The following is a 57671-nucleotide window of genomic DNA, read 5'->3' on the forward strand; positions in this document are numbered from 1 at the left end:
CCGCCCCCTATTTCGGGTGTCTGAGACGCGGATTGGCGACGATGGCCGCTATGTCCGCAATGATGTTCAGGCTGATATAGACGGCGGCGAAGATCAGGCCGACCGCCTGCACCACCGGCACGTCCCGCTTGGTGACGTGGTCGACCAGATACTGTCCCATGCCGGGATAGACGAAGATCACCTCGACCACGACGACGCCGACGATGAGGTAGGCGAGGTTGAGCATGACGACGTTGATGATCGGCGCGATCGCATTGGGGAAGGCATGCCTGCGGATGACGTTGAAGGCCGACAGGCCCTTCAGTTCCGCCGTCTCGACATAGGCCGACTGCATGACGTTGAGGATGGCCGCGCGGGTCATGCGCATCATATGCGCCAGCACCACAAGCGTCAGCGCGGTGGCCGGCAGAGCGATCGCCTGCATGCGCTCGCCGAACGGCATGCCGTCATAGACGGTCGAAATGCCGCGGAATATCTGCCATTTCACAGCGAAGAAATAGACCAGCACATAGCCGATGAAGAATTCGGGAAACGACGTCGAGGCGAGCGCCAGTCCGGAGATCAGCTTGTCGACCCAGCCATTGCGGTAACGCACGGCGATCAGGCCGAGGATGATGGCCAGCGGCACGGCCACGATCGCCGCCCAGAAGGCGAGGAACAGCGTGTTCCACAGCCGTCCCTTGATCGACGTGGCGATATCCTGCCCGCTCGACATCGCCGTGCCGAGATCGCCGGTCAGCACACCGCCGAGCCAGCGGAAATACCTGATATAGGCCGGATCGTTGAGGCCGAGCTGCTCGCGCAGATTGGCGAGCGACTCCGGCGTCACCGACTGTCCGAGAATGGCTTGCGCGACATCGCCGGGCAGGATCTGGGTGCCGGCGAAGATCAGGACCGAAACGGCCAACAAGAGGAGAATGCCCAGCGCAACGCGCTGGGCAATGAGTTTCAGAATGGGTGAAGACATCTCTGGAGCCTGTCATGTCTTTGCGATGGAGCTGAAGCGGCGATGAAGGACAGGGCGTGTTGATCCGGTCCAGGCGAGGGGGGCTTGGGCAGCTTATCCTTCAGGCTGCGCCCCAGCACTTCGAGAGAGCGTATCGCCGTTCTACACGAGCGTGACAAACTTCGTGTTGAGGTAGGCCTCGATTGCCTCCGACCCACCTTCAGTGCCGAAGCCCGAGTCCTTTATCCCGCCGAACGGCACCTCGGGCAGGCTTAGACCGTTATGGTTGATTGTAACCATACCTGCCTCAAGGCGGCGCGACAGGTCCTGTGCCGTCTCGAGTGATGCGGTGAATGCAAAGGAAGCAAGGCCAAAGGGGAGGCGATTTGCTTCTTGGATGGCATCGTCAATGTGCGAAAAGCGATTGATCAGCGCGACAGGACCGAACGGCTCCTCGTTCATCACTCTTGCATCAAGCGGCACGTCGGTGAGTACGGTCGGCTCGAAGAAATAACCTTTGTTGCCAATGCGTCTTCCACCGGTTCTCAGCTCAGCCCCGTGCTCGACGGCGTCCGAAATATATTCCTCAAGCGCGGCTAGCCTCCGGGCATTGGCGAGGGGGCCCATGCTTGTGCCTTCAGCAAGCCCATCGCCAACTTTGATCACCTGGGCGGCGTTAATAAAGCCGTGAACGAATTTGTCGTAGACCCGCTCATGAACCAGAAACCGGGTCGGCGAGACGCAGACCTGGCCGGCATTACGGAATTTCGAGAACGCCAGGGTCCTGACAGCAGCGCTGATGTCAGCGCTGTCGTCGACGATCACCGGAGCATGACCACCAAGCTCCATCGTCGCGCGCTTCATGTGCAGCCCGGCCAAACCGGCGAGCTGTTTTCCCACTGCCGTAGAACCAGTAAACGAAACTTTCCGGATGACCGGGTGGGCAATAAGATAACTCGAAATCGCGCCCGGATCCCCATAGACAAGATTTATAACGCCCTTGGGGATGCCCGCGTCGTCAAAGGCCCGAATGAGCTCTGCCGGCGACGCAGGTGTCTCCTCCGGTGCTTTCAAGATGATCGAACAACCAGCCGCCAGAGCGGCTGAGAGCTTGCGCACGACCTGGTTGATGGGAAAGTTCCACGGTGTAAAGGCGGCGACGGGGCCGACGGGCTCTTTAACCGTCATCTGCCTGATATTATCAGCGCGGGCCGGAATGACCTGGCCATAGGTTCGCCGCGCCTCCTCGGCGAACCAATCGATAATATCTGGCGCGAAGCCGACCTCTCCAATTGATTCAGCGAGAGGCTTGCCCTGCTCAAGGGTTAAGAGTCCGGCAATTGACTCTCGGCGGTCGCGCACAAGATCTGCTGCCCGCCGCATAAGTTTCGACCGCTCGAAAGCCGACGTCTTGCTCCAGACGAAGAAGCCGCGCTGCGCCGCGGCCAAGGCCTCATTGAGGTCTTCCAGAGTGGCGGATGCTACAGCTCCCAGAAAATCATGATTTGCAGGATTTTCTACAGGAATGGTTTTTCCAGCATTACCGGACCGCCACTGCCCGTCTATGAACAGATTGGTTAGGGCCGGGTAGCCGCCGCCACGGTCAACATGCGATGCCATATGGGTTCCATGGGAATTGCCGAGCCAGCTCGGGTTTTGGTTGATATCTGGGAAGAGAGACCAGCACCTAGCCTGGTCGGGAGGTCGCATCGGAGGCCGCGCGCGCTAATAGAAATTGCCGGACGGGAGGCAGGACTCGATCCGATGCCTCAATCAGGATCGCGTGTTTGAGGCCGTCCAGGATCACCAACTCGGCATCGGGTAGCGCGTCAGCGATCTGGCGATTCAGGCGTGGGTTGCAGCCCCCGTCCAGCTCGCCGGTGAGCACCAAAGACCGCGCATTGATTTCGTGCAACCACGGCGCCATCTCGGTCTCGGCATAAATGTCGAATACGTTGAGGAACACGTCAGGATCGGTGGCAACCACCTGCCTCTTGCGGGTCTCGATCACCTCCCGATGTTTGGCTACAAAATCATCCGTAAACCAGCGCGCGGTTAGAGTATCCAGCACCTGGCGAATGCCACGCTCGCGCATGGCGGCGACCACCGCCTTGACTTTGGCAATGTCGTCCTCGGTCCGAAATGCTGCCGTTGAGAGCAGCCCTAATGACAACACCCTGTCCGGGAAGCGGCGGGTGTACGCCGGCCCGATCATACCGCCCAGCGAATGACCTGCAAAGTGCGCCTGCTCGATGCCAAGCCTCGCACGCAGTGCCTCAAGGTCGTCAACAAGGTCATCGAGGCCGAAATGCTCCTTCGGCAATGGTGATTCGCCGTGGCCCCGCAGGTCGTAGGTGATGCATGTAAAATCAGATATTAGGCTGTCGACCAGCTGGTTCCAGCCGGCCCTCCTGGCACCGATACCGTGGATTAAAAACAGTGCGGGTCCGTGACCCGCAATGGAATAGGCGCAGTCAATTGCCACGATCGTCTCCCTATTTCTCTGCTGGAGTCGCAGCAGCGGCTCGATTCGAGCAAAGTTCACCAGCGACGGCCCAGTCTTCCTTGGCTATATCGGCAAAAACGACGTGAACCGAAGCGGCGGTGCCGCCGCAGGTTTCGACGAAGGCATCAGTGATGGACTTGGCAAAGCGTTGCTTCTGGTCTGCGTTGCGGCCGGGAAACATTTCAATTCTGATCATAGGCATAGGTGGTCTCCACGCTGGTTTTTGGATGAGGATTAGGCCACCGTCCGCATGCGGGCGGTGGTGAAGTGCGGCATGACTTCAGCAGAAAAACGCTCCATCATATCAAGCGTCTCTGCTTGCGGCTGGCCGAAGTTGGATGTTGCAAGGACCTCGTGAATGCCGGCCTCTGCATAGGCGGCCAAGCGATCAACCATTTCCGAGGCTTCGCAAATAATCAGGCTTTCTGCGAGGTCCTCGCGGCTGTATTTGGCAGCTAGAGGACGGACGATTCCCCTGTCGACGATACCTGGCCCGGTAAAAATGTTATCGAATCGCTCGTAGTAGCGAAACGCGCGGTCCAGCTGTTCCTTTGCGTCCTGAGCATTGCGGGCGCAATAAAGCCCGCGTTGCAGGGACAGTCGGGGGGAAGCACCGGTGTGGCGAGCCTCCGCAGCACCCCGCTTGAAAGCATTGACCTGTTCGAGGAGGACACCGTGCGAGGCCTGGAGCGGAGTTGTTTGCACCCAATAGCCTTTGCGTGCCGACTCGTAGATGCCGTCAGGCACCATAACGGCAAGCATCAGCGGAATTGGTCGCTCAGGACGCGGCATCACTGTGATCGGGTCGAAGTTGTAGTAGTCGCCATTCCAGGAAACTTCCTCGCGCGTGAGCAATGCTTCGAGCACAGCCAAGGACTCGGCGAACTTGTGCTTGGTGGTTTCGATCGGCACACCTAGGCGGCCAACTTCGTAGGCGAACGCGCCCCGCCCCACGCCAAGCACAAGCCGTCCTTCGCAGAGGGCGCTGGCCTGCGACACCTCACCGGCAAAAATGCGCATGTCACGGATTGGCAGCACCGCGATGGAAGTGACGATCTCGATTCTCTGGGTGACCGCGGCAATTCGCACCGCGAGTTGCAACGGCGAGGGGACCAGCAGGATATTGATCAGATGGTGTTCGGGTATCGCGACCCCGCTGTAGCCGAGCCGTTCGGCCGCCACGGCCTGCTCGACCATCTCCCCATAGAGCCTTCTTGCGCCGCAAGCTGGGTCAAGGAGGTGACTGGATAGAAAGTGGTTGAAATTCATGACTAATCGCTCCGGTGTTCTTCAGGCAGTTTGCCGTGACGGGCTGTAGGATTGCGCGGGCAACCATTCGGTCCAGTGCCGTGCCTTCCCGCCGATCGGCGCAATCCGCCCGCCGTCAGCTGTGTCGAAATAAAGGCCAAAGTTTCCCGAAGCTCGCTCTCGGAAAAAGCGGACGAGCATGCCTTGCATCATTAGTCCGTCAACGAGGTTCCATGGCTTTTCTTGTTCGGAAAACGCTCTGACCTCTGTTCCGTCGGAAAGCACAGCGTCGATGGCAGGTTCGACCGCATCGACAGAGAAGATCATGGTGGTCTGGAGCTCTTCTTCTTCCTTGAAGATTGAATAGAGGAAAGATGATGCAGCCGAGACCCCGAGCCGGGAAAACAGGGCGCGGATCGCAGTGGTATGGCCCTCGCCGGGCCGCAGGGGGATGGTAGGAACCTCCCAGCGATCAGAAGCTGGGCGGCGCATAAGAACGACCCTGCCATCCTGCTCCAACAACCCACCAACACTGACGGCCGAGGCGAGCTCCTCCAGCGTACCGACGCCTAGCCCGAATTTCACATAATTCCCCCGAAAATAGCCGAGCGGCTGTCCGGGGCCGCTTCTGAAGCGTACCACTTGGCCGATGAGTATGACGTGATCGCCTGCGTCGACCATGTTGTGATACGTGCAACATAGCGTGCTCAAACTCGCCTCCAGGAACGGAGGATTTGCGCCCTCGAGCCCGGCCAAGGCTTCGTCCTTGGCCGGGCCGCGTGAGGCAAATGCCGTAGCGACCTCCTTCTGCCGCTCGCTGAGAATGTTGACACTGAAGTGTTGTGCCTTGGCAAAGACGTCCAGGCTGGAGGCCGACTTCGCCAGGCAGACCAGGATCAGGGGCGGATCAAGCGATACGGACGTGAAGGAGTTTGCCGTGAACGCCCGCGCGCCGCCTAACGCGTCACGGGCTGCAATGACCGTCACGCCAGTCATAAAGCTCCCCAATATGTTTCGGAAAACACGCCGGTCGCATTCCTGCGCATCAGTCCAGTCAGACTCGATCACGATTACCTCCCCAAGGGCTTATGGGATTGAAAAGAAGCGGGCCTAGACGACCCACCACCGCTCGAGAGCCCGCATGCCGTCGAGAGACATGTCCGGCGCGATCTTCTCGGGAGTGCCAACGTTGTTCCTGACGCCCATGATGTAATTCATGAACATCGGCACTATGGTGCCACCGTCGTCACTGAGCAGGGCTTGCATTTCGCCGTACATTTCGGCGCGCTTCTTGTCGTCGAACTCTGCCCGTGCCTGGAGAAGGAGCGAATTGAAACGTTCATTATTCCAATGGGTGTCGCCGAAGGACGCGTCCTTCGCATACACCAGGGAGAACTGGCTGTCGGGAGCCGGCTTGCCGGACCAATAGCAGGCTGTGAATGGCTTTTTCGCCCAAACGCTGCTCCAATAGCCATCGCTTGGCTCGCGGATGACGTTGAGATCAACGCCGGCGGCCTTGGCAGACTCCTGGAACAAGGCGGCAGCGTCAACCGCTCCCGCGAACGCCGCGTCGGATGAGCTAAGGTTGACTGCGAGGCGATCAAGCCCTGCCTGTTTGATGTGATACTTGGCTTTATCCGGGTCGTACTTCCGCTGTGGCAGTTCGCGATTGAAATAGTGCTGGCTGGCTGGGATCGGATGATCGTTGCCTACTGTGCCATGGCCCTGCAGGATCGCGTTCACCAGCTTGTCGCGGTCGATGGCGTACTTGAGAGCAAGGCGGACGTTTTTGTCGTTGAAGGGAGCGACGTCTACCATCATCGGGAACGTCGCATGCAGGTAACCTTCGGCCTCGATCACCCGGATCTGGTCGTTCTTCTTCAGGAAACCCAGGGTTTTCGTATCGGCGCGATTCATTGCTTGAATTTGGCCGCTTAGCAGTGCTGCCTGCCTTGCGGTCGCATCGTTGATCGCGATCAATTTAAAGCTGTCGACATGCGCCCGATCGGATTTCCAGTAATTGGCGAAACGCGTCCCCTCGGCGCGGACCCCAGGTTCAAACACGCCAAGCTTGTACCCGCCGGTGCCGAGACCCGATTGCCAGTCTGGCGTCCCATCAGGGTTCGCAGGCATGATGCCCATATGATAGTCGGTCAGCAGCACGGGAAGATCCACGTTGCCCGCGGCAAGAACGATACGCACGGTCTGGGCGTCGTCGGCTTTGATGTCACTGATCTGGTCAAAAACACTCTTTACCAGCGAAGTCGACTTGGCACCCCGATGGTGATTGATCGAGGCGATCACATCGGGCGCCGTCAGCGACTTGCCATTGTGAAACTCGACGCCCTTGCGGAGATGGAAAATCCAGGTCTTGGCGTCCGTCGATACGTCCCACGATTCGGCGAGCTCACCCACGGCCTTGCCGTTCGCATCCAGCTCCACGAGGTTGTTGCGCAGACCTAGGGTCAGCACCATCATGAAGTCGTCCCACATCAGGCCAGGGTCGAGCGTGTCGGTGGTATTGGCACCGGCGAGACCGAATGTGAGCGTTCCGCCTTTGACGGGCGTAGCGCGAGAAACTGATGGAAGGGTAGATAGGATGCCAGCGGCACCGGCCGCCAGCATGCTTTTGAGCACTATTCGGCGCGAGACGCCGGTCAATCCACGGGAATCAAAAGGATGTTGCATCATCGGGCGCATAGCTCCATGCCGGACGGTGAATTTCTCTTAAAGGCAGATGTTTGTACAGACGTACAGTCCATTTGTACAAACGTACCGATTGGTTGTCAAGCCGCTGCAGTCAGGTTAAAGTTCAGCAATGATCGCTGGTTTTTAAAGTTCGTTTAGTGGCATTGGAAAACGATATCACGCAGAAGAATAAGCGCAGGCCGAGGGTCTTTCGGACCGCAGAAGAGCGTCGTGCCGAAATCATCGACGCGGCGTTCGAATGTATCCAGGAAGCAGGCTATGCCAATTTGACGGCGAGGCGGATTGCCGAGCGCTCGCACATTTCGTTGGGGCATATCACCTACAATTTCAAGGATATGAAGGAAGTCCTGCTCGAGACCTATCGGCTAGCGTCTCGCCTTCTCTACGACGCGTCACAGCAGGATCTAGACCGCTCTCCGAAGGAACCGCTTGGGAAACTTCGTGCCTTCCTTGAGACTGGCTTCAGTGAGCCGTTTCTGAAACGGGATTACGTCCGCGTCCGAGTGGACCTCTGGTCAGCGGCTTTGACGGATGAGGACATCGCAACCTCCGAGCGACAGTTCTACCAGCGCTACCGTCAAGGCTTGGCAGTATTGGTCGGTAACGCCGCAGGCAGCGGAGCCGACGAGGCAGAGATCGATCTGCTGGTGGACACGATCATGGCTACCTTGGACGGTCTCTGGCTAGACTGGGTCAGACGCGGTGATACGAAAGCCGTGCGGAACGGACTAGACGGATGCTTACGACTGGTCGAGGCCACGGCGAAGCGGGTTGGCGCCGGAACAGGGCGTGATACCGATCTATCATAGTGTGTCCGCTGAGCAGTTGATTTACCGTCTTATTTAGCCGTTCCATAAGATCTGCGCCTGAACAAACGACCCCGCGAAAGTCTGCAATTGGCAGCAATCGTTCGAATGGCCAACACACCATCCAAGGACCACAGCATTTCGGACAAGGAAGCGCTGAAGATAGCCGAGCAGACCGATGTCTCCGCACGGCAGGCCAAGGAACACGGCAAGGCCAAAGGCGAGCAGGAAGCCCGTGACCTGTTCACGGCCGGCTGCGCCGTCCTCCTCCTGACCGACCTGAGGTCTCGGAGCGTCCGGATGCACTGCGCTTGCGCCCTGCATTTGGCTTGACGGCAGCTGAGGCCAGGCTGGCCGCGCGCCTTGCGTCGGGCGATGGCAGGCAATTGCACTCGCCATCAGCCGCGAAACCGCGCGCGCACCCAACTCAGAGCGGTATTCGCCAAGACCAACACACACCGTCAGGCGGGATTTGCCACGCCTCGTCACCCACCTTCGGCCACACGTATGATGACCGATTGGTAGGAGCGCGGCCGGAAGCGTCAAGAGGCAGGTGCTGGCGCAAGGCGGCCAACGCGGCGCCGCAGTCGAGTGTCTGTTTTCAGGTAATGCAAGCAACGTCGTTGCGGCCAAGATGGGGCGCCGGCGGAATGGCACCTTTTTCTGGCTAGTTCGTCCCAGAACCGGACCGTCTGCTTCTGATGCTGTGGACGGCTCTCCTCCGCCTCGCGGTACAATCGCGGGGCTAGAGCTGGAGGAGAGCTGAGACGGACAACGTTACGACGATTGGTCTGGATATTGCGAAGTCAGTGTTTCAAGTCCACGGCGTGGGCGCGGCGGGCGAGTTGTCGTTCGCAGGAAGCTGACCCGTGGGCGCGTGCTGGCATTTTTCGAGAGTTTACCGGGATGCCTGGTCGGGATCGAAGCCTGCAGTTCCTCGCATTATTGGGCGAGAGAACTTACTGCACGTGGCCATGATGTGCGGCTACTGCCGGCACAGTATGTGAAGCCATATCTGAAGCGGCAGAAGAACGACGCTGCAGATGCAGAGGCGATCTGCGAGGCGGTGACCCGACCGACCATGCGCTTCGTGCCGGTGAAGTCGCCCGAGCAGCAGAGTGTGATGATGTTGCACCGGGTTCGGTTGATGCTCAACCGCCAGCGTGCTATCGAACGCGTTGCGGGCGCATCTCTCGTAGTTCGGTATCGTGGCGCCGATCGGGCGGGGCGGGATCGAGCAGCTTCTTGCCGTCATCAACGACGAGAACGACCCGAGGGTGCCAGCTGACGCACGGCTCTGCCTGCAGATGCTCGAGGCGCGGCTCATGGTCGTGAAGGCGCAGATACTCGAGAATGATCGATGGGTCCGGGCGAGTGCGCGAGAGACCGAGCTTGGTCGCAGGTTGATGGAGATCCCGGGCGTCGGCCCGCTGCTGGCAAGTGCCTTCGTGGCCACCGTCGCCGATGCGCATGCGTTCAAGTCGGGGCGCTGCCTCTCAGCCTGGATCGGGCTAGTGCCGAAGCAAAATTCAAGTGGAGGCAAGGAGAAGCTCGGCAGCATTTCGAAAGCCGGCAATCGCTACTGCGCCAGATGCTCGTGGTCGGCGCTATGGCGGTCATCCGCTATGCCGAGCGGAACGGAACCAGGCGACCATGGCCAGTTCAGCTGATGGCCAGGCGAACGCCCAAGATTGCGGCGGTCGCACTCGCCAACAAAACCGCCCGGATGGGCTGGGCACTAATGACCACCGGCGAGCGCTACAGGGAGCCGGTCATCGCATAGAACGAAACAAGGCGAGCGACGCCGACGAGGTTGGAAAGGGCGGACAGGAGCTAATGCACAAAGCCGGTTGATACCGCCGGATCAGGAAAACCCACTTGGGCCGTGCACTTCGAGTGCGAGCTTCCGATCGGGACCTGAGCCGCGCGAATGGCATTATGGCCAGCGGCACGTGAAAGGCCGCGTCTACAGGTCGGATACATGGCCGCACCAACCAGCCACTGCAAAAAGCTCAAATAGGCCCTTGCCAACGGAGAGCCGTCCATACACGGCCCATTTCAGTCATCCCGATCGCAGGCCAGTGGGCCGTTCCTGGCGCTTTCAGCGAGCGGCGGTTGCCGATATTCGGCGTTTGGGAGGTTGAGGCGCGAAATCGCGCTTCATTGTGGGGCAGGGAAGGGCGTGTGTCTTGCCTCCAACAACGTCCTCGCCGGACAACTGCCCATATTGCTTGCTATCATCCGTTGCCCGGAGGTTGGACGGACCAAAGTGAAACCTCTAATTTCACGTGGAAATTAAATCCAAGGGTGACCGGTCGTGATCCGCAGTGACCGTGAGGTCTCGAGCGAGATCATTGTGGATCAAAAGACTATGATAAGAAACAGAATATCTATGAGATACTTGGATGGCGATGAGCGACAGCTGGGGCCGTTAAATGGGGTGTGTATCGAGTGACCACCTGTGATCTTCCACGCTTGGGAATGATCGCATTTGGTCAATACTCTTAAGGCCCGATCAATCACGGATTCCTAACCTGCCGCTGCGTGCCGGTGACTGCCGGCGCTCTAGAGAGCAATGACGGATTCCGGCAGTCCAGGAGTATCGACTGGCCGCATGAAAACAGCACCGCTCAAATCCGTCGTACTGCCGTTCCAACCTGTCGTCACACACAGTGTCTTCAGTTCCGGTCCGCCGAAACAGAGGCTGGTTACGAAAGCAGCCGGCAGATAGAGCGACCTTCGAAGCGTTCCCCGAGCGTCAATGCACACGACTTTGCTGCCGCCATAGAGTGCGCACCAGACATTGCCCGCGCTATCGACCGCGAGGCCGTCTGGCATCCCGTCATTGTTTGCAAAGGTGAAGAAGACCCGCCGGCCGGATATTTTCCCGTTCCGGTCGAGGTCGTAAGAGAGAATGCGGTGGCCGACCGTGTCACTGAAGTAGAGCATGCGATTGTCGGGTGCGAAGGCCGGGCCATTGCAGATGACAAAACCTTTGTCGGCCACTTCCGCCGTGCCGTCCGATCCCATCCGATAGAAAGCCGCGCCGGGCTCCCTCTCGGAGAGATCATAGGTTCCGATCCAGTAGCGTCCGGCACGGTCGACCTTGCCGTCGTTGTAAGCCAGATTCTTTTTCCCGTTTTTGGGATCGGCGAAGAAGCGTGTTTTGCCGGTGCTGGTATCGAGAAGGTGTAGGCCGTGATCAACGGCGAGAAGGAGGCGGCCCTTGTCGGCAAGGACGAGCGACCCGATCGTTTCCCCGAGATCGATCTTCCAGCTTTCGACCACGCCGCTGCCCCCCTTTTGGCGATGCACGAGTGGGCCGTAAAAATCGATCCAGTAAAGAGCTTCCTCCACCGGATGCCACAAGATGCTCTCGCCCAGCCGGTCGCGCGTTGGAGCACAGATCTGCCATTCTAAGTTGCCCGTCGGCATGTCAGCTCCCGATGTGGAACGTCTCGGTGTGCCCGTCGACGGCGATTGCCTGGCCGCTCACCATCTTGGCGGCGGGCGAGGCGAGGAAGAGGCACATATCGGCGATCTCTTCAGGCCTCGCGAAGCGTTTGATCGACTGTGACTGGACATAGTCCTTCTGAACGAGATCGAGCGAGACGCCGCGGCTTTCGGCTTCGGCCTTCATCACGTGCTGCATGCGAGCGCCATCGACGGAGCCCGGGCAGATTGCATTGGCACGCACGCCGTAAGGACCCAGCTCGACGGCAAGGGATTTGGTAAACCCGATGACCGCCCATTTGGCTGCGGCGTAAGGCGTGCGAAGGCCATAGCCGTAGAGCCCGGCGGTCGAGGAGATATTGATGATGCTTCCCGAACGTTGGGCCTTCATGGCGGGTGTGGCGCGTCTGGCGCAGAGGAAATGCGAATCGAGACAGACGCTCAGGCATGCGCGCCAGTCGTCGAGCCTGATGTCTTCGACGTAGCCAGTCGGCCCTTTGGTGCCAGCGTTGTTGACCAGGACATCAAGGCCGTTCAGGTCGCCCAACGCATCATCAAACCAGTGGTCGATGGCCTCCTCATCCGTCAGATCGAGCCGTCTGACGGCGATCTGAGGATATGTCTTGGTGACTTCGCCCAGCGCCCGCTCGTCGACATCGCAAATATGAACCTTGGCGCCATTGTCGGCGAACGCCTTTGGCCGCAAAGCTGGCTCAAGCGCTGTGGCGTCAGCCGCGTACCGCTCGGCTTCGCGGTTGCGCGACGAGCGGATCGAGCGAACTCATGACTTCTCGGCCAAACGCGGTGTCGTCCATTCCGAGGTGATGTTGCCGGAGGATGCACCAGAAGTCTGGCGCGACCGCGAACGGCTGTGGAACGACGTTGAAGCGTTCGAGGTGCGCAAGGACGCGCAGCTTGCCCGCGAGGTGGAGTTTGCCCTGCCGCGTGAACTCAGTCAGGCGCAAGGCATTGAACTGGGGCGCGACTTTGTACAAGTCGAGTTTGTCAGCAAGGGCATGGTCGCTGATCTCAATGTGCATTGGGACAGGGGCGAGGATGGCAGTCCAAGACCTCATGCCCCATGTCATGCTCACCATGCGGTCCGTGGACGAGAATGGTTTTGGGGCAAAGGTTCGAGACTGGAATGCTACCCAGCTGGTCGAGCGCTGGCGCGAGCGATGGACGGAGCTTGCCAATGAGCGTCTGGCCGAACTCGACATCGACGCCCGCATCGATCATCGCAGTCTGGAAGCGCAGGGCATTGCGCTGGAGCCGCAAACGCAGATTGGTGCTCCTGCTCAGCGCATCGAGGGCAGTGGCGTTGCTGCTGGCGATAGTGAAGCAGATCGCGCCGAACTGCATCGCGAGATCGCGCGCAACAATGGCGCGCGCATCATTGCCGATCCATCCGTGGCGCTCGATGCCATCACCCATCAGCAATCGACCTTTACCCGAAAAGACATGGCGAAGTTCTCGCATCGCCACAGCGATGGAGTGGAGCAGTTCAACGAGGTGGTGGGAGCCATCAGCAAGGCGCCTGATCTGATCGAGCTCGGCAAGGACGGACGCGGCGAAGATTGCTTCACCACCCGGCAGATGATCGAAACCGAACAGCGCCTTCACCGCGCGGCGGAGCGTATCGATTTGGACCAGCGCCACGCGGTGAGTGACGCACATCGCGAGGCAGCTCTGGCGCGGGCTGCGCAACGCGGGCTTATCCTGTCAGGCGAGCAGGCCGATGCGCTTGCGCATATCACCGATGGTCGCGGGTCTTGGTGTCGTTGTCGGCTTTGCCGGAACGGGCAAGAGCGCCATGCTGGGCGTTGCGCGCCAGGCATGGGCAGCGGCGGGCTATGAGGTTCGAGGCGCCGCACTTTCCGGCATCGCCGCTGAGAATCTGGAAGGCGGTTCAGGCATCCCGTCACGCACCATCGCCAGTATGGAGCATAGCTGGGGGCAGGGCAGGGATCTGCTCACCACGCGCGATGTTCTGGTGATCGATGAGGCCGGCATGGTCGGCACGCGCCAGTTGGAGCGCGTGCTCTCCCATGCGGCGGACGTTGGCGCAAAGGTCGTCCTCGTCGGCGATCCGCAGCAGCTACAGGCGATCGAAGCCGGCGCTGCATTCCGCTCTATCCACGAGCGACACGGCGGCGTCGAAATCGGCCAGGTGCGTCGGCAGCGCCAGGGGTGGCAGCGTGATGCCACGCGTGATCTGGCAACCGGCAGGATCGGCGCTGCGATCAGCGCCTACGACGCGCAAGGCATGGTGCATCAGGCTGCAACGCGCGGCGAAGCGCGAGGTGAACTCGTCGAGCGCTGGGATCGCGACAGGCAGGCGCATCCAGAGGCAAGCCGGATAATGCTCACCCACACAAACGACGAGGTGCGCGCGCTCAACAACGCGGCGCGCGAGCGCATGCGCGCTGCCGGCGATCTCGGCGACGATGTCGAGGTGAATGTGGAACGCGGTGCAAGGGCCTTCGCCAGCGGCGACCGCGTCATGTTCCTGCGCAACGAGCGCGGGCTCGGCGTCAAGAACGGCACGCTGGGCATCGTGGAGGAAGCCAGCACACAGAGCATGACGGTTCGCGTCGACGACGGCAGGTCTGTGCGCTTTGACCTGAAGGACTACGCGCACATCGACCACGGCTATGTCGCGACCATCCACAAGGCCCAGGGCATGACCGTTGAACGCACGCATGTGCTAGCCACGCCGGGCATGGATGCACATGGCGGCTACGTCGCACTGTCTCGGCATCGAGACAGGATGGACCTGCATTACGGCGGCGACGACTTCAGTACGCGGGAGCGGCTGGACCGAACGCTGTCACGGGACCGCTCCAAGGACAGGCCGTCGGATTACGAGCAGGTCGACCCCGCGCAGAGCTACGCCGAGCGGCGCGGCATCACGTTCGGACAGCGCGTGGTCGAGATCGTGCGCCGGATCGTCCCGGAGAAGCTGCGCGACAGGATCGGCGGGCTGCTCGACGGATTGCGCTCGCGCGGAGACGCCGAGCCGGGCCAGGAACGTGTGCACAGGCCGGAAAGGGAGAATGTTGGGGCGCAAATCGGAGATGCTGGCTCCACGCCCGGCAGAGGAAATCTTGCCACCGGAGTTCCGCGCGACACGAATGTGCCGGTGGACGTGGAAGCAGAAATGCGCCGAGCCCGCACCCAGGCGCTTGTGCGTCACGCGCGCGCGATCGACGCGATCCTCAGCACTGGAAATGCTCACGGGCACGGCAGTCCCGACCAGATGCGCGAATTGAGGGATGCCCGGAGCGCTTTCGAGAAGGTGCGGCCGCATGGCTGGCGCGATGCCGAAGCGGCTTATGTGAAAAATCCCGAGCTGGTTCGTGAGGCGGGGGCCGGCCGGGTCAACCGCATCGTGCTTGCTCTCCAGCTTGAGACGGAAATCCGCACCGGGATGGACATCGATCCCGGCCGCCGCGCCGACCGGTTCGTGGAACGTTGGCAAAAGCTCGACCGTATGGGACGGGAGCAATATCAGGCCGGCGACATGTCGGGCTATAAGTCAACGCGCTTGGCCATGTCCGATATGGCCAAGAGCCTCGAACGCGATCCGCAACTTGAATCCCTACTGGCAAACCGCAAACGCGAGCTTGGCATCAACGTGGATTCGGGTCGTCGCCTGGGCGCGGAACTGGCATTCAGCCATGGCATCGGCAAGGGGCGGGGGATTGGGATCTAAGGCATGCCGATTTGCCGCCGTTTCCACTCCGCAGGCGGCTGAGGCGACAAACTTGATTGCCTCCGGCATGGGTTCGTCCTGTCTGTCCCAGCAGAAATCAGCAACAACCAGTGAGGCGCAGGCAGTTATGTCCGAGCCGGATCGTATTGTTCGCCTCAAGACCGTCATTGCCCGGACCGGCCTGTCCCGCTCAACCATCTATCGCAAGATCGCCGAAGGCACGTTCCCAGCTCAGATCAAGATCAGCTTAAACGGTGCGGGATGGAGGGAATCCGATGTTAATCGATGGGTAGCTGATCCCGTTGCATGGCGAACAGGCCGTCAGTTCTGATTGCGAGACAAACGAACACCAGGTCCGCCGCCATTCTCTGGAATGAATTCAATGCCGGCGCTCTCGAACGTGCTTCTTATCAGATCCACAGTCGATTGCTTCAACGCCTCGCCTCTTTCGAAGCGAACAATCGTCTGGGTGGATATTTTGGCTTCTTTTGAGAGGTCTAAAACACCCCATCCTAATGCAGCCCGAGCCATGCGGCACTGCACCGGATTCATAAAATCACCATTTTATGGTGATTTTGGTTGCTTAGATAATGCACTGTGTGTAGTCTCGGTTTCACTTGGCGGCCGGATGGGTGATGCAACACCAATCCGGCCTGGCCACGCCAAAGCTGTTGAGGAGCTCGGATCATGGCTGATTCCGACAATAGCACGACTTTGCCTTCCGTCACGCACGGGCGAGGGCAACGGCAGATGGCCCACAGGGTAGAGCGTTTCAATGAGGCGGACCCGGCTCTTGCACTGCTCCAAGGCTGGTTGCGAGCACAGCATGTCTCGCATGTCCTTTGCCGACTTCAACAGCGTCTAGAGATACACGTTCTCGACGCTGCGGCCCCGGACGCGATGGATAAGAAGATCGGCTATTCGATCGCCTGCCAAGCGGAAGTCGAGGCCACCACTGCTGCCCTGAGGCTTCAAGACAGAATCCCCCACGTACAGGCGCGGTCGCTTCTTGGCGTTGTCGCCAAGCTAGAAATCATCGCTGGCGCAGATCGTGATATCGACGATCCAACAGACTTTCCCTGGCCGCATATTGCTTCGGTCCTCGCCGACTTGAAGCAAATCGCCGGGAGCCTGCCGCTTGAACGGCCTGAGCGATCCGTCGTTCATGAGGACTGTAGGCGTTATCAGGCAATGGGGGCCGACTTCGTCGGTCTGCAAATGCCGAGCGCTGATCTGCGGTTGGGGCAGGGGCCCGAACTGGGACAATATGGACTAGAATAAACGCTGGCGTTGAAGAGGGCGACGCGTCACTGAACGCGATGTTGGCGTGAAGCTAGGGCGATCTATTTCGTGCGGTATGCGACTAACGAAGCAATCTGGAAAGAACGTGCTCATTGATCGATGTGGGCAGCTCTGTCGGAAGCTAACTTTGGCTAGGCATCGCGCCCTTGGCCAAAAGAAACCTCGTGTGAGCGCCAGAAAAAAGGTGGTGGTGGTGACGGCACCCGGGGTGGAGTTTGAACCGGGCGTGCAAGCCTAAGGGAGATGGTTGATGGTTTCGTCGAGGGCGCCTATTTGGTAGCCTTCCTGTTCCCACCTTTTCCGTGACAAGTGTCCGTTGACATCAGCGACGTTTCCATGTGCGTACCTGCTCCCGCGCAGTCACGTGGACCTGGAGCGGGCGGTCGCCGGCCAAACGGCTTAGTAAAGTCGTGCGGGCCAAAGCTGACGGTGATGGTGTTTCCCGTCGTACTCTTGAGCTCCCCGCTGGCGGTCAAAGCAGCGGGTGCCAAGCCGACGCCAATGTTGCCCTTGCCGTCATCTGTGACAGTAATGGCGATCTTGTAGCTATTTCCATCTCCAGCCCTGGACTTGAAGCAGATATTGGTAGGCTGGTTCGCACCGTCGATGGCGGTCTCCGCCATTGTCGCCAAGACGTTGGCTATCGGAGAATCATCCATTGAGCCTCCGTAATAACCGACGTACGCAGGACTACGCTGGACGTCGTCGGTGAACGTCAGGGTCTGACTGTCGCTTGTTGTTCGGGACTGGCTTGCGCCAATATCGAGGGTAGCGGCTGTGCCGACCGGGATCTTAGATGCGCTGACGCCCGCCGAGATTGTGCCCTCTGTTGTGGTAACGTGCTCAAATTTCATGGTGGTCACGTCATAAGAGACGAGGCCATTGCCGCAGAACATCGGTTTTGAAACCCGCAATTGCTTGCGGACGGCATCTTCCTGGTATGCGTTGTAGATGCTCAGTTGACGCTTTACCTCGGCCCGCACTGCCTGAATGCTGGAACGGCTGATCGGCTTGATCTTGCTGAACTGCATTGTTGTTCCGCATGCAGACGCCAACGCAATAGCCACGGCAACCGCGGCTAAGCCCATCTTTCGCAATATCCCCTCCCACCGCTCGCTCGGCTCCCCCTACGCAATTATTTCTTCGCGCGGCGCCTCGACATATGAGCTATCTCGAATAAACCTCCTGCCGGTGGCAATCAAGTAGACGCAGTCTTAAAATAGCATTGCGATCATATTATCTTCTACTTTCGCTTCTTTGGATGGTGGATCACCTTCACTTTGTGCTGTTTAACAGCTGAATCGGAGTCAGGCGGTTAGGAAGAATGCTGGATCGGAAGTCACCGCTGGGTTATCAATTGATACATGCCCCCACCAGCGGTCTTCCCGCGTCCCACCTGTGGCGGCGCTATGCTGACGCTCCTTGGGCCGTTCTGTTGAACCGGTCTCGGGGCCACGAACTTCCTCCAGAACCGATGGACTTGGTCCGGCTCGCGGGCATTTCGGTGCTTTTGCCTTGTATGCCCTTCTTTTTCGCGGCAGCTTGGACCTGCCGGTCGAGCGTGACCGGCATTTCCGGGTGGATAAGCCGGCACCGGCCTATGCTGGAAGCGGCAAATAGGGCAGAAACCAATGACTATGACAGTTAATCGCTATAAGCGGGCTGACGACAGATGGAGCGCGCAGGGTCGCCCGGGAGCGATCAATGGAACTCCCCACAGCTCGAATGTGGTTGTGTCAGCGTTCGTCGCATCGGGCTTGGGCGAAAGTCGGATAGAACTGACGATCGATCACGAAAGTTTCTATGAATTGGCCCGGGCTATGGTGATTAGCAACCCGGCGGCGGCTCAACAGGCCTTTGCTCGGGCCATGAAAGACGACCGGTAACTGATTTCTGGCTTGTGGCTTCACCGATGGACATAAAGCGTCGCTGGAAACTGAAGATGGATCAAAGATGCCTGGACCAGATCTAGACACAGGGATAGGCGCTCTTCAGAAGATCCTCGACGCACTGCGGAGCCTGCCAATTTGGCTTCTGGGAGGCTTGGCAGGGGCATCGTTTGTACTTTGGAAATTTCCTGCTTTTCCCGTTCCGGTCCCCTCCGCATTACGTGACTGGTTGCCCGCGTCAGCATTCACGTTCGGATTAATCACGGTCTGCAAACTCACAAGTGACCTTGTGTCGGTGTTGATAAAGCGACGTCGCGGCGGCTTGGCACGTGACAAGATGAGGCTGGATAATATCTATCTTCCGATGGGAGCGATGTTTTTGACGCGGCATGTGGACGTCACCGTAGGAATTTTCGACCCGCCCTTCAGGATCAAGATGAAGAAGGCTTGGGCAATTCTGGCGCATCGAAAACGACGTCTTCACGTCGTTGCGGCGGCTAAAACACTCTTTGAAAAAAAGCGGTCAACAAGCGCCGGAATCGAGTTTGGTGGAGAGTTCCCGCTCAGGGAGATCCTCGCGATCGTTCGCAATTACATCACCATAGCCGATGGCGAACTCCAAGCGAAAGTACGCCGCGCTGACCGTTCGCGCTACGAAGAATGGGGCAACAACTCGCTGCTCACAGAAGAGGAATTTGAACTCTTCAACCATATCGTTGGGGAGCGCGACAAGCTCATGAAAAGGACCCGCTGGGTGTCTTAGGCCAAGGAATAGTTGATCCATTGGGATCTGCGTCGATTTCGGAGGGCGGCTCACCGTGGCCGCTGAAAGACGGCAGGCGACGGGCACTTCCGCCGACAAGTCTTAGCCCCGACGCGCAGTCGAATTCGAGGTGGCGCCCTTCGCCGGGGGTGGTCAGTCCCGCGTCCCGCCTGCGGCGGCGCTATGCTGACGCTCCTTCGGCCGCCCTGTTGAACCGGTCTCAGGGCCACGAACTTTCTCCAGCACCGATCTGACTTGGTCCCACTGGCAGGCATCTCGGTGCTTCCGCTTTGTACGCCCTTCTTTGTTGGGCCGCTTAGCGGCGCGGCTGCGCCGATAAAGATGTGCCTGGCGGCACGGTTCCTCTGTGAAGGGGAAAGAGGCGCGCGGCCCTCTCTCCCCGCAAGCCGCTGCGGGCGGTTTCCCCCATCTTCCTTCGCTTCGCTCCGTGCAGACCGGGGGGACCCCTCCGCCCCCGGGACTTGCCCCCTCGCTCCCCGCTGCTCGCCGCGAGGCAGGGGTTCAGGGGACCTGAACCCGAAGGGAACGGGGAACCTGAAACGAGAAATCAAAGGAGCAAGTCCATGAATACCGCAGAGATCACTATTCCGCTCGGCAAGCTGGTGCCGAGCATGGCCAACGTCCGCCGCGTCAATTCCGAGATGGCTAGGGCCGAATTGGCCGCCAGCATCGGGCCCCTTTCGCGGCTTTACGGGTCACAAGGTTATGGATGAGGCCATGGGCCTCGGCCAGCGCCGAAATCTGGTACCGTCCATCAAGGAGCCGGAGGCTTGCCGGGCGTTAAGCGGGTGGAACGAGGTAGTGGAAGGTTGGGGACACCGCTTGCCCGGAAACCCCGCCGACCTGTGGCCATGGCTAGTGGCGCAGCCGCAGGACGTCTTGCTTGACCTGTTGGCGGTGCTGGCCGCCGCCAATCTCAATGCCGTGGTCGGCCGACACGAAACCGGCAGGGAGCGCATAGCCCAAGCCGACCTGATGGCAGAGGCGGTCGGGCTGGACATGGGCCTGTGGTGGACACCGGAAGAAGCGTTTCTCTCGCGGCTGTCAAAAGCCGATATCGCCGGAGTGATGCGCGAGGCAGCGTGCCCGGAAGAGGCCGCGCGGTGGAACGCGCCCCGAAACCCGAAGGCGTCTTGCAGGCCGAGAAGGAACTCGATGGCAAGGGTTGGCTCCCCACAGCGTTGCGGGAGCGGGTCAAGCTAGAAAGCGAAGGCGTGGCAATGGCAGCTGAGTAAGCACGGCCCGCTATTCAAGGTCGGGGCAGAAATGCCCCGGCTTTTTTGCGTTCGGAATGCCCTCAGGCCGCTATCGAACCGGCAGAGGCCAGGCGAGGGCGGCCTGACCCGCCCCTCGCGCTCCCCGCCCACCCGTCTGAGGCAGAGCGCAAACTAGGTGGACGACGTTTGCTCCATTTCCGCTCACGGCGCACTTTTCGCGCTCTGCATGTCTGCCTGAACGGCCAGATCCTGGAAGCAGTCGGCGGCCTGTTCCGCTCCTGCTGCACGCCACCCGGCGGTCAGTGGATCTCGCCAACCGTCTTTCCAGGTTGTTCGGCATCGACCCAACCCGTCACCGCGCCAAGATCGACGCCCTTGCGGGTCGACCACTCAACCAAATTGGCGGGCCGGTAGCTTGACGAATGGCGATACCGCTCGAAGACCGAGCCATCAATCGTCTCATTGACATTGATGTACGTCGCATCCGGGTCCCGGCCGGGAGGGGATGCAATGGGCCGATGATGCCTCTTGCTGAGGATGGCGTAGGAACCGCGCATGAACTCCCGGTAAGAGTCCGCGATTGTTGCATCGAGGGCCCCGTCGTCGACTTCGATCTCGCTCCTGAACGCGAGACCGTGGGACCGGGCCTTATCGATGATCCAACTGAGAGGAGCCTGCGCTAGCAGATCATTCGGGTATCCGCCGCCCACATTACCGTGGGCGCCTGCAAACCATCGCTGCTCGACACTGCTATAGGGACGCGGCGCTGCGATCACCGCGTTGGGATCGCTTGGAATTCTCTTCGTCCATAGTGTTGGCATGAAGCTGTTGCGATGCTCATCCAGGGCCAGCGCATGGAACGCATTCTCGATCGGCACCCTCAAGCCTGTATCGAGGACCGGAAGCTGGTCCGGCTGATGCCGTCCCAGCTGAACGCAGGAATGCCGAGCGCGCCGACAGTGTCCCAGACGGCCACCAGCTTGATCGGCACGCGCCGGGAGTATTTCAGCATCCAGCGCTCTTCCAGCGCAGGGTCCTTCAGCGCCCCTGCGGCGACGTCGTCATGGAGCTTCCAGACGGTCAGCGCGTCACGTCGGCGGTAGCGGTCAAACAGCTGGTTTACGCTCAACGGGGCGCCCGGCTTCAACAGGCCACACTTGGTGATAAAGCCTGTCAGCGAACGTGCCGTGAAGGCTCCGCGGCTGAAGCCGAAGACGAAGATGACGTCACCGTCGTTGTAGTTTTCAACCAGCCACTCATACGCATCAAGGATGTTCCTCAGCAGGCCCTTTCCGAAGGCCCCGCCAACGATCCCGTTGACCCCGATGTCATAATAGGCGAGCTGGGCTGGGTTGCCGGTGTCTTTCGTTGAACACAGCGCGCGCAGGCGCCAGACATTGGTGTTGTCCGACACAGAGTTCCAGGTTCCGTCCAGGAACACCGCCAGCCGCTTCTTGCCTAGTGCTCCTGCCGATGGTGATTCCATTTCGCTTCCTTGAAAACGAAAACAGAACACGGCAGATGGCGACTGTCCAGCGCCCCTAAGTCAGCAACCTCGCGACTAGTCAAACCGCGAAGGGGCTGGCGCCGGATTTTACTTGCTAAGAAGGCGGGGAAACGCGGCCGCAGATGGTGACAAACGCTGGAGCCGTTTGTAAACCGAAGGTCGGGAGTTCGATCCTCTCTGCCGGCACCATGTTTTTCAACAAGTTACAGAATTTCAATCCAGTCCGATTGTTTCCATGTAACTTTCATGTAACCGGACGGATGTGGATATTATTCTCAATAACCTGCTGCGGTAGTCAGTGCGTTGGGATAAAAATTTGGTTCATATATGCGACGCAGATATTGGATGAGCCTCGGCGATCGGTGGTCCTTCCGAGCTAACGACAAAAGCAAGAAATGCGCATGAGGGTGGGGGAATTTAGATGCCGGTGACTATCGTTGATAGTCCAGTACTCCCGAGGTGTGGGGGACATCAGTGGTTTATTAACGATCTCGATGCTTTGGCTAGCCTGATGGCAATTGTCATGGTAGGGCGCGCCCGCCGGGTCGGCAGCATTCTCGATGGGGCAGAGCATGGCCCAGTGACCGTTCTAGCGACGACCAAGGCAAGACTAAAGCGAGAGCTTGTGCTTGCTGATGGCGTGGATACCTGGCACCGCGACGGCTTACTTTTCGAAACAATGTGTTGGATTGTTGCAAGGATGGGCGCTGGCCCCGACGAGGTGCTCTCCGATCCTCATCGAAGAGCCACCCAGCAGGGCGCTGACACGGTCAAGGTAGTTTTTGACCCGGCATTACGTGAATTGGTCAGCGTAACTGTCTATGAACAGAAATGCTCCGACAACGCCCGTGGCAAGTTTCGAGACGAAGTGCTCCCAGCCTTCAAAAGCTGGTTTACAGGGGTGCGAGATGACGAATTGATGCAAATCGCCATAGGGCTGTTGGACCGCTATAATCTGACAGATCCGGAGCACGAAAAGGCATATGCGGACATCATTCTGAAGCGGCCTTTGTCGTTTCGCGCCGCACTAACAGTCAGTCCGCAAGCCTTTCCCGCGGCTGAATGCCTCAAACTTTTCAAGGATTACGAAGAACTGGAGTTGGAGGTCGCAGCACGGTTCGGCGATACGTTTCCACTGGATGACGTACGTGGATGGTTTAAGGCTTTTGCCGCCGTAGTATGGTCCAAGATCGAGCAATTCAATGTTTGACGCTGGAACCGCCGCGCTTATTCGGACCGCGCCAGCCGTTGAGGGCATTGAGCCCGAGAATCTACCGCAGGAGCTCACCAAGGCATATGCGGAGCTGGTGGCGCTACGATTGCGTATCGGAGAGCCGGATGCCGATGCCGCGCGCGAGCTAAACCTGGATCGGCTCCTCGGCATCGCCAGTATCTATGAGGCCATAGCCGACACTTCCCGAGAGCCCGCAGCAAGACGTGGCGCAGCTTTTGTAGCGGCAACGGCTTATCAAATTGTCGGACGTGTTGGTTCCCCTGAGAATGTGCCTGCTACGGAGCTCCTGCTAGCATCCGCGATCCATCCACTGGTTGCAGCCCCCCTATTGTTTTTGATCGCCGGGCAAAGTCCCGATGCCCGGGAAGCTGGGCGTCGGTTGGAAGGTCTTGCGACAGACGATCTTCTTCTGACCGCGCTGTTAGAAACAATCGCAGATCTGAGCGCGGAGCGCTTCGAGTCCATCCTTCAACGAGCCGGACGCCTACAGGGACTACGCTCAAATCCGGAAACGACTTTGGATTTTCAGGCAACCCAGGCCCTCTATGGCTTATGTTGGTCGGGACTGGCTCAATTCGTCTCCAATATCCTCAATCAACCTTTACCAGCCTCGGCCTTCAGACGCTTTGAACAACCACAGCAGGCGTTCACCCAAGTGGAAACGCTGTCACTGAGCGACATTGCCATGCCAAATCCTGGCGCCACGCTCATCTCGGCATTCACAGGCCCCCGCCACCTGGCAAGGCTGCTACGCTTGGTAGCAGACGAGTTGGACGGTTCGGGCTTGGCCAACCTGCCGGCACCGGCTGGGGTCGTCAATGTAGCGATATGGGTTACATGGATCAAAAATCGGGCTCGAACCAAACCTCTGATTTGGCCCAATCATCGACTGGCGATAGAGGGCGGCCTGCTTGAAGTAGGGCGCTCTGCGGTCATGGTCCTGCCGACAGGTGCCGGCAAGACAACAGTATCCGAACTCAAGATCGCGGCAACGCTGGCAACTGGCCGCAAGGTGATTTTCCTGGCTCCCACATTGGCACTCGTGGATCAGCTTCGAGACGATCTTGCACGAAGCTTTCCGGCTGATCTTGGCGGAGTCACCGTGTCGGCCGATGGGGATTTAACCGTTCTAGCCAGCGGTCCAGAGCTTAGCCAAATCGAAGTTATGACGCCTGAGCGGCTGCTGGCGATGTTGAGCTTTGCTGACGCAGACGTATCGGAAGTTGGGCTAATTATTCTGGATGAATGCCACATTCTAAGTCCTCTCGGTGGCGGAACCCGAAGCCTGGACGCGATGCTGTGCTTGCTGCATTCGGTCAAACGCGCGCCACAGGCAGATTTGCTCCTCCTCTCAGCCATGATCACCAACGGGCAGGAGATGGCAGACTGGCTGGCGGAGCTTACACAGCGACCGGCGAGCTTCTTCCACGACCTTTGGAAGCCTAGCCGCCAGGCTCGCGGGGTGGTTGTCTATCCGCAGGGATCTCTCAACCCGATCATCAATTACGCGCGCGGGATTTCTCGCGGGTTACATCCTGCAAAACCACCATTAAAAGTCGCCGCGCACGCGTTGTTTGGCCTGCAGAACAACTGGAATCCGGCAGCACCGAACGACACGGCCTTGGTGCAGCTGATGGCTGATCCGGTAACAATCGCTGTCGGGAAAAACGGGCCAACCCCCAATGCCAACCGCGTCGCTGGATTGCTCGCAGCCCGTTCGGCGATGGCCGGGCTCAAAACCATCGTATTTGTGCAGCAAGCGGACCACGCTTGTTCGGCGGCACGAACGATGGCGGAGGGACTTCCCTTAAATGGGGATCTGATCCCGGGTGAACTGACGCTGCAAGCTGAAATCGCGCTGGAGCTTGGTCCAACAGGTGTATCACTCGTCGACCCCCGCGCGGGTGCCTTGCCTCACAACGGCGATATGATTTCTGCAGAGAGGCGATTGGCTGAGTCCGTCTATCAACGGGCCGACGGCGCCAAAATTATTGTCGCGACGCCGACGCTGGCGCAGGGCATGAACTTGCCTGCGCAGCTTGCAATTATCGCCGGTGACGTCCGGACCGACGACAAGAGGAGGACTGACCTCAAGCAGCATGAGCTCCTCAATGCCGCAGGGAGAGCTGGTCGTGCCGGTCACCTAGCCAACGGCACAGTCATTTTGATCCCGGAACCTGTTTGTCGGCTTTGACGCTGCAGGAACGGCCTCGGCCCGAGCTCTGGCGAAACTGAGATCGATCCTGCCCGCAAATGACCAATGTGTGAGGATCGAAGACCCCCTGACAACGCTCCTTGACCGCATTCAGGGCGGAGACGTTGCTGAGACGGATATTCGGTACTTTATGAGCCGTATCCGCGCCGGTGAACCGGAAGAAGCTGCCAATGAAGTTGCGATTGCGATAGTCCGGCGATCGCTCGCGGCTTTTCAGGCACGAGCGAGAGCGGAAGCTGAAGTCTTTGATGAAAAGGTCATCCGACTGCAGCTTGCGCTGGCTGCCGAAGTGGAAGCATTCGATGCGGATGCCCTGCGGATTTCCGCATTTACAGGCATACCTATAGCCGCGCTTCAAGCTGCGGGGGTACGGATGGATGGCAACCTTGATGCTATCCCCTCAACGGTCACCGGTTGGTGTGACTGGTTGGTGGATTATCTGGCCGAAGATGAAGAGTCCCGCCTAGCCCTTCTTCAAAAGGATGCCGATGTGATCAACGCCGTCACGAGAGGCAAAAAGGCTGGGGGACCGCCAACAGTTGCTGAATTTGGTCGACTTAAATTGGGCTTGCGCGCTTGGATCGAAGGCAAGCCATTTGACCAAATTGAGATTGCGCTCGGTGTTGCTCCCGACGACGTGGGGACCTGTGGAAGAACTCGGGACCTGGTTCTGAAACTTGCGAGCCGTCGTTTTCCCATGATTGCGACAGCCTTAGCTGAGCTGGCGAAGGTTAAGCTCGCAGCTGCAGAGCGGGTGCCAGAGAACCCGGCCGTGCTAGAAATTCTCGCCATGGCAATACGAAAGGGATTTGACTCGGCAGAGAAAACCGCCTTCGCTCACCGAAACGGTAGTATTCGCACGCGTGTAGGCCTGCATCGTGCCTTTGCTGAACATCTGCCCGGTTTAGAACCCTTGATAGGAATGTCGTTCCGCGAAGTCCTCAATCATGTGAACGCATACATTGCCTTCGACGCCATCGATATAGACGGTTTGATTTCATAGAAGCTTCGGAATGGCCGGCGGTTGCTCCGACACCCAATTCCTGGGTAGGACATCCAGTGTGTGGACTATTCTGAATCAATCAATTTGTAGTTCTTTTTACGGCAACAAGTTAAGCTCCGAAGATGCGGAATCAAATAGATTTTAGACTGATTCGTGCCCATGGCGGTGGTCAAGATAAAGGATTTGAAGAGCTACTTTGTCAGCTCGCATCTCTTGAGCCGCGCGAGCCGGGGGCAGTCTTTTATCGCAAGGGAATTGGAGCCGACGGGGGCGTAGAATGCTTTTTGCGCAACAGCGACGGCACCGAGACCGGCTGGCAGGCGAAGTATTTCTTTGAATTGGGCAGTTCGCAACTAAGGTTTGTTGAGATTCAGGATTCCCCATGAGCTTTGATTGTGATTCAAGCTTTGGATGGAACGATTTGTGCTGACGGACGCCCAATGGGCGAAGATGGAACCGCATTGTCTGGGTAAACCAGCCGATCCTGGACGAAGTGGTGGCGACAATCGCCGCTTCATCGAAGCCTTGCTTTGGATCGTGCGGACAGGAAGTCCGTGGCGCGATCTTCCAGCCTTCTTCGGGAGCTGGAACACGGTTTTCAAGCGATACCGCGATTGGGTCAAAGCCGATGTTTTCATTAGGCTTTTCGAGGCTTGCTCGGATGAACCGGACATGGAATACGCCATGGTCGATGCCACCATCGTCAAGGTCCATCGCCACGGCCAGGGCGCAAAAGGGGGACTCAAAGCCAGGCCATAGGCCGCTCCAAGGGCGGCATGACCACCAAAATTCTGGCGCTCACTGATGCGCTTGGCAATCTTGTGCGCTTTGTTCTTTTGCCCGGCCAGCGGTTCGATACGGTGGGTGTCGCACCGCTCATCGATGGTGTCTGTTTCGGCGGCCTGATCGCCGACAAAGCTTTCGACAGCAACAGCATCATTGCCGACCTGAATGAGCGCGGCGCCAAGATCGTTATTTCACAGCACTCACGTCGTACTTTTCCCCTGCCGCTCGACAAGGAACTCTACAAATGGCGCCACCTGATCGAGAACTTCTTCTGCAAACTCAAGGAATTCAAGCGTATCGCCATGCGAGCCGACAAAACCGACCAGAGCTTCGCAGCCTTCATCAACCTCGCAGCTGCCGTCATAAACTCACGCTGAATCTCAACAAGCCTTAGGACAGCTCAATAAGTCCATCAAGCAGGCGCTGGAAAAGCATCCGAAGCTGAACCGTTTCATCGTGGGGCTTCCATTCGACCTCAGGGACGCCCGAATTGCCACGCAGCAAACGGAACTGCAACGATGGGAAAGATGGGTGCAGCGCTGGAAACGCGAAGCGAAACAGGCATCCCGATCGCTCGAAATTGAACTTTGGGCAGCCAACTCCCTGACCGACCGGTTGAGTCGCAGAACGCCTCAATACGCCGGCCGGTTGGCGTTCTGGTTCGATGCGACGGTTCTCACGCCGGATTGGTTCAGAGAGAGATTTGCCGAAGCCAGAGAAGGCCTCGGAGCTCGTTACGTTCCAGAGACTAATATTGAGCTGCCCATTCGTCGGACCATGCAGGGCTTTTGCCGCGACCCTGCGATGGTGGAAGAACTGGAAGCCTGGTCCGGCAAGGTCAACGAATTCGGGTATCGATCTGTAGGGGCACTGAAGCAGCTCGACGAGAAGGGCTTGCAGCCCAACGCGACCGATCAGTTGGCTGCGACGATGAGCGAGTTCCTTAGTGCTCTGGCGGGAACGTCAGCAGACCCTGACTACATCTTTCCCATCACGGAAATTCTGGGCGCCGCAAGGGCAATGCGAAAGGAAAGTGCGAACTGTGAGCACGCGCTGTGGGACCAGGAGCGTTCCAATGCGAAGGGACGCGACAACATTCAATACGCTGCAAGCAGCCTACGCCGCTTGTCCGATGTGCTTGAAGACATTGCTGAAGCCATGAATAGCGACCGTTGGCAGATCGCAAACAGTCGCCGCTTGCTCGTCAATGGAGACGCCGGGGTTGGCAAGTCCCATCTCTTCGGGGATATTGTCGAGCATCAGATCGCTCGAGAATGGCCGGCTGTCCTCATACTGAGCGGGACATTAGTCGAAGGCGATCCCTGGTCCCAGATCATTGCTGCCCTCCATCTTCAGGGTATTTCTACCGAAACACTCCTTGGAGCACTTGACGCGGCTGGGCAAGCAGCGGGTACGCGCGCTGTCATTTTCGTTGACGCGATAAATGAGCGGCACGGGATCGATCTCTGGGCAGCTCGGTTGCCATTGTTCCTTAAGTCGATCGAGGCATTTCCGCATGTCGCCATCGCTCTCTCGTGCAGATCAACCTATTTGCGATACATCATTCCTGATGAGCGGCCTATCAGCGGCCTTTCGCGTGTCGACCACGTGGGTTTTGCCGGGAACCCGGATGCGGCCAACGAATATCTCGATCGACGCGGCATCGTCCGGGTGGCGGCCCCGAACCTCATCCCAGAGTTTTACAATCCACTCTTTCTGAAAACTTGCTGCGATTTTCTTGAGCGGGAGGGGCAAAGGGAGCTGCCGCGGGGCCTGACCGGTGTTACATCGATTTTCGAGTTCTACAGTCAAGCGATCGCGAGGACCATCGAAAGGCGTTTGAAACTCGATCGCAACCGACGCATCGTTTCTCAGGCGCTCCAACAGCTCGCCAGTGCGTTTGATGAAGGTTATCGGGGCTATACCGACGTTTCGACCGCCAACGCCATACTCGACAAACTGCTTCCGCCAGATGGAACGGTCGATCGAAGCCTTTTGGCGCAGCTCGAAAGTGAAGGGGTGTTGGCGATTGAGCCTACCACCGACGACGACGCGTCGGTCACAGAGGTTGTGCGATTTACCTTCGAGCGATACAGCGATCACAGGATCGCTACGCTGCTGCTTGGCTCTCACCTTGACACAGAGAATCCGTCGAGGTCGTTCGAGCCCGGCTCGGTCTTGCACGAATATATTCTCGGCGACAGAGCATATGAGCGCGCGGGAGTGGTGGAAGCGTTCGCGGTTCAAATTCCCGAGCGCTGCGGTCAAGAACTGCCCGATCTGGTATCAACTCCCGGTTTCAATGGCTGGCTAGTTTACGACGCGTTTGAAAAGAGTGTTCTCTGGCGTGATCAAAAATGCTTCACCCGACGCACGCTCGAACTGCTCGAACGCAATTCGCAAAACGATCGGCACCAAGTATTGCGGACTTTGGTGGCGATTTCGACCGAGCCAGACAATCAGTTCAATGTGCTGTTCCTCCACGAACGGCTCATGAAATTGAAAATGCCGGAGCGCGACGGCATCTGGTCGGTATTCCTTGTCGACGAAGGTGAGGAGGACGGCAGTCCGGTGGAAACCCTTATCACGTGGTCGCTGCGGAACGGTCTAAATGCCATCGATGATAGTCGCGCCGAGCTGGCGGCAATTGCTCTGAGTTGGATGTTTTCTACCAGCCACCGGGCTGTTCGCGACCGCGCAACCAAATCTCTATCGGCTTTGCTTGCGCCCAGGCTTGAGATCGCCGCAAACCTGATCCGCAGGTTCCGTCAAGTCGATGATCCTTATGTCTTGGAGCGGGTGCTGGCTTCTGTCTACGGAGGAGCGCTTCAGGGCGTTCATGGTGCGGGCTTAGCCGAACTAGCCCGGGCAACCTACGAGTCCATTTTTGAGGACGGCCGGCCTCCAGTGCATGTTCTTGCCCGCGACTACGCGCGGGGCATCATCGAACTGGCGCTAGCTCGCAACACCCTCCCTGCTGACGTGGATTTAGCAAAGGTGAGGCCACCGTACCAAAGCGAATGGCCACTTGAAGAGGTTTCCGACGCACAAATCGAGACCTACACAGAGGAGTATCCCAGCGGCCGCTTTACCGACAGCATCGTCAGTTCCACTGTCAACGACGGTGATTTTGCCCGCTATGTTACTGACCACGCTGTTGGCAACTGGAGTGCGCTTGGCATTGAATGGGCCGGAATCACTCGGGAACAGGTCTTCCTGAGCTGGCAGGATGGGTTCCTGTCCAAGCACCCGTCAAGCGGTAAGCTGCTTGACGATGTGCTCAAAGCTGCCGCTGATTTACGGCAAGCCTATGAGCAGCTTGGACAGCCGATATTCCGTATCGTGATTGTTAAGCCGGGAAAGAGGGCGCCGAAGAGCAACGATAAACTCACAGATAAACCCTCACCCGAGTTGGCCAAGCTTGAAAGAAAGCTGGATCGCACGGAGCAAAAACTGCATTCGGTCATGAGCGATGCCGAGTGGGATGACTATCAGCTTCTCGGCCGGCCTCACGTGCAAGCCGATATGTCTTGGCGCCGGCGCATTCATGAATGGCCGCCGCGCCTTAATAGAGGGGCTATGCGGCGTTGGATATGTAAAAGAGCCCACGATCTTGGCTGGACGCCGGAGCGCTTCGGCAAGGTTGATCGCAATCTTGGTGGCGACAGACACGATCATCGCGTCGAGCGGATTGGCAAGAAGTATCAGTGGATCGCGCTCCACCAGCTCGTAGCGCAGTTGGCAGATCATCTCGCCTTCAAAGAAAGTTATGGTGACACGCTCCGCGTTTTCAACGGCCCCTGGGAGGCGCTTAGCCGCGAAATGGACCCCTCGCTTCTCGCGACACATTCGCATGGGGATCAATGGCGGCAGTGGGATCGAACCTGGTGGATGCCGGCAGTCGTCAAACTCCGTCCAATGGAGCCGGCGGCACGGCTGCTTTGGCTCGACAGCCCCGACGATCTAGTCAGCAGCGAAGCGCTCATAAGAGTGCTGGATCCAAAAACCGGACGAAAATGGTTTGTGATTGAAGAATTTGCGATCTGGAATCAGTACGGCGTACGGCAAGGGGACAGGCGCATCGAGCGCAAAACGTGGTTTCATCTACAATGCATCTTAACGAAGGACGCCGACCGCGACGCCCTGGTTGAAAGCCTCTCGGACAAATCACTGAATCAACGGGATCTGCCAAAGATCGAAATGCCTTTCAGGGGTTATCTCGGCGAATTTCCTTGGCATCCCGTCTATTCTGATATCGTTTCCTGGATGCCCGCTGGGGGATGGAATGGATTGCCCGTAGCGGCCCAAGCGCTGGTGACGAACTACCTTGCGGAGCGCAGCGGTCACGACTACTCGATCGAGGAGACTTTCAACTTCGATCTGCCGAGCCCCGGCTTGATTACAGGCCTCGGTCTGCATCTGTCCAACGGTAAGGAGCTGACCTATTCGGACGCTGGAGGCACCGTTCGGTTTTTCGATCCTTCAACACAGGAGCCCGGCCCCAGCGCTGCACTGGTTGACCATGATGCGTTTCTGGGCTTCCTGAAACGCGAAGGACTTGCTGCGATTTGGGTCATCAATGGAGAAAAGAGCGTCCACGGCGGCAGGCAGGACCGCGGATATGGTGGGGAGCGTTCGATTACGTCTGTGTATTGGCTCGCCGGAAACCAATTTCAGAGGCGAGATCATTTTGATGGGCATAGGGCGACGCCGGAACAGGTTGCAGATCTTTTGAAGGAGTAGGCTAGCTCCGCAAATCGCCCGCACCGCTAAACATGAGGCCAGCCTTCTTCGCGCCGCCGAGGAAGAGAGGGCCGACCTTGAATCGGGTTGGGCACATCGGCAAGCATGGCGAATTCTGCTAGGATCTCACCATGAAGCATACAGAGGCGCCAGGCGAGCAGCTCGGCCGGCATTTGGAGTTCCTAGATGAGATTCTCGCGAAAAGTGGCGTGCCCGTAGGGCAAAGGCCATTTCACGCTGCCACGGATCTTATTCGGTACAAGCTGGTCAAGGTGAGTACAGATAGCGGGAAGACCAGATACGAGCCGGACGGCTCGTCGGATTTCCTAGAGGCGTATTGGTTTAAGGCCATCTATAAGATGGTTGACGACTGGTATCGAGAGAGGTTTGGCGTCCGATTTGACTGCCCGCCGGAGGCGACCGTCAAGGGCGTTGTACTGATTAGGTCGACCCCGTTTGTCATGAAAATTCCGGTGAATCGTACTAGGCCGGATCAGCCAGGCAAGACGGTTTGGATAAGCTTTCCTGAGGAAATCGAGTCAGACGAGAACAGCACGTCATGGCTGGTTCGAGGCCCCAATCTCAGTCAGATGGATCAAGCCCAAAGTGCCTCCGTGATTGCCGCGACCGACGATGTCGCTGATAGCCTACGCTTCATTCGCACGAACCTCATGGGCGTGGAGGGAGCCGATCCGGAAGGTCTTAGCTTTCGTCGTGGTGTCATTACGCATTTAGAAAGGGCTGCCGAACTCATAGAGCATCAAGATGTCGAAGCTGCCTCAAAAGCCTGGTGGGAATTGCAAATGGCGCTCGAATCCTCTCTGAAAGCCCTGCTCCTCCAAAAGAATGGCCGCTATCCGTATACCCATGATCTCGTAGAACTACTAACGCTGGGCCAGACGGTCGGGCTCGTGTTTGACGCGGGAAAATTGGCTGGATGGCCTAAGCCATCTGAGGTCAGTGGGCTACGCTACGGCCACGGTGGTCGCCAATACACCCAAACGGTATTTGACGGCTACCGAGTAGCATTGTCGCTTGCACGCGCCGCAGTCGAGGCGATGGCGAGAATGCGTTTGGGAAAGGCGCGTTTCCAGATTCAACAGCCTCCTTGGATTGTCGGCGGCATGCAGGTTGAGTTCGGGGACACCCCAATTGCAGTGGCATCTGACCAACCCGGTGAGTGACGGTATCTTCGAGAAGTTGCGCTTGTAGTGAGCCGACAATGACGTCACTCTAGAAAACCGGATTCCCCAATTTCGGATTTGGGCTCTCTTCAATTCTCTTGATCGCCCGCACCGCCACGTGCCCGTAGCTGGGATGAATTGACCATGCCCGAAGCATCGGAATATCGGTGGCGTCGCCAACGTTCCCGAGGTTCGCAAGCGCTTTTTTCATTACATCATCGATCATGAAGAACTCGAAATAACCCGACTGACGTTTCGGCTGTTCCAGCGCCGCACGGTAAATAGCGGCGATCTCATCAGGAAAATCCTTGGCCAATGATGTGACCACCGGCTCTGAACCCGGAAGCCGTTGGGCACTCTCCTCAAACAGGTGGCCGGCACCGGAAAACTCGCCGATCACGGCCGCGACCACTCCGTCTTCATGCCGTGACAATGTTGCAAGTGGCCCAGCGCATTTAAGTTTGCGCTCGGCCTTTGGAAGATCATCGCGGTTCAGCCAATAGATGATCGCGCCGCAGGCCAAAAATGCGCAATCTGCCGGCGACGCTGTTTCCGCCGAGCGATCGGGCAAGGGGTAATGCAACCGTGCAAGCGCCGCATGCGCCATTTCGAAGGTACGAACGACGTCCTGCATCATTACTTCCTTTTTCGGTGGCAGGGCCGTCCATGGTGCGATGGCGGGACCGGCAGCTCGGTCGCCACATGATGCAACTTCCGCAAGCAAGGATGCCGAAAACATCGACTGACGGTCGACATCTTGCGCCGCCAACAACAATAAGGTTTTGCGATCGTCGCCTGGCAAAGCGCGCCACACTTCGCAATAGGCGCCATCATAGGGATGGTCGAACTGGCAGCTCCAGAGAGCCGCTGCGACACCGGCCATCAACGGATCATCGCGGTTGGCCAGCACGGCTTCGATTTCGCGCTTAACACTTGCGACATGCTCTTCCTGGTCATTATCCAACGCGCCGAGAAATTTTAGCGCATCGATCATGCCCGTTGAATCGAACCCGTTATTTGTGGGCAGCAGATCGTGGATGGCATCAATCAGGGCCTGACGTTCGTCATCGGTTAGAGCATGCGCGCTCATCCCGGCTGCGTGCATAAGTGCCATCCGCAAATGGCCTGCTGCCTTTGCCCAGAGCCGACTCAGGATGGCCGGCAAAAGGGTGCCGACTGAAGGAGCGTCCCGCTCGGAATATTTGTCCAGTTCGATAAGCAAACCGACCTGACCGGGGCTTAAGGTTTCCGAACGCAACCGCTCGAAGAGATTTGCCTCAGCCGCGACTTTCGGCCCGTCATAGAGGTGCCCGCTATGCAGAGGGCCGCAAAGTAGCGCAAGGCCAATATCGTGCCCTGCAAACCCCGTGTAACTCATTGCATAGAGGCTACTTCGCAGGCCCAGCTTGTATTTCCTGGCCTCATCGAGCAGCCTGCCGTGTTCCTCGGTGAGCCGCGTATCCATCTTTGCGATCAGATCCAAAACCTGATCAAGGCGTCGCCCTGTTACAAGCTCACGCGCGATGGCCGCAAGAACTGCCCGGTCCTGATCCGTCCAGTCCTGCAGTGTCTCTGGCCTTGCCTGAACACTCCTGGCAAACTCTTTCGACACGTCGAACCGCACCGTCTCAATTTCTTGTCCGAGCCGCGCAAGCACCTCATCGCAGCGCGTGTTCGCCCAGCGCTCGGCGTCCTTGCCGAATTGCCCCGCCAAGCAGGCACTCACCACCCACGCATCGGAGAGGTTGGATAACACCTGCCTGCGAAAGCGGTCATCATCGATGGCACCCAGCAGGAATGGCTTCATTTCAAGATACCGCGGGTGCCGCAATGCCAGCCCCACTGCATCCGGATCATCGCCCGCGCGCCGTAAAATCGCTTCGGCGGCAAACACGTTCAGGAACATTTCGTGGCTGAAGCTCACCCGGTCGCCACGCCTGTCCAGAAGGTTCACCGCCTGAAGCGTCTGCAACAGGGCGCCCGCAACGCCTTCTCGATCCGACAAGCGGTCAAGCTCCCGAACCGACAGGCTGAAACTAACTCGGTCGGTCATTGCTCCCGCAATGCGAGACAAGGCGCGGATACCATCCGAAGCAGCTGAGCCAAGCCGCTCACGCACATAAGCATCGAACAGGCCATATTGGGTGGTTCCGGCAAGGACGCTTCGTCCTAGCTGCCCGACCATCCTGGCTTCGAGGCCGCTTCCCACCATTTCAAGAAGGCTAGAAAACGCTTCCGACCATGCGCCGCCTGATGCGTTCCGGGCAATCGCCTGCTTCGTTTCGACATCCGGTGCTTGCACCGTGTAGGTCGAAGCAGGCAAGAGATCTCCGCGCTCAAGCTCAATCCTGCTCGACACGACCGTGATTGAGTTATAGCGCCGAACGGCCGCTGCAATGCTTCGGGTCAGGCGCTGCCGCTCCGATGGAGTGCACTCGTTGTAGCCATCGACCACAAGAACGAGACGCCGATCCAAAAGCCGAGCAGCGGAGACCAAGGCGGCCGCTGATTGTGCGTTGAGCAGCGTTGCCTCACGATTTGCTACATCGCGCAAGTTCCCTTCGAAATCCTTCGCCGGAATGACGATCGGTATGTAACCTTGGCCGAGCGCGAAGAGAGCGGCCTTGTACGAGAGAAGGCTTTTGCCGCAGCCTGAATCGCCTGCCAGCAGGACGTTGCCGTCCGCGACAACCCGTTCGACAATAGCGTCCGACGAGAAGACCGCTTCGTCATCATGAACGCACCGTACGGGGACCATCTCAGACGCAGCCGGGCCGTAGGTGTGCGTGAATGCGTCACCATATGCCAAGAGCAGCCGTTCCGCGTGGAGTAGTTCCGGGCTCAAGGCTGCATTGAGTGAAGGGACCGCAATCAAACGGTGATGGGCCGCAAAGGCACGCCACTGATCCAGCGACCAGCCACGGTTCGCTGCCGAGGTGATGAGCTCAGGCAGCGCACCAAGGCCGCCAACCGCAACTTTGAAATCACCGCTCGGAACTGCCGAACCGGCAGGGATAGCTGGAACGAAGACCAAGGCGGCGTCGGGGTAGGGGACAGATGCCCCCGCAAATGCCATCATCGCGTCGCGGAGCGCATTTTTCTCGCCAAGGGTCTGTGCGTAGAGATTGGGAATTTCTTTCCATTGGCCGGATACCAGTTGCACATGCCACGTGCCGTTTTCCCCGCCCTGTACGGCGGAGCTGAATCCTTTTGATTCAATAACGAGAGCGCGCCGGTCGAGGCCGATAACGAGGTCAATTTGCCGGCCGCCGAAATTGACGTTGGCAAGGATAACCGCTGGGATGCCATATGCGGACAGGGTTTCAACCGCACGCGCCAGGGTAGCCCGTTCCGATGCGTGCTCTATAGGGGTGCCTATGAAAATTTCGATAGAGGTCATTGCTGCATTATGCACGAGACAGGGGCGGCCCTCACTAGAGATCTATTGCCAACGGTGGGTATCATTGATGCCAAAAGGCTCGATTTCATTTCACAAATCCTTGCACACCAATTACGAAATCGGCTATTAGTGATGTGTAAACAACGAGATGGACAAAGGCTATTCGGTCTCCAAAACCGCGGCTCCTTCGAAGCCCTGATTGCGCGAACATTGCTTGGCCCAGCTAATTCTGCAGCCCTCGCACGTCAACTATGCAGCCTTCATAGTGTGGATAGGATGAAGCATCTCGGGCTTTAGATGTGTGTTTGGCTGAGCCACCGATCTCACCACGCCATTCGCCCGCAACAAGTCGCGGCAGTTGGAGACGGTTTGCCTTTTCGGACTGTCATTTCATAGGTTTTGCTTCAGGAAGCCGACTACATCAACACCCGAAGCCTCAAACCTACACCTGGCAGTCGAGACGACCACGAGCCCGGTTCGTGCGAATCCGATCGAGCCGTGTGTCGACCAAGAGGAAAACATGAAGCCGCCGTTCACCAGGCTGCGATATGAAGCAATGTCCGTTCTTCTAAAACCGGCTGCGGTGGCGTCGGTAGCGTCCAAAAGGCTCAGAACGTCAATTGGATAGGATGGCGCGCCCGAAGAGATTCGAACTCCTGCGCCCCAGATTCGTAGCCTGGTTCCTGCAGTGAAGCTTTGCCTCCGCCGCTGATGGCGGTGAGGAGAAGCAATCGCTAGCTCAGGCAGCTGCCTTGAGCCCGGCTTTACGCTTCTTCTTCGTCAGGAGCTCGCTGACAAACTTGTCCCACCGGGCCATGGCAGCACGCTTTTCCGGCATGTAATTCCAGCGATCGTAGCTCTTGGAACTGACGTCCTGCAGAGTGTGGTTTTGCAATCGGTCTCGGATCTCTTTCGAGAGACCTGCCTTGCCGGCAAGCGTCTTCCAGGTTCGCCGGAGATCGCGGTTTGTCACGACGGGGATGACCTCGCGATCGCGCTGGCGCCACATGAACGAATAGAGTGTTCCATGACTGACAGGCTTGGACGGGTCAGTTGCCGATGGGAAAAACCAACCAAATTCATTCGGCTTGATCGACCCAATAAGCTCGGCCGCAATCTTGGGTACGGGGATGGCGTGAGGCTTTCCATTCTTGGTCTTGGACCAGTCGATGATGCGCTCGTCCGCATCCCATTGATCGACGTGCAGCCGAGCGATCTCCTCGACGCGCTGTCCGGTCAACATAAGAATTCTTACGGCACGCGTGTAAGGGGGGTGGACCGGCGCATCAGGAGATTCGAGCCAGCGATAGAGACGGATGAATTCCTCCTCGTCCAACCAGCGCGTTCCAACTTTTTTCGGTTCGGTTGGAATGCCCGCAGCTGGATTGTAGACGAGATGAAAGCGACGGACCGAGGTTGTTCGGTAGTCATGCTCGGATTTCAGCCCCCAACTGTATGCCGATCGAATATAGCTGCGAACATGATCGGCCATTGACCGTTTGCCTCGCTGATAGATCGGGCGAATGAGGTCCCTGATCTCGTCAGGCTCGATGTCGCGGGCAGGGCGGTTGCGACCCAGCGAATCGGCGATCTTGTTCAAGCCCTTTTCGGCCTCCTTCCAAGACGGTTTTCCATCGGCCTTAAGTGACGCGACGTAAGCCTCGAACAGATCGGCGACCGTGCCGGGGCGCGTATCGCCGGCTATCTTGATGCTGCGTCCCTTTTGGATCATGTCGGCGAAGTCGCGTCTGAAAATCTCGCGAGCCTGGCTGAGGCTCATTGACGGATACGACCCGAGCTTTTTCTTGAGACGCTTTTGGTCTCGCCACTGCTGGGCCATCCAGTCCGCCGTTATGCGGGTCGGCATTGGCTTTATCACTAGAACGAGGCGGCCTGTTCCATGACCCTCGCCATCGACAAGGTTCTGCTGCTTACTGGTCTCCTCGACCTGCTTCAAAGCGTGGCGAATCTCTCCATCGGTAAGGCTTGGCACTGGGGTCTCCCGTAGGCTTTCGAGTGGGATCGGCTGACGGGTAGTAGGGGTCTGTGGTTGGGTTCAAAACGGGCTTCGATCCCCCTAAAACCGACCCCAATATGCCACAATGTCCGACTCTACGACAAGTCGAAAAAGATATATGTATCAACGTGCTAAAGCGTGATCGTGCGTGATTGAAAAGGGACGAGTGGGATGATTGTGCATCATCCGTTTCACATTATCTATTTCATATCGCTGTATAAAAAAACTTTAGCGATAGCGGTGAGAGCTGTTTTGGGGTGCGTATGCTACCGTGATCCGGGCAGTTTCACGATTGCTCACGCTCCTACGCGTTCAGTCAATATTTTCCTGACGCTTTGCTGACTTACCCATTCGTTGATCCTGAAGTGGCGTTTTGCCTGCACTAGATGCGCCGTAGAGCAGCTTCGGCGGACAGCACGCGGTTTTCCATATATGAGTAGTGAAAACGGCTATGGCTGGTTACACATGTGGTGCTAGGCAACTGATTCAGGTGATTTGGTAGCGAAATTTGAGACGGTTGTAGCCGTACGAACCATCTCGGCAGAGTTTCGGGATCAACACGTTATTCCCCAAGGGCCGTAAACCAGTCAATGTGCGGCCAGAGCCCACGCAATTTTGAGCTTGGCTAAAAGTGGGACCAAGCGTTAGTTTTCTCGCCGGAGCTTTGCTGAGCCACTATTATGATTATGCCTATCCGTTACGATACGAAATGCGATCGACGGGATGACGGTGGAGGCCTGGCCACGCCAATGAGCGCGCACGCTGGCCGGTTGCCTCAACCAAGAATGCAGATGCAAACTCGAGAGACTCTTCCTTGTGGTTAATCTGGATCTGCCAGCCGTCCTTTCCTTTCTGGAGGCCTTTCACGACGCGCCCGACATGAAGACGAGCGCCCGCACGGGGCCTCCTGCTGCGAACGACGGTCCAGTTCCGGGCGGGCACAGACCCTAGCTCCAAGCAGGCCACCAGCTTCGGGCGATGGGCTGCCATTCCAAGCGGCCGTCCAATGCACTAGTCCCGTGGCCCTTCCCCATGCGGCCCGCATCAGGAAAACGGGTTCACCGACCTCCGTGGCAGAAGAGATTCCGGCTAGCGCGAGCATTCGCACCGCTTCCGCACTAGCATCTCACCGACGCGGGCGCCATTCTTTACCTCATCGACGAGCATCACATCGAGGCCTCGCCTGGCAAGCGCCCATGCGCACAGCGCCCCTGCTGGGCCAGCCCCGATGATTGCGACGTCGACGCTTTTCACGCCATCCCACCCAGATCAGGCGAGATTGGGATTCCTCTCGGCTTCGACGAAGACCTCATTTTCACCCTGTTGGACGATAAATCCGAGCATTTGGAAGTTTTGGGCCAGCAGGGCCTCGGATTCCGCCCCGCGCGCCCATGATTCACTGTCGTTGACGAAATCGCCGGCCTGCGGCGCAATATCCGCGCGCTGACTTGGCCACCACTCGGTATTGCATTGATAGAAGTCCGACGGCCATGGTTGCGCCATGAGAGCCGTCAGTTTCGCCGGCAACCGCCTTGTCTTGGTCGATGCGGAAATCGAAAGGCAGGAAAAACAACGTCGGGTCGGTGATGATGATGCCAGCCTCAATGCCCGGGCAGAAACCTTGACCGACTGCGCCCTCCAGTGCGGCGCGCGTCAATCCTTGGGGAGTGATCGTCGCCGTCGGCTGTGTCGTCGTTTCGATCGAACCGGGATTCCAGTCCACCCATGCCGCTAGCAGATCGATCTGCCATTGGCGCAGCTTAAGCGGGGGGCCAGGCGGATTCGAGGCGATGTACCCAACCAGGATTTTCTCAGTTTTGCGGATCGGTTGACCAACGCTATCACGCGCCTGCTGATGTTCAGGAAGCCCGCTGGCGAGATTGTTGCTGTCGAAGGCCGCATCCCGCCAGTTGGCGTCGTCGTGCACGAAACACAGCCGGTGTGCACGTTGGATCAGCGGAGCGATCTCGAGGTGGTAGGATATTGGGCCTGTTGGCTTGGGCAAGCCAAGGGAATCGTACCCCACCTGCCACTTCCTCGGGCGAGCGGGTTCTGACCACGGTAGTACCGTCTCGGGCTGCCGGCCAGAAAAAAGGCCGGAGGGAAGGCGCGACCATCAGTCTGATGGCCCGGAGCTCTCGGCGATTGCGCGGTCGCGAGCAAAGCTCAGCGGATTAACGCGATACAGTGCGTGGTCGTCGCCGCTCCTGATCAGTGTCTCGAATTTTGAGATAACGCGTGGGCTCCAGGCTCGTGCCTGCTCCACTTTGGTCATCCTGCTTTCGAGAAGACGATCGTCGACTATCGTCACGCCGGACCCTCAACCTGGCCTTACTGCGAGACACTACTAAAGAAGCCAGCGCGATGCGAATGGGTTGCCGTCGAAAGCGTCTGCCGGCACAGCAGAGATTCTTATGCTCTGCTCGTCTAGCCACCCATTCAAGGCACATCGCTCGCCCCGAGCGATACAACGAGCCCGAGGACAACTAAAGCAACGCCCAAACTGCCTTCGAAGCGGCGGCCACGGGGCAGCAGCTTCTCGACGAAGACGAGCAGCGTCAAAAGCAGCATCCAGGCGACGCTCATGACGCCGGTCGCAACCAGCACGGCAAACAGCGCCCAGCAACAGCCAAAGCAATAGAGACCGTGGCGCAGCCCCATCTTGAGCGCGCCAACACGCCCGTCGCGCCAGTGCTGCGCAACGAAAGCGAGCGGCGAACGGCAATGGCTGAGGCAAATGTGCTTGAGGGTCGTGAATTGGTAGAGCCCGGCGACGGCAAGCGTGGCACCGAGTGCGAGCGGTGCCCATTTCGAACGCTGAGGCGGATCGAGGGTCGTTGCAACGTCGCTACCGAGCTGGACCAGGAGATACACGACAAGGCCTGCCGCTGCCCAGACGAGCAGATAGCCCGCGACGAAGGTCCACGTCGGGATGGCCACACGTTGTTCGCGCCTAGCCTGCGCCGCCGCGACCATAAATATCATGGGCGCCGCGGCTGGCAGCATCATGGCCGCCATCATCACGGTCCACACAGCGAGAAAAGCGGTGGCGCCGGCAAATGACCAGTCGTCGGCGGCAATTCCGGCCATCGCCATGCTCGCCATGCCTTCCATACCTTCCATACCCTCCGTACCGCCGCGCACGGCAATGCCCATGGGCATATCCATGCTGAAGGCCTGGTAGAGGGCGAGCGCCCACGCCGCTACTGTCAGCCCGACGAGCGATGCGAGTAGACCGAGCGGGATGCCGCGCAGATTCCAAGTGAACCGCCGCGATTTCCTGGGGAACGCGTCAGCCATGCTCTAGTCCGGGCCGGTCCAGTCGAACGGAATGTGCTTGCTCGAGCGGGCCGTGCCAGTCCAGTCGAGCCCAAAGCCCTTAGTGCTCACCTCGACGGAGCGCCCCCAGGTGGCAACCTGGCCCGGGCCGACCTCCGAACCCGGCGGGTTGATCGTCTGCACTCGCTTGCCGGGTGGTGTGGTGGGGCCGGAAAGCGCCTCTGCGCGCCCAACGACGAGGCCAGGAATTTCGACCCGCCAGGTGGCCAGGTCGCCCGCCACCTCGAAAGTGATTGGCACGAACTCCATGCCACGCATCTCGCCGATATTAGCGGCAAATCCCGCGGGCCAGCCGCCGGCCTGCCCGCCGAAGATCACCTGCAGGGCTTCGCGCTGCTGCTCATCCGCCTTCTCATCGAGATACATGCCCATTACGGCCTTCGCCTCGCCGGCCCATAGATTGCCTTCGAATTCGCCGAGCGCCACCAGCGTCAGGCCGTCGAGCTTCACGCCACCATACCGACCCTCACGCACGTGCCAGGCGAGCACACCCTGGCAGTGATTCCCGGTTGGTCGCTGGGCGAACTCGCAAGGGCAAGGGATGTCGCAGCTGCAAATGTCGAACCAGTCGCCAGCGAGCCGCCATTGAGGCACTGCATTCATGGCTCATCCTCCGGATGCTTTGGCCTAGATCATACGTCGAAAACTGATCGTGCTCCAGCAGTTCATGCATCGCTGATTTGATGGAGGGCTCTCCACATTATTCGAGCGGTGCACGCCAAACCTGCAGTTGGGCTACTTCAGGTCCGGATTTCGACGACGTGCCGGAGACAGGATCCGTCACACCGAGGTCGCCGCCGAGATCCTCCAGCATATCGCGCATCGTATCGAGAAAGCCGATGATCTGCGGCCGGGCCGCGGCGAGGCTGTCCATGTCGTTCCAGTCACCGACGACGCAGAAGGTTCGGTCGCCGGTCCGGACGAGCGCGGCTTTGCGGAAGCCCCTGATGTCGAGCGTCGCCTTCTTGTGCGCGTCGATGAAAGTCTGTTCCTTACCGGGCTTGGTGCGAACCGAACGACATTGTAAGCAGTCATGCCTTCCTCCATAGCGAAATTGATTATCGACCGAGCTTACGGGCGAGCCTCCAGAACCATGTTGAACGGCGTCTCGGTGGCGCGACGGAAGCGGCGGAACCCACCGCCCGTAACCACCTTGCACAGCCTGGCTTCGCCCGCCTGGGCGCCGAGGCCGAGCCCAACCTCCTGCGACAGCGAGGCTGGCGTGCAGATGAAGGTCGAGGCGGCGTAGTAGATGCGGCCGACCTGATTGAGGTTCGCTGAAAGCTTGTCATGAGCGAAGGGTTCGACGACCATCCACGTGCCGTCCGGCTTCAGCGCCTTATGCACATGCCTGGCTGCACCCTCCGGATCGCCCATGTCGTGCAGGCAGTACCCCGCCGACGCGCAGCTGATGTCGATCGCGGCTACCTCCACCGACCTGCCGATCGACAAGGTCGACGACTATATCGAAACTACGTCGCAAAAGTGGGCGGCATCAAGAGAGGATGGCAATGTCTTCACCGAACACTCCTCGTAGCAATTGCTGACTCTTACCGCCCGCTTCCAACTAAAGCATCTCCTGTACCGGCCACACTTCTATCCCGTAATGTGGTGGCCGGGCGGCGCGCCCCCTGCGATTAAAATCGCAATTTCGCACAGGCAGCCATCGCTCTAAAACGGCCGAGCTGAGCGCGTCGATACTTTTTCAGGCCGCACAGGGCCGCCAGCGCGCGAAATGCCTGCGGTACTTGCTCGGTAGGGCAAGTTGAGCACCCGCCAAGCCTGCCTCGCAGTCGCTAATCGAAAATCGCTCAAATTTCAGCTTCGGCTAGGTCTATCTGACCATCCGGAGGCTATTTAGCTCATGGTCGACCGCACAATTTGGATCCCGCGCGAGCGTCTCGCGGCTGTTGCCATGCTTGCGCGATCACCTGCTGAGACGGCAACCCTGCCCAACGCCCGACAACGCGGGATTAACGCTGGAGATCACCGGCCACCGGCATAGCCGGTGGTCAGTTTCTTCGGTCATGTGTACGGCTCCTATGTGCTAGATGACAAGACGTGAACTATTCTGTCGTCCGTAGGAAATGAGGCGCCTGGCACGCAGTGTATTGCCCAACCGGCTGGCGTTGGTTGCTTCTGATATTCGGCAATAGCGGCCGCGCATTGCACGCGGGTGTTGAAGGTGCTCGGGAGGAGGACCAGTCCGCCCTGGGGACCGGCAAGCACAAGATACCAGATGAAAAGCTACGGTCGAAGTCATGATAAACACCAACCTAGTGGCGACGACGGCCAGCCATATCCAAAGACAGGCCGTCGAGCCTTACTGACTCGGTCACTTGTTGCAGTTCTGCGTGGTCGAGGTGGCCGCACCGCTTGCCGTGTTGTTGTCTACATCATTGCCGGCGGTGTCTTTGCAACGGTCATTCATTCCGTTCGGTTTTCCAGTGGTCGAATTTGTCGTCGTCGAGTTTGTCGAATTCGGATCCGTTGTCATCGTCCCAGTGTTGTTGCCGCCACCTGAGCCATTGACGGTCGCCCCACCGCTACCATTGACGCTGCCATTGCCCGCGCCAGCGCCAGCAGTACCACCCCCCGACGCTCCGTTCGATTGTGCAAATGCGGAGGCGGCTAAGGCGATCGTCAGCACGGATGCAGTTAGAATTTTCTTCAGCATTAGAGGTCTCCATATCGTCGCGGAATTGCGATCGCTTCTCGAACCAAGATTTTTGCTGATTGTTCCGGGTGAAAAGCATTTTGATCCCAACAGGCGGTGCATGCCCATGGATCCTAAGAAAAGGCGTTCTGCCCGCAGTCTTATGCGCATAGTTCCGGGGCGAATTCTGTCCAATCAGGTAGCTTGAGATTTCGCTTGCGACCGCTTCGACAGGCAAGCTTTGACCAGCCGTTGGTCGTCCAACTCCATGCTTCACAAAGTCCTTCGGATTGTACGGTCGGACGCATGTTCCGCATATTGCCCTTGAAGGGAGGCGCATCTGCTTAGAGTTCTCGGCACACCTCGACGCAGAAATCGACGAAGGCGCGCACCTTGGCAGGTGGGTGCTTGCGCGATGGGTGAAAGGCAAACAGCGGGAAGAGTTCGCCATGCCAGTCGGGAAAGAGATCGATCAGCACCCCATCCGCGAGCAATTCCCCGACGCCCCAACTGATCACCTGGGTGACACCCGTTCCAGCGATGCATTCCTCTAGCATCGATTTAGGGTCGGTGAAGGTCAGCGGTCCGTTGGTCGCAACCTCGATCGTTTCCTCGCCGCGCACGAACGCCCAGTCGAATGGCGTGCCGCTGTGTGGGTTCAGGAATTGCAGGCATCGATGCGTTGAGAGATCCGCAGGCTCGAGAGGCCGTCCATGGCGCTCGATATATCGCGGGGAAGCGACCGTCAGGATCGGCGCCTCGATCAATTTGCGCGCAACCAGGGTCGAGAAACGTGGCTGTCCGAACCGGATCGCAAGGTCGATGCCATCCGACACAAGGTCCCCGAACTGCTCTTTCGACACGAACTCGATCGTCAGCTCGGGATAGCGGTCGCAAAAGGCGCCGAGCCGGCCAGCCAGCACCAGCGGCAAAAAGAAGGGGTCGATGTCGACCTTGAGGCGGCCTCGTACAGCCGAGGCCGTGCCGGAGGCGATAACAGCCGCATCCTCGATTGCGACCAGGTGGGGTTTTACTTCTTCGTAGAAGCGCCGGCCCTCATCGGTCAGCGACAGGGATCGCGTGGTGCGATCGAGCAGCCGCACGCCCAGACGCGCCTCAAGGCGTCCAATGGCCCGGCTTACCCCTGAATCGGTGATGCCGATGAGCTCGGCGGCTTTGACGAACGTGCCGCCCTCGACCACCGCCGCCAGCACGCTTACCCCAGATAAGATCCTGCCGTCGAACGCCATCGATCATTCCTGATTTTCAGTCAGGAAGTATTTGACATAAGCGCACTTAATTCAAGTTCGTCCAGAAGCGATAAGGCTGGCCATGCGCAACCCTCGTCTCCGCGCACCTGGAAAGCAACAAGACCGTGAGCACGAAGAAGAATCCCCGCACGCTATTCAAGGGCGGTACCGTCATCACGATGGATGCCGCAGTCCCCAATCTCGCGACCGGCGACGTTCTGGTCGAGAACGAGCGTATCGTCGCGATCGGCGCAAACATCCACGCGGATGGCGCCGAAATCATCGACGCCTCGGCAAGCATCGTGATGCCGGGGTTGATCGACGCGCACCATCACATGTGGCTTGGCGTGATGCGGCGTCTGATGCCTGACGTCGACGATCTCTTTGCCTATATCGGCGTCGTCGCCGAAACGCTTGGCGCGCATTACCGACCGCACGACATGTATGTCAGCACCAGCCTGACGGCCGCAGCCTCGCTCGATGCCGGCATAACGACGATCATCGACGCTTGCCACAGTTCGCGCAGCCCCGAACACACCGATGCGGCGCTCGACGCGCTCAAGGGTTCCGGCGTCCGCGCCCTGCATCTGGTCGGCGCCGCCATGGACAAGAAGGCATCCGGTGCGCACCTGCCTGGCGATCTCGAACGCCTTGCCCGCAACTGGAATGCTGGCGGTCTGGTGCAAGTGGGACTGTTTGGCCAGTTCAATCTCGACTGGTGGAAGGTCGCGCGCAACCTCGACATGCGGATACTGACCGAGTTCATCGGCGATCTTGCCAAGCTGCCCGCGGAAGTGACCGAGAGCGGCTTGTTGGGTCCGCATAACATCTTCAACCATTGTACGCGCCTGCCCGAAGACACCTGGGAGCGCTTTGCCGACGCCGGGGTCAACGTGACCGTCAATCCGCGTTCCGATGCGCTGTTCGGCTTCGACGACGACCGCTTCGCCTATCAGCAGGCGATCGACCACGGTCTGAAGCCGGCGCTTGGCATCGACCTCGACACCGCCTTCGGCAGCGATCTGTTCGGCGAGATGCATGCATTGTTTGGACAGCAGCGTTCGGCGATGCGGTATCGCCGATTCCGGGGCGAAACCAACGTGCCGGCGCCGATTTCCGTCGAGGCGGTGCTGCAAGCCGCCACCAACAACGGCGCCCGTGCCGCCGGCCTTGAAGCCGCCATCGGCACGCTGACGCCGGGCAAGCAGGCCGACATCATCATGGTGCGCACCGACGATGTCGCTGTGTTCCCGCTCACCAATGCCATTGGCACGATCGTCCAGGCTGTCGAACGCTCCGACGTCGACACCGTGATGGTCGCCGGCAAGATCCGCAAACGCGCCGGCAAACTGGTCGATGTCGATCTCGCCAGGCTGGCGTCCGAGGCAGCCGCCTCACGCGACTATCTGCTCGAAACCAGCGGTTATCGCACCGGCCTCTTCGGAGCCGCTGCGAAATAGTCCGTCTGATCCGGCTGGTCGCCCAACAAGCGGCGGCCCGCCGGCTCCAACCCACTCTATGGAGGCTGTCATGTCAGCACTCGCTACCCCTGCGGTGAACCGGTCGAATGCCGCGCCGGCTCTTTCCCGTCCCGCGCCCGGCATCATCGCGGCGCTTTTTTGCGGCTATCTCTGCGTCGGCTTGCCGCTGCCGGTGCTGCCGCTGTTTGTCCATGACAAACTCGGTTTCAGCAGTCTGGTCGTCGGGCTGGTCATCGGTATCCAGTTCCTGGCTACGGTCCTGACGCGCGGCTATGCCGGGCGTGTTACGGATCAGCAAGGCGGCAAGCGCGCGGCAATTCAGGGTGCGGTCGTCTGCGCGTGTGCCGGGCTCCTCTATTTCGTCTCCGCGCTGCCCGGCCTGTCCCCTGCAACCAGCCTCGCCATCGTGGTCGTCGGCCGCCTGACGGCCGGGTTTGGCGAGAGCCAATTCGTCACAGGCTGCGTCTCGTGGTCGATCGCCTCGGTCGGTCCGCAGCGCGCCGGCATGTCGATGTCCTGGACTGGCATTGCGATGTTCGCGGCGCTGGCCGTCGGTGCGCCGGTCGGCATGGCGCTCTATCAGGCCTATGGGCTCGATGCCGCCATGGTTGCCTGCATCGTGGCGCCGCTTGTCGCCGCTGCGATCGCCTTCGGCTCGACCTCTTATATGACGCCCGGCGGCCAACGACTGCCCTTCTACCGCGTCGTCGGTCAGATCTGGCGCGAAGGTCTTGGCCTGATGCTGCAAGGCGTCGGCCTTGCCGGCCTCACCGCCTTTGCCTCGCTCTATTTCGCCGTGCATGGCTGGGGTCATGCCGGTCTGGTGATGACCGCTTTCGGCATTGGCTTCATTCTCGTGCGGGTCTTGTTCGGACATCTGCCCGACAGGATCGGCGGCTATCGCGTCGCTCTGTGGTCCATGGTCATAGAGGCGATCGGACAGCTGATGATCTGGAGTGCCCCGCATGAAAGCCTCTCACTGGCTGGCGCCCTGGTCACCGGGCTAGGCTGCGCGCTGATCTTTCCCGCCCTTGGTGTCGAAGCCCTGAAGCGCGTCCTGCCGGCAAACAGGGGCAGCGCCATGGGTGCCTTTGTCGCCTTCCTCGACATCGCCTACGGGCTCGCAGGGCCTGCCGCGGGGTTCGTGGCCGGCCAGTTCGGATACGCTGCCGTCTACCTGCTTGGTGCTGTCAGCGCATTACTCGGCGTGGCATTGGTCTCCACGGCACGCAGGTGCGAAAACTGATCGTCGACCAGATACCATCGCCACTAACCAACGCGGCCAGTTTCAAGGAGAATTGCCATGTCTCGCATCTTCATTTCCGGCTCGTCCGCCGGCCTCGGCCTGATGGCGGGCGAACTGCTCGCAAGCCAGGGCCACCAGGTCGTCCTTCACGCCCGCAACGCAGTTCGCGCCAGCGACGCCCGTCAGGCATTGCCTCAGGCCGAAGCGATCGTGGAAGGCGACCTCGATACGGTTGCCGGCGCCAGGCAAGTTGCCGCACGCGTCAATGAACTTGGCCGCTTCGATGCGGTGATCCACAACGCCGCGGTTGGATATCGCGAAGCCCATCGCCTGACGGCCGATGGCCTGCCACACGTCTTTGGCATCAACACCTTGTCAGCCTATATCCTGACCGCATTGATCGAGCGTCCGAAGCGCCTCGTCTATCTCAGTTCAGGCATGCACCACCACGCGGACGCCAATCTCGACGACATCCTGTGGCGCAAGCGCCGCTGGAACGGTTCGACCGCCTATGCCGAGAGCAAATTACACGATGCGATGCTGGCATTCGCGGTGGCCCGTCGCTGGCCTGACGTGTTGGCCAACGCACTCGAACCTGGCTGGGTGCCCACCAAGATGGGCGGTGCCGGAGCACCCGATGATATGAAGCAGGGGCACCTGACGCAGGCCTGGCTCGCCGTCAGCAACGAGCCACAAGCCGAAGTGACCGGCCACTATTTCTATCATTTGCGTCCGCTGCCCGCCAACCGTCAGGCCGACGACAAGGCGCTTCAGGATCGTCTGCTTGGAATCTGCGGTGAACTTTCCGGCCTCGCGCTACCTGCCGCCTGAGCCATATCCAACATTTCGCGGTTTGAAAATAGCCAGTCGGAGTATCCCCTGAGCAAACTTCGAGTGACGAGCTTCCGCTGCCCTACCGCAGAAGAATGTAGTGAACCCCCAGCCAAGGCGCCGATGCCGGCACCCAGGCAGTCCTGCGCGACCCATGTTGCTCCGGCAAGAGCCGAAGCAACGATCACAATGCGGTGACGGCCGTAACGAAGGCTCGACAGGCTGCGAAGACTTTGACGTAGGCGCCGGGCAAAGCATTTGCGGCGCGTCCCAGCCAGAGTCTGGGCTCGATCTGCCAACCTTTCAAGGAATCCACTATCATGTTGAATAGACGCACTTTCTCCACCGCGCTCGTCGCTGGGGTGGCGACGAGCATACTGGCCGGCACCGACAAGACGCGAGCCCAGACGAGTCCCAAGGTTCGAAATGTCGTCCTGGTCCATGGTGCGTATGCGGATGGCTCGTGCTGGTCCGAAGTGGTCGGCCGCCTGCAGGAGGCCGGCCTCAATGGAACCGTCGTCCAGCACCCGCTGACCACACTTGAGGCGGGCGTCGAGGCAACGCGCCGTGCGATCGCTCTCCAGGATGGACCGACGGCACTTGTCGGACACTCCTTTGCCGGCATGATCGTCACCGAGGCGGGAACGGATCCAAAGGTTTCCTCGCTCGTCTACGTAGCGGCGCGCGCTCCGGATGCGGGCGAAGATTACACGGCACTCGCCAAGACTTTTACCGCGCCGCCCGCTTCCGCCGGCCTTGTCTGGTCCGATGGCTATGGCAAGCTCAGCGAGGAGGCTTTCCTGCGGGATTTTGCCGGCGGTATTCCTCGTGAGAAGGCTCGCATCCTCTATGCCATCCAAGGGCCGATCTCGGACAGGCTTTTTACCGGAAAGACAACGCAAGCGGCTTGGCGCTCGAAGCCAAGCTGGTATGCCGTCTCGACCGAGGATCGCACGATCAACCCGGATCTCGAACGCTTCATGGCAAACCGCATGAAGGCAAAGACCATCGAGGTGAAGGCAAGCCATCTGTCGCTAATCTCTCACCCGCGCGAGATCACCCAACTCATCTCGGAAGCCGCCGGGCGGCTCAGCTAGCGAGGTTGGCCGGTCTGGGCGGCGTGGTATTCAGCGGCCCCGGGGGTATTTCAATGGGGCCGCCGACAGGCCTCGTGAGCCGCCGTTGGCAGGCGACGCTTGCCAGCCGAACGATGGTGTCCGCTGTTGTATCCTGGCTTGGTCCGTCGCTCGGTTATCACTACGTGAGTGGCGATCCGGAGCCGTCGTTGGGTAGCGGCTCCGGAAGCCGCGAGCAACTCGGCGGTGGGGGCGGAGCACGCACCGCGCACCGAGCTTGGCAGGGGCACTGCGAACTGCGCAGGCACCACAACAAAACCCGGCCGCCGTCCCGAACGGCCGATAGGATTGGGCGCCGTAGCAACAGACGTGCTGGCCGATGCGGTCTGGTGACACGCCCGCGCCGACGGCATCGATGACCCCGGCGCCGTCGCTGTGCGGAATCACCCGGGCATAGCGCATCGGCGCGCCCTGCCAGCCGGAGCGTTTCTTCATATCGCCGGGATTGATCCCCGATACGGCCAGGCGGATCCGAACTTCACCATCGGCTGGCTCGGGGTCTCTCCGACCACAAGCGCGTCTCTGGCGAAGCCTCGCTTTTCATACCATGCTGCACGCATCGTCGTTCCTCGCGAAGTAGTGTTTCGTTTGGCGGTGAGCTGCCGGATTGAACGAGTGGCCCAGTTCTCCACGCGGGCGTCGGCGATGATCCGTGTCTGAGCGTCGACGAATGATCAGGAGCCTGCTTTCACAAACAGGCTGCTCGGACCCCGCTCTCGAAGTCACGAAAGTCTCATGGGCGACTAGCGTTGCGCCGGCGCAAGGGTGGAAGAGAAGCTGTAGCGGGCGAGCTTCCACGCCCCGACCTCCTTGTGCAACACAAACAGTTCCTGATTGTGCGACGGAACTTCGCTGCCGGTGGCGTGAATCTTCATGGTGCCAGTGGATGTCGTTCGCAAAAACCCCCATTCGTTCGAAAGAACCTGCACCTCGTCGATCTGGAAATGGAGGTTGAGGTCGATCGCTTGGAACGTTGCACCGTAGAATTGCTCGACTGCCTTGATGCCCACGACGGTTGGGGTCTCTTGCGGCATCAACACACTATCGTCCGTGTAAAGCTTCACGACAGCTTTGACGTCGGAGTTGTTGAGCGCCTGCTCGTAGCTTTGAAGCTGCAGCGTTATGGCGGCTTTGGCCGGTTCGTCGGACTTGGCTGGCGCCGCCAGCACGATCAGAGGAAGCGCTGCGAGCGCCAGCCCTCCCAAGTTGTTCTGAAAGATTATAGACATCAGTCTCTCCTGTTGCCGCTCGCCCGAGAACACTTCCCGTATGCAGATAAAGGCAACTTAACCGGCTCGCGAATGGTGCGGTATCCACGCATCTGGTAACGTCCCTCTCATAACTGACAGGAACGCAGCCGTGGACTTAAACGCCGTGCAGATGTTTGTGAGTGTCGTGCAGTCCGGCAGCCTGTCGGCCACCGCGCAGCGGACGGGCATTCCGCTGCCGACGCTCAGCCGCCGGATCCGCGCACTCGAGCGGGAACTGAAGGTGCAGCTGCTGGAACGCTCCGTTCGAGGCACCCGGCTGACGGATGCTGGAACGCGCCTGTATGAGCACGCGACCAGAGGCGTCGAGGCATTCGAGGAGGCCGAACAGGCGGTCAGGAGCGACCAGGCGCGTCTAAGGGGACGCCTCCGGCTCTCCCTGCCGACCGCCTTCGGACCGTGGTGGGAGGTGCTCGGCGCGTTTCAGCGGCAACATCCCGACATCCAGCTCAGCGTGTACACCACGGACCGCCGCGTCGACCTCGTCCAGGATGGAATCGACGTTGCGTTGCGCATTGGAGACGTCCTGCATGAGTCGATGGTGGCGCGGCGACTGCTCTCCTATCGCCACGGGCTGGTTGCCAGTCCCGCGCTGCTGGAGCGCTTGGGAACGCCCGCTGCCCCCGATGCACTGCACCGCTTTCCCTGCGCTACCTGGTGCCGGGACGCCAACACGCAGGGCATCTGGCGCCTCGGCGAGCACATCGTCGAGCCGAAGGCGGTGCTGACCACAAACGATTATTTGCAGCTTCTGGGCCGGGCGCTGGCCGGCGATGTCGTCACGGAACTGCCTCCGTTCTTGGCCGCAGAACCCATCCGGAGCGGCCAGCTACGCGCCGTACTCGCCGATCACCCGATGCCGGAACAGCAGGTCAACCTGCTCTATCCGTCGCATCGGAACCCTTCCAGCATCGTCCGGGCATACCTGGATTTCTGCCAGAAGCATCACGTCGCGCAGTTCCTTGTTCTTCCCGTGTCAGCAATTTCGTGAAGCGCGCCGAGCAGCCGATCCGGCAACGCACCGGCAAACACAAATCGGAGAGGGTGCTGCTACGCGCCGATCCACGGGTAACGCGTGTCCTTCCCCGCATAGTCTGGGTCGAGATAGATGGACACACGCTGGATAGCGGATTTCGAACACGTCGCACCAACGGCCGGTGCCCCAGGCCGGATGGTCGGCCTCCCAGGCGCCGTCGCGGTGTTCGCCGCTGCTTCTGCCCTCGACGACGATCGTGTCAGACCCGGAGAAGATGTAATTGCCTCCTGATGACGGATCTACTTGGAGGTCGCGCCGACATCGCCGAATAGCTTGCCGATTTCGCTACGGCCATGGGCTACGCGCCATTTCGGGAAATAGACGACGGTGTCCTCGGCAAACAGTTCCAGGAAAGGCAGTTCGTCCGAAGTGGAGCCGCGATCGAGGACTTGAGGTACTCAAGAGCGAACATGTCTGCCTGCCCGTTCAGACGGGCAGTCTGGCGTCCGAATCCATCTCGTAGTTATGGACGAAATCCGCCGGTGGCTGCGGCCCCAAAGGCGAGCCCGTCCTCGTCGGCGAAGTCGCGCGCATCCCAGAGATAGCCCTTGGGGATGTAGTCGATATCGCATGAGTACTCGGAGAAGCCGCCCCATGGATCCTGGACGTAGTGGAAATAGTTGGAGCCGATCGTGTGGCGGCCGACACCCCACCCGCGCTTGTAGCCTTTGTCGGCCATGTAGAGCGCGCCGTGACCGATGTCGTCGATGCTGCCGACTTTCCGTGAGCAATGGTGCAGGCCAGGGCCGCTGGAACGCGCTAGCGCCAGCAGGTGATGATCGGAGCCGTGGACACCATGCAGGAAGGCGACATTGCCGCCTGAGTGATCGGAAAGCCGCAGTCCGAGCACTTTCTCGTAGTAACTGATGGCGCCGTGCACATCGCTGGTGAAGATCTGACAGTGGGCGAGCCGCCTCGGCAGGATCTGCTTCAGCTCGATATGGCCAAGCCCGCTGCCGCGACGTCCGGCCGGGACCTATTTGAAATAGGCCGCAGCCTTCTGGTCGGGCGAGGTCTTCCGGGCGACCTTGATCTCTGTCAGTACGCCATCGTGGCCGACGAACCACAGGCCGTTTTTACACGGATGCATCTCTGAACACGCTGAAGCCGATGACCTAATTCAAGGCGGCTTTCCAGTCGATGCCTAAGGCGAAACGGGAGGAAGTGGTTAGAATTTGCAATGAACCCGCTACGAGCAGCGGTCGTCTCGAAGAGTTCTGCTCCGTCGTGAACACCCTGCACAAAATGTGACGATCCTCGATCAGGCTCTAGAAGGATGGCGGGCTTGTGCCCGCCATCTGACGTTTGTGTGATGTCCTAATGTAAGCGCGACAAGTAGCTCGACCTTTGGCGAAAAGGGCGACGGTTGCGATAGGCAATCGACTTCATTGCATGAGCCTGGTGGCGAGTGTTCCAGAAGTCTACGCGAGCCAAGGCGCGGCGCAGAACAACTTGCCATCGTGCAGACATCGATAACAAAGCGAGCCAGGGTGGGCTCGCGCAGCCACCCATCGACATGCCTGCGATCGATGAACCGAGAGCAAGAGCCAGCGGACAGGTCGCGGGGCCGCTCCTGAGCAATTTAGGCCATTCCGGCGAGGATTAGCGGCGTTCGAGGCGGGCTACTCGTTCCTTCGAGGGCAGCATGCGCTCCAACACGTCGTCCTTCTTCACGAAATGGTGCCAGAGCGCGGCTAGGGCGTGCCCTCCGGCCAGGATCAAGATCGCGTTGGCGCAAAGGCTATGAATTTCTCTGATAATGCCAGCGACGCCGCGATCCGGCGCAAAGGGTGCCGGGATCGTAAACAATCCGAAAAAGGTCAGCGCATCGCCCCTGAACCACGTCAGCATGATGCCAAGCACGGGGATTGCGACAAGCAGGGCATACAGGGCGAAATGACCAAGCTTGGCCACGGCACGTTCGAAACCTGTCATGGAATTGGGGAGGGTCGGTGCGCCCCTCGCCAACCGCAAGGCCACTCGCCAGAGCACGAGAACAGCCAGGAGCAGGCCAAACGAGATGTGAAGCCACCATGCAAGGGCTCGGTTGGGATCGCCACGTTGGAAGAAATCATCGCCGAAGGTCAGCAGATACATGCCCACAACCAACGCGAACAGAGCCCAGTGCAAACCCTTCTGGGTCGAGGAATAATCGACAGTCGGCATATGGCAGCTCCGGTTTAGATCGTCCGAGTTGCTATTTGCATTGGGGCGAAGTTGCGGCTCTGATATTACTGTTTCGTAATGCAAAGCTGTCTCTGCTAGCTGTCGTTTGGTGGAGTCGCCTGGCCAGTTGCCTGTGGGTCAGCCGTCCGGATGGATTCAACAGCCACGTTAACAAGTTGCCATGCGGGCCTTTGGATGCGTCGCCAGTCTTTGAGGCGTGCGAACATGTTCTCGATCCTGTGGCGTTGTCGGTATAGGACCGGATCGTAGTGGCACGGGACTGCTGCTGACATAGACTTCGAGGTCGCCTGGCGCACATACAACAAGGTATGAAGAACAAGCCATTTGATAATTAAAATTGCCGCGGCGCATTCCTAACTTTGCAGTGGCCGAGAACCGCCGGTGATGCCTCCCGTCATCGCGACGCGACGGAACAGGACGGCCGACAGATGCAAGGCAGGGTGAAAACGATCGCCCCCTTCTCAGTAAAAAAGGAGGCGCAATCATGCGCTCATTTACTCTCAAGACTGCAACCCTCACTGCAGTTCTCATCGCTGTTCCGATCGCCGGAGCATATGCCCGCGGCAACTCGGTTGGCGACCCGCCAACCTTGATTATTGGTCAGGCACAGGGTCTGGACCAAGGGATCGCGGACGCAAGGCAACAGAACGCGATCACGGCGGCCGAGGCGCAAAGTCTGCACATGCAGGCAGTCGATATCAGCCAAGCCGCCGAAACAACGGCCGCCCAAGGTGATGGCACCATACCGTTTGGCGAATCGCAGCAGTTGCTGGTCGATCTCGGCAATCTCGAACAGACGCTCCGGCTCGATGCCGGCAGTGCCTTCGCCATCTACGACCATCATTGAATCCATCTCCGAAATGAAACGCCCGCCACCGCGAGGCAGCGGGCTTCAAGTGTCCGAAGGGCAATTGATCAGAAATGCCGTGCTAGCGCTGCCCCTCTTGCGGCACGTCGGGTCATTGGACCGGCCCACAGTTTCGCCGAATCCGACTCGGCAAGTTCAAGGCCAGAGCCCGAGCTGGCAAGGTTGCCTTCCCAAGTCTGCCGCCAGGCCGAAGGCGCCGGAGCTGGTCCAACCAAGCGAATGATCCAGATCGCTGGCGTCCCCTTTCCTGTCATCAGTGCTGATGACTTCGGCGCCACCAGGTCTGCGCCTGTTCTAGATCCGGGTCGCCGTACACAAGGTCCAGCATCGAAATCAGGCGTTCAATCTCATCCTCGATCAAGCCGCGGACCGATGGGTCAGAGAGGCGAACGGCGGCGCTCATGATAGCACCGCCTTCCGGTTCGCCTTGCACCCGGCCTGCTCCTTGCTGGCGCCCGACTGCTTCGAGACGCCCGGCCAATGCCGCCTCATCGCGGGAAATTGCCAGCGGGGTTTCAGGAGTGCCGCCGCAACCAATCCTGTTTCCAGTGCAGATGGCGGACGCACTCGGCAGGGACGAAAACCTTTTTCAGGCCTTCAATCTGCCATGCGCGAAAGAACTCGGCGGGCTCGCTCGCATCGGTAGCCTCACGACCTTCTCTTCGATGCGCGTCGGCGGCAAGTATGCGGCAATAGTCGGCCGTAATGTGGAAATGATGCGCCGGTTCGATTTGCATGCGGCCAGTCCGCCAGCAGTTTGCAGGCTTGAGCCAACCGGTGATTTCGGCCGGTTCATCGGTGATGAGCCGCGGCGCCTTCGGCCGGAAAGCAACAACTTCGCCCATGGTCACACCCCACTCTCAACCGAGAACGAAGCAAGGAGCGCCGACTTCTTCGGCGTCCACGGCCCAACCCATTTGTGCGTGTAAGTGCAGAAGGCAGGCCGCCTTCGCCCGGACATCGCCAACCGTTTAGCACGGCTGGCGTAAGAGCCCCCATGCTCCACCGGAACGCACTAGCGCCTCGACGGCAGTTCGAAAACAGCGAAATGTAGGCGCAATTGGCGGCGGCCCGCGACAATTTTAGCCTGTGAGCCCGCCAACCAAGCCGGCCAGGCCCTGCAGGCCACCGCGTCCCGCCTGGCTTGGCCGGGCCGCCTCATGCATGGTCCTCGCGAACGTATCAGCGGGCGCAGCGACGATCGGATCTGGCTCCGACGTTTCGAACCCCTTAGGCGCCATGAAGAGCAGCACGATAGCCACAGCTATTGATGCAATGACGGTGGTGGTGTTAGCTAAATGTCTCATCATCTCACACGCGACATTCCAGGAATAGATGCCGGAGACACTGCCCCAAACGGCCCCTGCGGCGCCTCGGGGTGGATGCGGCCGGCGAGACTGAAAGGACCAAAGCCTCGCCGGCCTTTTGCTGCTGTCCCATGGTGAGAAACATCAGCAATCTACTGAAACAGCGAAGTGTCCAATTCCTACTCGCGGCGTCGGTCGCTGGCGAGCCCAGAGCCGTGGCTGCCAAAATCCCTCGATGAAATCGCTCGGAATCAAATCCGAGCGTCGCCGCACCCGCCGCGCATAGCGGCGGCGGATGCTGGCGCCTTATTAACGATTGTAGGGGCTGCCGTAGTGCTTCACGCCCAGAGCCGTCGTGTAGTTGTGAAACGAGTCAATGCCGTCAAACCATTGCTTCTGGCC

Annotated in this window: 49 protein-coding genes and 5 pseudogenes (1 of these 54 running past the window's edge); 23 read left to right on the forward strand and 31 right to left on the reverse strand. The window is 59.3% G+C overall.

The features are described 5' to 3' along the window. Window positions 1–7: 7 nt before the first annotated feature. From NKH52_RS28440 to NKH52_RS28470, 7 genes are all read right to left on the reverse strand, one after another. The gene (locus NKH52_RS28440) at window positions 8–967 is read right to left on the reverse strand and encodes an ABC transporter permease (RefSeq protein WP_352735588.1); all 960 of its coding nucleotides are present in this window, start codon (window positions 965–967) and stop codon (window positions 8–10) included. Window positions 968–1108: 141 nt separating this feature from the next. Continuing rightward, the gene (locus NKH52_RS28445; protein WP_352735589.1) at window positions 1109–2566 is read right to left on the reverse strand and encodes an NAD-dependent succinate-semialdehyde dehydrogenase; all 1458 of its coding nucleotides are present in this window, start codon (window positions 2564–2566) and stop codon (window positions 1109–1111) included. 67 nt (window positions 2567–2633) lie between these two features. Next, the gene (locus tag NKH52_RS28450; protein WP_352735590.1) at window positions 2634–3431 is read right to left on the reverse strand and encodes an alpha/beta fold hydrolase; all 798 of its coding nucleotides are present in this window, start codon (window positions 3429–3431) and stop codon (window positions 2634–2636) included. 10 nt (window positions 3432–3441) lie between these two features. Further along, a complete protein-coding gene (gene thmT, locus NKH52_RS28455) occupies window positions 3442–3654 on the reverse strand; it encodes a 2-hydroxymuconate tautomerase (RefSeq protein WP_352968191.1) in 213 nt (70 codons plus the stop codon). Window positions 3655–3686: 32 nt separating this feature from the next. Further along, window positions 3687–4721 (reverse strand): LLM class flavin-dependent oxidoreductase, encoded by a 1035-nt coding sequence (locus NKH52_RS28460; protein ID WP_352735592.1) that lies wholly within the window; start codon window positions 4719–4721, stop codon window positions 3687–3689. Between the two features lie 21 nt (window positions 4722–4742). After that, window positions 4743–5768, reverse strand: coding sequence for a flavin reductase (locus tag NKH52_RS28465; protein ID WP_352735593.1), 1026 nt, complete (start codon window positions 5766–5768; stop codon window positions 4743–4745). A 42-nt stretch (window positions 5769–5810) separates the two neighbouring features. Beyond that, window positions 5811–7391, reverse strand: a complete 1581-nt coding sequence (locus tag NKH52_RS28470; protein WP_352735594.1) for an ABC transporter substrate-binding protein — start codon at window positions 7389–7391, stop codon at window positions 5811–5813. Between the two features lie 155 nt (window positions 7392–7546). Between NKH52_RS28470 and NKH52_RS28475 the strand changes: the two genes are divergently transcribed. The 3 genes and pseudogenes from NKH52_RS28475 to NKH52_RS28485 all read left to right on the forward strand — a co-directional run bounded on the left by NKH52_RS28475 (window position 7547) and on the right by NKH52_RS28485 (window position 9998). Beyond that, a complete protein-coding gene (locus NKH52_RS28475; protein ID WP_352735595.1) occupies window positions 7547–8218 on the forward strand; it encodes a TetR/AcrR family transcriptional regulator in 672 nt (223 codons plus the stop codon). A gap of 105 nt (window positions 8219–8323) precedes the next feature. Continuing rightward, window positions 8324–8548, forward strand: a complete 225-nt coding sequence (locus NKH52_RS28480; protein WP_352735596.1) for a hypothetical protein — start codon at window positions 8324–8326, stop codon at window positions 8546–8548. Window positions 8549–9000: 452 nt separating this feature from the next. Further along, window positions 9001–9998, forward strand: a pseudogene (locus NKH52_RS28485) (IS110 family RNA-guided transposase). A 782-nt stretch (window positions 9999–10780) separates the two neighbouring features. On the opposite strand, the gene NKH52_RS28490 reads toward NKH52_RS28485, so the two are convergent. Further along, window positions 10781–11650, reverse strand: coding sequence for an SMP-30/gluconolactonase/LRE family protein (locus NKH52_RS28490; protein ID WP_352735597.1), 870 nt, complete (start codon window positions 11648–11650; stop codon window positions 10781–10783). 1 nt (window position 11651) lies between these two features. After that, the gene (locus NKH52_RS28495) at window positions 11652–12374 is read right to left on the reverse strand and encodes an SDR family oxidoreductase (protein WP_352735598.1); all 723 of its coding nucleotides are present in this window, start codon (window positions 12372–12374) and stop codon (window positions 11652–11654) included. On the opposite strand from NKH52_RS28495, the pseudogene traA reads away from it, so the two are divergent. Together traA and NKH52_RS28505 are read left to right on the forward strand one after the other, a co-directional pair. Continuing rightward, window positions 12340–15383 (forward strand): annotated as a pseudogene (gene traA / locus NKH52_RS28500) (Ti-type conjugative transfer relaxase TraA). The gene NKH52_RS28495 and the pseudogene traA sit on opposite strands and share 35 nt — an antisense overlap. Before the next feature lie 127 nt (window positions 15384–15510). Continuing rightward, entirely contained in the window at window positions 15511–15714 is a 204-nt protein-coding gene (locus NKH52_RS28505; RefSeq protein ID WP_352735632.1) for a helix-turn-helix transcriptional regulator, read from the forward strand. Here the strand turns inward: NKH52_RS28505 and NKH52_RS28510 are convergent. Beyond that, entirely contained in the window at window positions 15705–15935 is a 231-nt protein-coding gene (locus tag NKH52_RS28510) for a helix-turn-helix domain-containing protein (RefSeq protein WP_202379836.1), read from the reverse strand. The two genes, NKH52_RS28505 and NKH52_RS28510, sit on opposite strands and share 10 nt — an antisense overlap. Before the next feature lie 135 nt (window positions 15936–16070). Here NKH52_RS28510 and NKH52_RS28515 point away from each other — a divergent pair, with 135 nt between their 5' ends. After that, window positions 16071–16664 carry a hypothetical protein gene (locus NKH52_RS28515; RefSeq protein ID WP_352735599.1) on the forward strand — a complete coding sequence of 198 codons (594 nt, stop codon included), beginning with the start codon at window positions 16071–16073 and terminating at the stop codon, window positions 16662–16664. 290 nt (window positions 16665–16954) lie between these two features. Here NKH52_RS28515 and NKH52_RS28520 read toward each other — a convergent pair whose 3' ends face one another. Next, window positions 16955–17716, reverse strand: coding sequence for a hypothetical protein (locus NKH52_RS28520; RefSeq protein WP_352735600.1), 762 nt, complete (start codon window positions 17714–17716; stop codon window positions 16955–16957). Between the two features lie 922 nt (window positions 17717–18638). Between NKH52_RS28520 and NKH52_RS28525 the strand changes: the two genes are divergently transcribed. The 3 genes from NKH52_RS28525 (at window position 18639) to NKH52_RS28535 (ending at window position 20561) form a co-directional block, all read left to right on the forward strand. Next, on the forward strand, window positions 18639–19337 hold the full coding sequence (locus NKH52_RS28525; RefSeq protein ID WP_352735601.1) for a hypothetical protein: 699 nt from the start codon (window positions 18639–18641) through the stop codon (window positions 19335–19337). 584 nt (window positions 19338–19921) lie between these two features. Beyond that, window positions 19922–20071: a hypothetical protein gene (locus NKH52_RS28530; RefSeq protein WP_352735602.1), complete on the forward strand. Its 150-nt coding sequence runs from the start codon at window positions 19922–19924 to the stop codon at window positions 20069–20071. A gap of 4 nt (window positions 20072–20075) precedes the next feature. Next, entirely contained in the window at window positions 20076–20561 is a 486-nt protein-coding gene (locus tag NKH52_RS28535) for a hypothetical protein (RefSeq protein ID WP_352735603.1), read from the forward strand. Between the two features lie 313 nt (window positions 20562–20874). On the opposite strand, the gene NKH52_RS28540 is transcribed toward NKH52_RS28535, so the two are convergent. Together NKH52_RS28540 and NKH52_RS28545 are read right to left on the reverse strand one after the other, a co-directional pair. Further along, window positions 20875–21453, reverse strand: a complete 579-nt coding sequence (locus NKH52_RS28540; protein ID WP_352735604.1) for a phospholipase effector Tle1 domain-containing protein — start codon at window positions 21451–21453, stop codon at window positions 20875–20877. Window positions 21454–21455: 2 nt separating this feature from the next. Then, entirely contained in the window at window positions 21456–22061 is a 606-nt protein-coding gene (locus NKH52_RS28545) for a phospholipase effector Tle1 domain-containing protein (RefSeq protein WP_352735605.1), read from the reverse strand. A gap of 442 nt (window positions 22062–22503) precedes the next feature. On the opposite strand from NKH52_RS28545, the gene NKH52_RS28550 reads away from it, so the two are divergent. The 7 genes from NKH52_RS28550 to NKH52_RS28580 all read left to right on the forward strand — a co-directional run bounded on the left by NKH52_RS28550 (window position 22504) and on the right by NKH52_RS28580 (window position 33247). Further along, window positions 22504–23292 carry a hypothetical protein gene (locus tag NKH52_RS28550; protein WP_352735606.1) on the forward strand — a complete coding sequence of 263 codons (789 nt, stop codon included), beginning with the start codon at window positions 22504–22506 and terminating at the stop codon, window positions 23290–23292. After that, window positions 23285–25510, forward strand: a complete 2226-nt coding sequence (locus NKH52_RS28555; protein WP_352735607.1) for a DEAD/DEAH box helicase — start codon at window positions 23285–23287, stop codon at window positions 25508–25510. Before NKH52_RS28550 ends, NKH52_RS28555 begins: the two co-directional genes overlap by 8 nt. 151 nt (window positions 25511–25661) lie before the next feature. Continuing rightward, window positions 25662–26534: a hypothetical protein gene (locus NKH52_RS28560; protein WP_352735608.1), complete on the forward strand. Its 873-nt coding sequence runs from the start codon at window positions 25662–25664 to the stop codon at window positions 26532–26534. A 122-nt stretch (window positions 26535–26656) separates the two neighbouring features. After that, window positions 26657–26920 (forward strand): hypothetical protein, encoded by a 264-nt coding sequence (locus NKH52_RS28565; protein WP_352735609.1) that lies wholly within the window; start codon window positions 26657–26659, stop codon window positions 26918–26920. A gap of 25 nt (window positions 26921–26945) precedes the next feature. Next, window positions 26946–27697 (forward strand): IS5 family transposase gene (locus NKH52_RS28570; RefSeq protein ID WP_352735610.1). Its coding sequence is split into 2 segments (ribosomal slippage): window positions 26946–27276 and window positions 27276–27697, totalling 753 coding nucleotides; the frame shifts between segments, so codons are not numbered across the junction. A 154-nt stretch (window positions 27698–27851) separates the two neighbouring features. Then, a complete protein-coding gene (locus NKH52_RS28575; protein WP_352735611.1) occupies window positions 27852–32063 on the forward strand; it encodes an NACHT domain-containing protein in 4212 nt (1403 codons plus the stop codon). Window positions 32064–32194: 131 nt separating this feature from the next. Then, window positions 32195–33247: a HEPN domain-containing protein gene (locus NKH52_RS28580; protein ID WP_352735612.1), complete on the forward strand. Its 1053-nt coding sequence runs from the start codon at window positions 32195–32197 to the stop codon at window positions 33245–33247. A 49-nt stretch (window positions 33248–33296) separates the two neighbouring features. Here NKH52_RS28580 and NKH52_RS28585 read toward each other — a convergent pair whose 3' ends face one another. The 9 genes and pseudogenes from NKH52_RS28585 to NKH52_RS28625 form a co-directional block, all read right to left on the reverse strand. After that, entirely contained in the window at window positions 33297–36647 is a 3351-nt protein-coding gene (locus NKH52_RS28585) for an NERD domain-containing protein (RefSeq protein WP_352735613.1), read from the reverse strand. A gap of 739 nt (window positions 36648–37386) precedes the next feature. Then, window positions 37387–38640: a tyrosine-type recombinase/integrase gene (locus tag NKH52_RS28590; protein ID WP_352735614.1), complete on the reverse strand. Its 1254-nt coding sequence runs from the start codon at window positions 38638–38640 to the stop codon at window positions 37387–37389. 1113 nt (window positions 38641–39753) lie between these two features. Further along, window positions 39754–39918: an FAD-dependent oxidoreductase gene (locus tag NKH52_RS28595; RefSeq protein ID WP_352735615.1), complete on the reverse strand. Its 165-nt coding sequence runs from the start codon at window positions 39916–39918 to the stop codon at window positions 39754–39756. A gap of 142 nt (window positions 39919–40060) precedes the next feature. Then, complete coding sequence (locus tag NKH52_RS28600; protein WP_352735616.1) at window positions 40061–40591, reverse strand: LodA/GoxA family CTQ-dependent oxidase; 531 nt, start codon at window positions 40589–40591, stop codon at window positions 40061–40063. 207 nt (window positions 40592–40798) lie between these two features. Further along, window positions 40799–40975 (reverse strand): annotated as a pseudogene (locus NKH52_RS28605) (DUF5939 domain-containing protein); the annotation flags it as partial. 128 nt (window positions 40976–41103) lie between these two features. Beyond that, window positions 41104–41964, reverse strand: coding sequence for a DUF2182 domain-containing protein (locus tag NKH52_RS28610; protein WP_352735617.1), 861 nt, complete (start codon window positions 41962–41964; stop codon window positions 41104–41106). A gap of 3 nt (window positions 41965–41967) precedes the next feature. Continuing rightward, window positions 41968–42606 (reverse strand): DUF1326 domain-containing protein, encoded by a 639-nt coding sequence (locus tag NKH52_RS28615; protein ID WP_352735618.1) that lies wholly within the window; start codon window positions 42604–42606, stop codon window positions 41968–41970. 97 nt (window positions 42607–42703) lie between these two features. Next, window positions 42704–42877, reverse strand: a complete 174-nt coding sequence (locus NKH52_RS28620; RefSeq protein ID WP_352735619.1) for a hypothetical protein — start codon at window positions 42875–42877, stop codon at window positions 42704–42706. A 197-nt stretch (window positions 42878–43074) separates the two neighbouring features. Beyond that, window positions 43075–43392 (reverse strand): annotated as a pseudogene (locus NKH52_RS28625) (SAM-dependent methyltransferase); the annotation flags it as partial. Here NKH52_RS28625 and NKH52_RS28630 point away from each other — a divergent pair. Continuing rightward, window positions 43379–43540 (forward strand): hypothetical protein, encoded by a 162-nt coding sequence (locus NKH52_RS28630; RefSeq protein WP_352735636.1) that lies wholly within the window; start codon window positions 43379–43381, stop codon window positions 43538–43540. The pseudogene NKH52_RS28625 and the gene NKH52_RS28630 sit on opposite strands and share 14 nt — an antisense overlap. A 798-nt stretch (window positions 43541–44338) precedes the next feature. Here the strand turns inward: NKH52_RS28630 and NKH52_RS28635 are convergent. Further along, window positions 44339–44680 carry a hypothetical protein gene (locus NKH52_RS28635; RefSeq protein ID WP_352735620.1) on the reverse strand — a complete coding sequence of 114 codons (342 nt, stop codon included), beginning with the start codon at window positions 44678–44680 and terminating at the stop codon, window positions 44339–44341. 323 nt (window positions 44681–45003) lie between these two features. After that, complete coding sequence (locus NKH52_RS28640) at window positions 45004–45909, reverse strand: LysR family transcriptional regulator (RefSeq protein ID WP_352735621.1); 906 nt, start codon at window positions 45907–45909, stop codon at window positions 45004–45006. 125 nt (window positions 45910–46034) lie between these two features. Between NKH52_RS28640 and NKH52_RS28645 the strand changes: the two genes are divergently transcribed. The 4 genes from NKH52_RS28645 (at window position 46035) to NKH52_RS28660 (ending at window position 50564) form a co-directional block, all read left to right on the forward strand. Further along, window positions 46035–47369: an amidohydrolase family protein gene (locus NKH52_RS28645; RefSeq protein WP_352735622.1), complete on the forward strand. Its 1335-nt coding sequence runs from the start codon at window positions 46035–46037 to the stop codon at window positions 47367–47369. Window positions 47370–47439: 70 nt separating this feature from the next. Beyond that, a complete protein-coding gene (locus NKH52_RS28650) occupies window positions 47440–48636 on the forward strand; it encodes an arabinose transporter (RefSeq protein ID WP_352735623.1) in 1197 nt (398 codons plus the stop codon). 57 nt (window positions 48637–48693) lie between these two features. Continuing rightward, window positions 48694–49467, forward strand: a complete 774-nt coding sequence (locus tag NKH52_RS28655) for an SDR family NAD(P)-dependent oxidoreductase (protein WP_352735624.1) — start codon at window positions 48694–48696, stop codon at window positions 49465–49467. Window positions 49468–49784: 317 nt separating this feature from the next. Continuing rightward, entirely contained in the window at window positions 49785–50564 is a 780-nt protein-coding gene (locus NKH52_RS28660) for an alpha/beta fold hydrolase (protein ID WP_352735633.1), read from the forward strand. A 30-nt stretch (window positions 50565–50594) separates the two neighbouring features. On the opposite strand, the pseudogene NKH52_RS28665 reads toward NKH52_RS28660, so the two are convergent. Further along, a pseudogene (locus tag NKH52_RS28665) lies at window positions 50595–51077 on the reverse strand (alcohol dehydrogenase catalytic domain-containing protein); the annotation flags it as partial. A gap of 269 nt (window positions 51078–51346) precedes the next feature. Continuing rightward, window positions 51347–51865 carry a YybH family protein gene (locus tag NKH52_RS28670; protein ID WP_352735625.1) on the reverse strand — a complete coding sequence of 173 codons (519 nt, stop codon included), beginning with the start codon at window positions 51863–51865 and terminating at the stop codon, window positions 51347–51349. 97 nt (window positions 51866–51962) lie between these two features. Here NKH52_RS28670 and NKH52_RS28675 point away from each other — a divergent pair, with 97 nt between their 5' ends. Next, the gene (locus tag NKH52_RS28675; RefSeq protein ID WP_352735626.1) at window positions 51963–52862 is read left to right on the forward strand and encodes a LysR family transcriptional regulator; all 900 of its coding nucleotides are present in this window, start codon (window positions 51963–51965) and stop codon (window positions 52860–52862) included. Between the two features lie 508 nt (window positions 52863–53370). On the opposite strand, the gene NKH52_RS28680 is transcribed toward NKH52_RS28675, so the two are convergent. Both NKH52_RS28680 and NKH52_RS28685 read right to left on the reverse strand, forming a co-directional pair. Further along, on the reverse strand, window positions 53371–53847 hold the full coding sequence (locus tag NKH52_RS28680) for a VOC family protein (RefSeq protein WP_352735635.1): 477 nt from the start codon (window positions 53845–53847) through the stop codon (window positions 53371–53373). Between the two features lie 662 nt (window positions 53848–54509). Then, window positions 54510–55073 (reverse strand): cytochrome b, encoded by a 564-nt coding sequence (locus NKH52_RS28685; RefSeq protein ID WP_352735627.1) that lies wholly within the window; start codon window positions 55071–55073, stop codon window positions 54510–54512. Between the two features lie 505 nt (window positions 55074–55578). Here NKH52_RS28685 and NKH52_RS28695 point away from each other — a divergent pair. Next, complete coding sequence (locus tag NKH52_RS28695; RefSeq protein ID WP_352735628.1) at window positions 55579–55941, forward strand: hypothetical protein; 363 nt, start codon at window positions 55579–55581, stop codon at window positions 55939–55941. A gap of 274 nt (window positions 55942–56215) precedes the next feature. Here the strand turns inward: NKH52_RS28695 and NKH52_RS28700 are convergent, their stop codons facing one another. The 3 genes from NKH52_RS28700 to NKH52_RS28710 all read right to left on the reverse strand — a co-directional run. Then, window positions 56216–56365, reverse strand: a complete 150-nt coding sequence (locus NKH52_RS28700; RefSeq protein WP_352735629.1) for a hypothetical protein — start codon at window positions 56363–56365, stop codon at window positions 56216–56218. A 112-nt stretch (window positions 56366–56477) separates the two neighbouring features. Further along, entirely contained in the window at window positions 56478–56807 is a 330-nt protein-coding gene (locus NKH52_RS28705; protein WP_352735630.1) for a hypothetical protein, read from the reverse strand. 771 nt (window positions 56808–57578) lie between these two features. Beyond that, a protein-coding gene (locus NKH52_RS28710; protein ID WP_352735631.1) for a hypothetical protein crosses the window boundary here: on the reverse strand, window positions 57579–57671 show its final stretch. The gene runs 132 nt beyond the window's last position; only the last 93 of its 225 coding nucleotides appear in the window; its start codon lies beyond the right edge, outside the window — the gene reads right to left on this strand; its stop codon occupies window positions 57579–57581.

The organism is Mesorhizobium sp. M1066 (genome assembly GCF_040318635.1).
GTDB lineage: Bacteria > Pseudomonadota > Alphaproteobacteria > Rhizobiales > Rhizobiaceae > Mesorhizobium.

Excerpts from the sequence above, each read along its gene's own strand:
- NKH52_RS28695 (WP_352735628.1), top strand. The coding sequence starts at position 55,579 with ATGCGCTCATTTACTCTCAAGACTGCAACCCTCACTGCAGTTCTCATC.
- NKH52_RS28545 (WP_352735605.1), bottom strand. The coding sequence starts at position 22,061 with ATGGAATCACCATCGGCAGGAGCACTAGGCAAGAAGCGGCTGGCGGTG.
- NKH52_RS28635 (WP_352735620.1), bottom strand. The coding sequence starts at position 44,680 with ATGCTGAAGAAAATTCTAACTGCATCCGTGCTGACGATCGCCTTAGCC.
- NKH52_RS28565 (WP_352735609.1), top strand. The coding sequence starts at position 26,657 with ATGCGGAATCAAATAGATTTTAGACTGATTCGTGCCCATGGCGGTGGT.
- NKH52_RS28515 (WP_352735599.1), top strand. The coding sequence starts at position 16,071 with ATGGCTGATTCCGACAATAGCACGACTTTGCCTTCCGTCACGCACGGG.
- NKH52_RS28510 (WP_202379836.1), bottom strand. The coding sequence starts at position 15,935 with ATGAATCCGGTGCAGTGCCGCATGGCTCGGGCTGCATTAGGATGGGGT.
- NKH52_RS28700 (WP_352735629.1), bottom strand. The coding sequence starts at position 56,365 with ATGAGCGCCGCCGTTCGCCTCTCTGACCCATCGGTCCGCGGCTTGATC.
- NKH52_RS28580 (WP_352735612.1), top strand. The coding sequence starts at position 32,195 with ATGAAGCATACAGAGGCGCCAGGCGAGCAGCTCGGCCGGCATTTGGAG.
- NKH52_RS28650 (WP_352735623.1), top strand. The coding sequence starts at position 47,440 with ATGTCAGCACTCGCTACCCCTGCGGTGAACCGGTCGAATGCCGCGCCG.
- NKH52_RS28525 (WP_352735601.1), top strand. The coding sequence starts at position 18,639 with ATGCCTGGACCAGATCTAGACACAGGGATAGGCGCTCTTCAGAAGATC.
- NKH52_RS28705 (WP_352735630.1), bottom strand. The coding sequence starts at position 56,807 with ATGGGCGAAGTTGTTGCTTTCCGGCCGAAGGCGCCGCGGCTCATCACC.
- NKH52_RS28550 (WP_352735606.1), top strand. The coding sequence starts at position 22,504 with ATGCCGGTGACTATCGTTGATAGTCCAGTACTCCCGAGGTGTGGGGGA.
- NKH52_RS28620 (WP_352735619.1), bottom strand. The coding sequence starts at position 42,877 with ATGGACAGCCTCGCCGCGGCCCGGCCGCAGATCATCGGCTTTCTCGAT.
- NKH52_RS28535 (WP_352735603.1), top strand. The coding sequence starts at position 20,076 with ATGGGCCTCGGCCAGCGCCGAAATCTGGTACCGTCCATCAAGGAGCCG.
- NKH52_RS28585 (WP_352735613.1), bottom strand. The coding sequence starts at position 36,647 with ATGACCTCTATCGAAATTTTCATAGGCACCCCTATAGAGCACGCATCG.
- NKH52_RS28615 (WP_352735618.1), bottom strand. The coding sequence starts at position 42,606 with ATGAATGCAGTGCCTCAATGGCGGCTCGCTGGCGACTGGTTCGACATT.
- NKH52_RS28480 (WP_352735596.1), top strand. The coding sequence starts at position 8,324 with ATGGCCAACACACCATCCAAGGACCACAGCATTTCGGACAAGGAAGCG.
- NKH52_RS28470 (WP_352735594.1), bottom strand. The coding sequence starts at position 7,391 with ATGATGCAACATCCTTTTGATTCCCGTGGATTGACCGGCGTCTCGCGC.
- NKH52_RS28640 (WP_352735621.1), bottom strand. The coding sequence starts at position 45,909 with ATGGCGTTCGACGGCAGGATCTTATCTGGGGTAAGCGTGCTGGCGGCG.
- NKH52_RS28440 (WP_352735588.1), bottom strand. The coding sequence starts at position 967 with ATGTCTTCACCCATTCTGAAACTCATTGCCCAGCGCGTTGCGCTGGGC.
- NKH52_RS28655 (WP_352735624.1), top strand. The coding sequence starts at position 48,694 with ATGTCTCGCATCTTCATTTCCGGCTCGTCCGCCGGCCTCGGCCTGATG.
- NKH52_RS28685 (WP_352735627.1), bottom strand. The coding sequence starts at position 55,073 with ATGCCGACTGTCGATTATTCCTCGACCCAGAAGGGTTTGCACTGGGCT.
- NKH52_RS28490 (WP_352735597.1), bottom strand. The coding sequence starts at position 11,650 with ATGCCGACGGGCAACTTAGAATGGCAGATCTGTGCTCCAACGCGCGAC.
- NKH52_RS28520 (WP_352735600.1), bottom strand. The coding sequence starts at position 17,716 with ATGCAGTTCAGCAAGATCAAGCCGATCAGCCGTTCCAGCATTCAGGCA.
- NKH52_RS28445 (WP_352735589.1), bottom strand. The coding sequence starts at position 2,566 with ATGGCATCGCATGTTGACCGTGGCGGCGGCTACCCGGCCCTAACCAAT.
- NKH52_RS28460 (WP_352735592.1), bottom strand. The coding sequence starts at position 4,721 with ATGAATTTCAACCACTTTCTATCCAGTCACCTCCTTGACCCAGCTTGC.
- NKH52_RS28610 (WP_352735617.1), bottom strand. The coding sequence starts at position 41,964 with ATGGCTGACGCGTTCCCCAGGAAATCGCGGCGGTTCACTTGGAATCTG.
- NKH52_RS28630 (WP_352735636.1), top strand. The coding sequence starts at position 43,379 with ATGTCGTGCAGGCAGTACCCCGCCGACGCGCAGCTGATGTCGATCGCG.
- NKH52_RS28505 (WP_352735632.1), top strand. The coding sequence starts at position 15,511 with ATGTCCGAGCCGGATCGTATTGTTCGCCTCAAGACCGTCATTGCCCGG.
- thmT (WP_352968191.1), bottom strand. The coding sequence starts at position 3,654 with ATGCCTATGATCAGAATTGAAATGTTTCCCGGCCGCAACGCAGACCAG.
- NKH52_RS28555 (WP_352735607.1), top strand. The coding sequence starts at position 23,285 with ATGTTTGACGCTGGAACCGCCGCGCTTATTCGGACCGCGCCAGCCGTT.
- NKH52_RS28530 (WP_352735602.1), top strand. The coding sequence starts at position 19,922 with ATGAATACCGCAGAGATCACTATTCCGCTCGGCAAGCTGGTGCCGAGC.
- NKH52_RS28560 (WP_352735608.1), top strand. The coding sequence starts at position 25,662 with ATGAGCCGTATCCGCGCCGGTGAACCGGAAGAAGCTGCCAATGAAGTT.